This is a genomic window from Sphingomonas sp. 2R-10 (genome assembly GCF_030062225.1).
Taxonomy (GTDB): domain Bacteria; phylum Pseudomonadota; class Alphaproteobacteria; order Sphingomonadales; family Sphingomonadaceae; genus Sphingomonas.
The window spans coordinates 57,672-98,894 of sequence record NZ_JASCXF010000011.1 but is presented as its reverse complement, the minus strand read 5'-3'; the positions used below and the strand labels follow the sequence as shown (position 1 = coordinate 98,894).

The following is a 41,223-nucleotide window of genomic DNA, read 5'->3' as shown; positions in this document are numbered from 1 at the left end:
CGGCAGGGCGATGCGGGTCACGGGCAGCGGCTTCGCCACCGGTTCGCCCGGAGCGGCGACGGTGACGACCGGCGCCGCCGCTTCGCCGGCGATCGGCTGGCGGACCACGGAGGCGTCGGCCGGTGCCTGCGCCGTCACGCCGGGCGCCGGCGGGAGCGATGCGACTGGCTGGGCGGTGGGCTGCGCCGGTGGGGCCGCGTCCCCGGCGACGACGGGTGCCGTCGCGGCGTTCGCGGCGTTCGCGGCGTTCGCGGCCGGAACGCGGTTCGGAGCGGCGGTGCCCGCCATCCTGTCGTTGTCCGCCCCATCGGCGACCGGCTGGCGGAAGCCGCGCACGGGCGTCGCGGGGATCGTGGTGGCGCGCGGAGTGGCCGGCGCGACTGCGACCGGTGTCGTCATCGCGACCGGATCGAACGGACGCAGCGGCGCTGCGGGGCGCGGTCCTTCGACGGCAACCGCCGGCGCTGCACCAGCCACGACGTCCGCCAGCGGCTGGCGAAGGATATCGTCAAGCACCTGCCCGTCGCTCGCCAACGTCGGTATCGCGGCGCTTGCCGGAGCTGGCCGGACGGTCATCTCGACCGGCTGGTTCGCCGACGCGCTGTGCGTCGAGGCCATGCTGGCGCGGGACGAAGGCGCTGCGCCGATGGTCGCGCGCGCAGCGATGGCCGGGTCGGTCGCGAGGGCGGTGACGTCGTCGGTCGACACCTGCTGCCGCACCGGCGGCACGGCATCGCGTAGCGTGCTGACGGACGCGCCGGTCACGGGGATCGACGTCCGCTGCCCGGCGGCAACCGGCATCGGGGTTGCTGTGGCGGGTGTGGCCGGACGAACGATCCCCTCGGCGTCGAACGACATTGCTTGCGGGGAAGCCGGTACCTGCGCCGGCGGAGCGTCCGCGGTCGCGCCATCCCCCTGCGGCGGAACGACGACATGCACCGGGACGATGCGTTCCGCCGGCAGCGGGGTGATTTGTCCGATGGCGGGCTGCACCTGTGCCGCCGCCATCGCTGCGGCGGGACGCGATGCGGGCAGCGTCCGGGTGCGCTGCGCCGCGTTCTCTGCGGCCTGCGACCCGATCGGCATGGCGTGCGTCGGGACGGCAGCCTCCGGCGCGCGCGTGGCGGCACGTTTTTCCGTCCGCATCGGCGTCGCCGGATCGCTGGCGACGACCGAACCGTCCTGAAGGATCGTCTGCGCCGGCGGCAGCGGGGCAGGCTCGGGCGCGACCGGGGGGACCAGGGCCGGAAGCACGGCGTTCCCGGCCATCAGCTCCGCCGGAACGACGGTTTCCGGCATCGGCATGCACGCCGGCGGCGGCATGGCTTCCGCATCGGTCGCCACGGCATCGTCGGCCTCGGCCTCGACCGGCCGTTCGCGCGGCACGTCCGCCTCCGGCTTCCGTCCGCGTGGCACGGGCAGGGCGAAACGCGGCGGTGGCGGCAGGACCGGTATGGCGGGCGTTGCGGTTTCGGGCGGCGGGGCATCCTCGTCGGGCAGCAGCTTGGCCAGCGTCGCCACGGCCGCAGCCGCCACCGGTACGGCGACCTTCGGGCCGGCCGTTTCCGCCGGCAGCATCGACACCGCCTCGGTCGCAGAGACCGGCAGCACCGGCGTCGCATCGTCCGGCACGGCGACCGGCAAGGCGTTGCCGGGCAGGGCAGCGATCTGCCGCACCGCCGGCGCCGCGTTCGCCGCCACCGTCTCGGCAGGTGCCATTCCCGCCAGCAGCGCCGCGAAACCGGCCGTCGGCTGGCCGAGGACCGGCATCGCCTGCATCGCAAGCGGGGAGGTGGTGCTGGTAAGGGCGGAGAGCAGCTGCATGGGTCGATCCGTCAAGCGTTCGACCGGTCGATCAGCAAGGATCGTGCCGATTTGGCCGGCGTACCGGCGGCGCATTCTCCATCGCGCGCAATTCGCGCAAGGCGCGGGCGGCGTGCGCGCGGTCGAGCAGCTTTTCGACCGCGCTCTGGTCGCGCCTTGCCGCCATCGTCGCCGAGCGTGCGCGCACCAGCCCGTCATCGGCCTGCGCCACGCGACGTTCGACGACCTGCGCCGTCGCGTGCAGCTTCTCGCGATAATGCGCGGCGGCGCCCAGCGTCTGCGCGCTGGCGCTCGGCGTCGGTACCGGCGACACGGCGTGCGCCAGGTTGAGGATGCGTTCGCGCAGCGCGATCTCGTCCGCCACGCGCGCGGCGGCGCGGGCTTCCTCGGCCTGGGTCAGGTTCAGCTGCATGGTCCGCACGCGCAGCACGCGGGCGAGGCGTTTGGCCTTGTCAGACACCGAACACCCCCACCAGCTCGGCGACGGCATCGTCGAGCGACACGATCTCGTCCGAATCCTGCTTCACATATTCCATGACGGCGGGATGGGCGGCCAGCGCGCCGTCGATCGCGGCATCGGTGCCGGGGCGGTACGCACCCATCAGCACGAGGTCGCGATTTTCCTCATAGGTCGCCAGATGCCGGCGCAGCACGCGCGCGGCGGCAAGGTGCGGCTTGTCGGCGATGTCGGTCATCACCCGGCTGACCGACGGCCCCAGGTCGATCGCCGGATACACCCCGCGCTCGGCCAGTTGCCGGCTGAGCACGATATGCCCGTCGAGGATCGAGCGTGCGGAATCGACCACCGGATCGCTGTTGTCGTCGCCATCGGCCAGCACGGTATAGATCGCGGTGATCGACCCGCCGGTGCGCACGCACGTCCCCGCGCGCTCGATCAGCCCCGGCAGCATCGCGATGGCGCTGGGCGGATAGCCCCGCGCGGAAGCCGGCTCGCCCAGCGCCAGCCCGATCTCGCGGCCGGCATGGGCGACGCGCGTCAGCGAATCGATGATGAGCAGCACCTTCTTGCCCTGTTCGCGAAACGCCTCGGCGATCGCGGTCGCGCGCAGCGCGCCACGGATGCGCAGCACCGGCGAATGGTTCGCGGGAACGGCGACCACGACCGACCGCGCCCGCGCATCGCCCTTCAGCTTCGTTTCGAGGAAGTCGGACACCTCGCGGCTGCGCTCGCCGATCAGGCCGACGACGATCACGTCGGCCTTGGCGGCGCGGACCATCATGCCCAGCAGCACCGACTTGCCGACGCCCGACCCGGCCATGATGCCGACGCGCTGGCCCTGGCCGATGGTCAGCAGCCCGTTGATCGCGCGCACGCCGACATCCATCGGTTCGAGGACCCGGCCCCGGTCCAGCGGCGACTGGATGCGTCCGGCCAGCGGCCAGCGGCCGGCACCCCGGATCGGCCCCTTGCCGTCGATCGGCTTGCCCGCGCCGTCGACCACCCGGCCCAGCAGCGCGTCGCCGACCTCGGCCTCGCCCGGCTTGTCGCCCGGCCGCACCAATGCGCCGGGGAGGAGGGGGGCAGGCCCGCCCAGATTCATCATCAGCGTCCGCCCGTTGCGGAAACCGATCGCCTCCGCCTCGATATGGCCGCCGTCGCCGGTGCCGACCTGGCACACGGTGCCGACCGGCAGCGACAGCCCGACCGCTTCCATCAGCAGTCCGTCATAGCTGGCGAGCCGCCCGGCCACGCGTGCGCGCGGGCGGAAATCGGTGGGGGCGAGGGCGTCGATGTAATCGCCCGCGAATCGGTTGAGCATCAGTTGGGCACCGGTACGGTTTCGATCGCCGCGCCCAGCTGTTCCAGCCACAGCGACGGCCCGTCCTCGACCACGGTCGAGGCGGATTCGAGGATGAAGCCGCCGCGCTCGACCTGGGCGTCGGCGACCGGGAACACCGCCTTGGGCAGCTTGCCCTCGACCAGCGCGATATCGGCTTCGTGCATCCGCAGGATCGCCGATTCGGCACCGTCGGCCAGCAGGTCGGCGGCGGCGTCGATCCGGTCGATCAGGTGGTTGGCCGACACGCCGACCTCGCCGACGATCTGGCGGACCAGCGTCAGCACCGTCTGGCGCAGCCTGGTCGCCATCGCCTCGCGGTCGACATGCGTCGCGGTGCCCAGCGCCTCGGCAAGGCGCGCCAGCAGCGCGTGGTCGCGCGCGGCGTCCGACTTGCTGGCGGCGGCCGCGGCGGCAAGACCCTCCGCATAGCCGGCGGCACGTGCCTCGGCCACCGGATCCAGCGTCGATGCGACCTCGTCGACCACGGTCGAGAACGGGTCCCACCCCTCGGTCGGGTTGGCATCCGGATCGGCCGGACGGAAATGCTTCGGGCCGCCCGCCGCGGCGCTGCCGCCGAAGTCGCCCGGGCGCACCGGCATCACGCCGGTCGCCGCGAACGGATCGGGCGTGCCGAACGCGCGCGCGAGGATGTCGGCGGCGGCGACGTGCCGGCTGGCGAAGCCCGCGACGAAGCCGCTGGCGGTGGCGGGGGCGCTTTCAAACATAATCGTCGTCGCCGCCGCCCATCATGATCGTCCCGTCCTTGGCCAGCTGGCGCGCCACGGTGATGACGCCCTTCTGCGCATCGAGCACCTCGGCCAGCTTCATCGGCCCGCGCGCCTCCATCTCGTCGCGAATGCCGTCGGCGGCGCGTGCCGACATGCAGCCGAGGAACCGCCCGCGGGCCGCCTCGTCCACGCCCTTGAGCGCGCGCACCAGCATGTCGCTGTCGACGTTGCGGATCAGCACGCCCAGATTCTTGTCGTCCATCTCCAGCAGGTTGTCGAAGACGAACAGCTGGTCCTCGATCTGCCGCGCGATGTCGCGGTCGATCTTGGCCAGTTTCGGCATGACCCGCGTCTCGGTCGCCTTGCGGCCCGACGACAGGATCTTGGCGGCGTCCTTGGCTCCGCCCAGTTGCACGTTGGTGCCGCTGGTCCGCCCGGTCATCCGCCGCGACAGCATCGACTTCAACGTTTCGATCGCCTCGGCGGTGATCGGGCCCAGCTTGGCGATGCGATGCAGGATCTGCGGCTGCGACGCTTCGGGCAGCCCTTCCAGCACCTGCGCGGCGATGCCCGGCTCGAGGTTGGCGAGCAGCACCGCGGCGATCTGCGGATGTTCGTCCTTGATAAGGCTGACGATCTCGGCAGCGTCCATCCAGTCGAGCAGCTCGATAGCGCAGGCGGTTTCCACCGGGGTGATCCGCGCCAGCACGCTCTCGGCCTTGGCGGCACCCAGCGCCTTGTTCATCACCATTTCGATGTGCGGGCGCGGGTCGAAGCCGACGGTCGTACGGTCGCGGGCCTTTTCGACGAAGTCGTCGAGGACCACGGTCACCTCGTCCTCGCTCACGTCGGCGACGGTGAACATCGCCTTGCCCAGCTGCTGGACCTCTTCGGGGTCCAGCTTCTGCAGGATCGCGGCGGCTTCCTCGTCGCCGACCAGCATCATCAGGACCGCGGCGCGCTCGACGCCGCTATGGATGCGGGTGGGGGCGTTCACTGCTTGGCATCCGACTGGATCATGTCGCGCACGGCCAGCGCGGCGCGCGCCGGATTGTCGCGGGTGAAGCCGCGGACCAGCCCGACCCGGTCGTCATAGCTGCGCGCGCTCTCCAGCATTTCCATGCTCACCTGCTCGGGCTGGCTGCCCGATGGTTCGGACGGGGCGGGGGCGGCCAGCGCGGCGGCCTGTGCGGTGGCATCGGCCTCGCGCCGCTTGTTGATCGCCTTCACCATCGGGCGGACGCCCATGAACAGGACCAGCAGCGCGATGATGAGCGCGGTGCCGTTGCGTGCCGCCATCGGCACCCAGTCGGCATCGTACCACGGCCGGGCGACCTCACCGGGCACCGCCTCGGGCGAGAATTTGCGGCTGATGACGGTCACCGTGTCCTGGCGCTGCTGGTTGTAGCCGACCGCCGCCTTCACCAGGTCGTTGATCTGCTGGATCTCGGCCGGGGTGCGCGGCTTGGCGCCTTCGGGTTCGCGCAACAGCACGGCGACCGACAGGCGACGGATCGATCCAGGCGCGGCGCGGGTCACCGACACTTCCTTGCCGAGGTCATAGGCGCGGTTGAAGTTCTCGCTGGTCTTGACCGGCGGGGTGGCGCCGGGCGCGGTGCCGGGCTGGACCGTCGCGCCTGCCGGACCCGGCGTCGCGGTCGCCAGCGTCGATGCGGCGGGCGGCGTGTTGCTCAGCGCGCCGGGGATGCCGCCGGGGGTCGTCTCGCCCGGGGTATTGCCCTGCCACGTGCCCTGCTCGGCACGGACCACGCCCTGCTTGTCATAGCTTTCGCGCGTCGCCTGGCTCTCGTCCAGATCGACATCGGCCTGTATCTCGGCCGAGAAGTTGCCGGCACCCAGCAGCGGGGTGAGCAGCGTGGTGAGCTGCGCGCGATACTTGTCCTCGATCCGGCGCTGATAGTCGATCCGCTCGTCCGACAGGGTCGATCCCTCGCTGCCGTCGGTCGGCTTGCTCAGCAGCGCGCCCATCTGATCGATGATCGTCACCTGATCGGCCTTCATTCCCGGCACCGAGCTGGCGACGAGGTTGACGATCGAACGGACCTGCGCCTGGCTGAGGCTGCGGCCGGGTTCGAGGCGGACGATGACCGAGGCGGAGGGCTGGGCGTTGTCGCGCACGAACACCGACGATTCGGGCATCGCCAGGTGGACGCGCGCGTCGGCGACCGATTCGATCTCGCTGATCGACTTGGCCAGTTCGGTCTCGCGCGCCTGGCGCAACCGCTCGCCTTCGACGGCGCGCGAAACGCCCATCGGCAGCTGGTCGAGGATCGCATAGCCGCCCGGCGCCGCCTTGGGCAGGCCCTGTCCGGCCAGCAGGATGCGCGCGCGGTGGTAATCGTCCTCGGCGACGGTGATGCCGCCCGAATCGTCCACGCTGCTGCCGATCTTCGCCGCGCCCAGCGCGTCGACCACCGCCTGCTTGTCGCTGTCGGGCAGCTGCGGGAACAGCACGCGCTGCGGCGGCGTCGCCAGCGCCATCCACGCCAGTGCCGCCGACAGGACGAGCCCGACGATGAAGATCATCGGCAGGCTGCGCCTGACCGCAGGGTTCTTCATGATACCGCCGATCTGCGTCAGCGGATTGGCGAAGCGGGCGGGGGCCGCAGCGGCGGGAACGCCGCCTGCACCGGTGGTGGCGAGTGCGTTTTCCATATCAGACCGGCATGCTCATGATGTCCTTGTAGGCGGACAAGAGTTTGTTCCTGACCTGCATCGTCGCCTCGAAGCCGACCGATGCCTGCTGGCGCGCCATCATCACCTTGGCGATGTCCACGGTCTCGCCGCGTTCGTACATCGCCGACAATTCGCTCGCCTTGTTCTGCTGCGCATTCACGCCCTTCAGCGCGTCGCCCATCGCGTCGGCGAAGCTGGTCGGCTTCGCCGGTTCGGCCGGCACCGGGGCGGCCGCGACCTGCGCGTTCGCCTTGGACAATGCCTGGTTGCGCTCGAGGATCTGGGCGCGCAGCGCCATCACCCGGTCGATGCCCATCGCACCGCCGACCCCGCCGACGCCGCTCATGCCGACGCCGCCATCGACTGGGCCGCCGGAGCCTGCCCGAGCAGCTCGCCGGCCTCACGCGCCTTGGCGAGGCGGTAGCGCAGCGTGCGCTCCGAAATGCCCAGCCGCCGCGCGGTCTCGATCCGGTTGCCGCCGCATTCCTCCAGCGTGCGGCGGATCGCCGCGAACTCGTGGATCTGGACGATGTTGGTCAGCGTGCCGGCCACCGGCTCGACGCTGCGCAGCGCCGGGGCGGCATTGGCGTTGGCCGCGCTTGCCCGGTCGAACACGATGTCGTGCGCCTCGATCCGGTCGCCCATGCCCAGCAGCAGCGCGCGCTGGATCACGTTCTCCAGCTCGCGGGCATTGCCCGGCCAGTCGTGGCGCACCAGCATCGCCAGCGCCTCGTCCGAAATCCACGGCAGCGTCTGGCGCATGCCCGCATGGCGCACCACCATCGCGGCGGCCAGCGCGGCGACGTCGCCGGTGCGCTCGTTCAGCGCGCGGGTGGTCAGCGGAAACACGCTCAGCCGGTAATACAGGTCGGCGCGGAAACGGCCCGCCGCCACCTCGTCCTGCAGGTCGCGATTGGCGCAGGCGACGACGCGGACGTCGACCGCCTCGGCCTGGGTCGCGCCGATCGGCACCACCTCGCGCTCCTGCAACACGCGCAGCAGCTTGGCCTGCAACGCCAGCGGCAGCTCGGCGATCTCGTCGAGCAGCAGCGTGCCGCCATGCGCCGCGCGGAAAAAGCCTTCGCCCGCAGCGCCTGCGCCGGTGAACGCACCCTTCACATGGCCGAACAGCATCGCTTCCAGCATGGTTTCGGGCAGCGCGGCGCAGTTGATCGCGACGAACGGGCCGTCGGCGCGGGCGCTCTCGGCATGGATGGTGCGCGCCAGCACTTCCTTGCCGGTGCCGGTCGGGCCGTTCACCAGCACGGTGATGTCGGCGGCGGCGACGCGGCGGGCCAGCGCCTGGAGCGCGAGGCTCTCGGGATCGGCCGCGACCGCCTCGTGCCGGCCGCACAGCAGCGCGGCGGCAAAGGCATGGGCCAGCTCGGTATCGGCATGGGAATAGGACAGGCGGGCGGGGCGACCATCGGCGAACGGCGTAGCCGACGCCGGACCGTCGGCCAGCACCAGCGTACGCGCCGCGATCGGCGGCACTTCGCCTTCCATGACCAGGAACACGTCGCCCGGCCCCGGCTTCTGCCCGGCATTGGCGAGGGCGAAGCCCTGCGCACGCAGCGACGAGACCAGCGTGAACTTGGCGCCAAGCACGGCAGCGGATGGATAGATCGAGCGCATGGTTTCGGACATTCCCCCTGAACGGCACCCTTTTGCCGGCAAATGGTTAACGCCCGGTAAAATGACCGCCGATTCGGCTCTGTACTCCGCGTACGTACCCTCGCGCGCGCGAGCCCTCCGAAAATCCGGAATTTTTCTGCTTAATCCGGTCCGGTGCGTGCCGTTTCTCCGGGCAGCAGCTTCGTTCCCGCACGCTTCAAAGGGGGGATCGCGGGGCGCTTGAAGCCAGACCGGAGGATACATCAATGACCGTTATCGGATCCAACATCGGATCGCTGCGCGCAGCCAACGCCTCGACCGCCGCCAATGATTCGCTCAAGGCGTCGATGGAGCGCCTTTCGACCGGCAAGCGCATCAACTCGGCCAAGGACGACGCCGCCGGCCTCGCCATCGCCAGCCGCATGACCAGCCAGATCAAGACGATGGCCGTCGCCGCGCGCAACGCCAATGACGGCATCTCGATGGCGCAGACCGCCGAAGGCGCGCTGGGCGAAGTAACCAACATGCTGCAGCGCATGAAGGAACTCGCCGGCCAGGCCGCCAACGGCACGCTCGGCAATTCCGAGCGCAAGTCGCTCCAGTCGGAAGTCTCGCAGCTGACCGCGCAGATCAACGACATCTCGAACAAGACGAACTTCAACGGCATCAACCTGCTCGACGGTTCGGTGAAGAGCGTCTCGCTCCAGACCGGTGCGCAGGCCGGCCAGACCACCTCGGTCAGCCTCGCCAACACCTCGGCCACCGCGCTCGGCCTGAACGGCTACCGCGTCGAAGGCCAGGCGACCACCGGCCGCATCAGCGCCGCGACGGTCAACGCCGGCGACATCCAGATCAACGGCAAGAACGCGTTCAGCGCCAACCTGACCGCCGGCACCGCCGAAACCACGGCAGCCGCGATCAACACCAACACCGGCCAGACCGGCGTGTCGGCGACCGCGTACAACACCCTGTCGGGCGGCCCGATCGCTTCGGGCGGCGTGACCAGCACGACCGGCTTCTCGATCGCGGTCGGCGGCGGCACCGCCGTCAACGTGACCGGCGCGAACGGCCAGGAACTGGTCGACAAGATCAACCGTGACGTGGGCGGCATCAGCGCGCAGCTCGACAGCGAAGGCAAGATCGTCCTGTCGAACGACACCGGCAAGACCATCGTCATCGCCGGCGCCGATGCGGGCAAGGCGGGCTTCACCGCCGGCACCTATGGCGGTTTCGTGGCACTCAACAGCTCGGATGGCCAGCCGATCGACATCAAGCGCGGCACTTCGGGCGATGCGACCGACCTGACCGCACTGGGCCTGAACGAAACCTCGACGACCGACGCGGTCAAGGGTTCGGCCGTCGGCTCCACCGCGCTGGCCGTCACGGACGACGTGAAGATCAACGGTGTCGCCATCGGTGCGTCGAACGATGCCTCGGCCGCTTCGAAGGCCGCCGCGATCAACGCCACGTCGAAGGACAGCGGCGTGACCGCGACCGCGACGACGACGGCCACCGTCGCCCTCGACTCGTCGAAGATCGTCGCCGCCAACGAACTGACCATTAACGGCGCGACCGTGACGCTCAGCGATGTCGACGGCACGACCGGCATGTCGATGTCGGACGTGGTCAAGAACATCAACGACGCCGGCATCAGCGGCCTGGTCGCGTCGAGCGACAAGGACGGCAACCTGATCCTGACCTCGTCGACCGGCAACGACATCACGCTGAAGGACGGCGCGGCCGGCACCTCGGCTGGCCTCGTGATCGGCATGAAGGGCGATGACGGCGGCGCCTCGACCGGCACGATCGCGGCCGGCCTGACCCTGCGCGGCCGGGTCGAGCTGAAGTCGGACTCGGGTGCGGAAATCCGCGTCGAAGGTTCGAGCGCCTCGCTCGCCAAGGTCGGCCTCGCTGCCCAGGGCGGTGCGGAAAGCATGGTCGGCGGCGCGCTGAATGTCTCGACCCAGGCGAATGCCTCGGTCGCGATGAACGCCATCGACAAGGCGCTGGACAAGGTCTCGTCGATCCGCGGCGACCTCGGTGCGGTGCAGAACCGCCTGCAGGTCACCGTCAACAACCTGACCACGACCTCGTCGAACCTGCAGGAAGCCCGCAGCCGCATCGAAGATACCGACTTCTCGTCGGAATCGACGGCGCTCGCCAAGGCGCAGATCCTCGGCCAGGCCTCGACCGCGATGCTGGCGCAGGCCAACCAGTCGCAGCAGGGTGTGCTCAAGCTGCTCGGCTAACCGTTTCCGGAGGCCGCCGTTCCCCCTTTGAAAGAAGGCGGCGGCCCCGGACCTCCCGGCAACGGGACGAGCCCCCGGCGACCGAGGTCGCCGGGGGCTTTCGGCGTTTCCGGAAAGCGGGCAGGCGGACTCTATACATAGGGCGCTGTGCGGAGCGGGCGTGCGAGATCCGAAATCCTCCCCGCCCCGCGGGGAAGGGGACCATGCGCAGCATGATGGAGGGGCGTGGCCGCAGGTGAAACACCAAGGGCAAGGACGACGGGGAAAACTTCCCGTACCCCCGCGCAGGCGGGGGCCAGGGCCAGATTGAACTGCCGTTGCGATCGGTACTCTGTGCCCCCGCCTGCGCGGGGGCACGAGACGTCCGCCAAACTCCAACCCAAACTTCAACTGCGCGACGAGCAAGGCGTGGTGGAAAATGACCAAACCTCCCCGCAGGCGTACCCCGGCGCAGGCCGGGGCCCAGTCGGGGGGCGTATCCCCTCAATCGACAGCGCATCCCGACTGGACCCCGGCCTCCGCCGGGGTACGCCTGCTGGCGAGGCAACCGATGGCGTCCATCGGACCGCACTGATCCGTCACCATCCGCCACCACATCCCGTCGCCCCAGCGCAGGCCGGGGCCTCCCGCGGGGAGGCGCGCAACTGCGCCACCACCGGAAGCAACCGACCCGCTTTCCTACAACCCACCCGCTACGCTAGCATCCGCATCCCGCTCTTTCCCATCGCCAAATCCCTGTCGTTCGCCGCCCCGCCACACCCGCGCACAACAATGCGCACGAGTGTGACCTTTGTGACCTTTGCCCACGCAAAGACGGGGCCGGACCCTCGTCCGACCCCGCCCAGGCCGCCAACAGACCCGCCGGCCGCCTTACCCGGTAGCCCGCGCCAGCGCCCGTTTCAGCTTCTCGTGCGCCGCCTTCTTGATCTGGCAGATGCGCGCCGCACCGACGCCCAGCACCTGCCCGATCTCCTCGAGGTTGAGTTCCTCGACATAGTAAAGCTGGATGACCTGCGCCTCGCGCTCGGGCAGCGCGGCGATCGCGGCGATCAGCGTGCTCCGCAGCTCGCCTTCCGCCAGCGCCTCGAACGCATCGGGGCCGTCGTCCATGAACCACGGCGCCTCGTCGGTATAGACGTCATCGATCGAATCGAACTGCACCGACTGGACGTCGGCATAATCGACGCGCAGCCGCCCCAGCGGCACGCCCAGCCGGTCGGCGATCTCGGCCGGCACCGGCGCGCGGCCCAGCTCCTGCGTCAGCACCGACACCGTCTTCGCATAGTCGCGCCGCCGCTTCATCGCGCCGCGGCTGATCGTCGCCTGTCGCCGCAGCTCGTCGATCATCGCCCCGCGCAGCCGGGTCGCCAGATATTGCTCGAACGTCACCGTGCCCCGATCCTCGAAGCCCGGTACCGCCTCGACCAGCGCGACGAGGCCGACCTGCACGAGATCCTCGACATCGACCATCGTGCTCATATGGCCGTGGACGTGCCACGCGATGCGGCGGACCAGCGGCAGGTGGCGGCGCACGATCGCGTCGCCGTCGTTGGGCCTCGCGTGACGGGTATAGACCGGCACGCTCGGTTCGGGCTGGGGAAAGAAGGGGGCGTTCATGCGGGAATGGCCTCCGGGGCACCGATGACGGCGACGACTTCGACTGCCTTGTCCTCGGGAACCTCGAAGAAGCTCATCACCGGGGTGTCGGGCAGGCAGGTCTTGACGAGCTTGCGGATCGCGACGCGGATCGACGGCTGCACGACCAGCGCGAACGGCTTGGCCTCGGCCATCAGCGGCTGCGCGGCATGGGTCAGCGCGTCGACGATGCGGCGACCCAGATCGGGTTCGATCGCGTGGCGGCCGCTCGGGTCGCCCCGCATCGCCTGCCCGAGGATCGCCTCCAGCTGCCCCTCCAGCGTCATGACGCGTAGCGGCTCGCGCACCCCGCACAGCTTCTGGATGATGAGGGCACCCAGTTCGGGCCGGATCAGCTCGACGATCTCGTCGGCGTCCTGCGTGCGCTGGGCGACGACGACGATCGCGGCGGCGATGCGGCGGAATTCCTTGAGCGTGATGTTCTCGGCCAGCAGCGCGCGCAGCACCTGCGTCAGCGTGGTGAGCGACAGCGGGTTCGGGCACAGGGCGGCGACCAGATTGGCAGCGCGGTCCTTCAGCCCGTCGAGCAGCGACTGCACCTCGTCCGGACCCAGCAGTTCGGTCGCGTTGGTCGTCAGCACATGGTTCAGATGGGTGGCGATCACCGTCCCGGCATCGACCACCAGATAGCCGGCGCCGGTGGCGGCATCCGAATCGCCCGGATGGATCCATACCGCGTCGAGGCCGAAGGTCGGGTCCTTCGCCGCCTTGCCGTCGAGGAATCCGCCGACCGCCTGGCCGGTATCGAGCGCCAGCATCTCGGTCGCCGACGCCATGTCCTCGCCGACGACGACGCCGCCGATCGAGATGCGATAGGTGTACGGCGCGAGGTTGATGTCGTCGCGCACCTTCACCTGCGGCACGACGAAGCCCAGTTCCTTGGACAGCTGGCGGCGGACCCCGGTGATCCGGCTCATCAGCGGCGCGCCCTTGCGCTCGTCGACCAGCGGCACGAGGCCATAGCCGATGTCGAGCATGATGTGGCAGGTGTCGCTGACCTCGTCCCAGCCGATCTTCGACAGGTCGGTCGGTTCGGCCAGCGCCTCGACCGGCGGGGCGGGGGGCGGTGCGTTCTTCTGCTTGGCGAGCTTCCACGATGCGAAACCGGCGATGCCCGCGGCGGGTGCCAGCACCAGGAACGGCATGCCCGGCAGCATCGCCAGCAGGCCGAGGATACCGGCGACCGGCGCCCAGGTGCGGTGCGATGCGAACTGGCTGCCGATCTGTCCGGCGAGGTCCTGTTGCGAGGTGGAGGTGACGCGGGTGACGATGGCGGCGGCGGCGATCGACAGCAGCAGCGAGGGCACCTGCGCGACCAGCGCGTCGCCGATCGCCAGCAGGACATAGGTCTGCGCCGCTTCGCCGACCGCCATCTGGTGGCTGACGACGCCGAGGATCAGGCCACCGACGATGTTGATCGCGAGGATCAGGAGGCCTGCGACCGCATCGCCCTTCACGAACTTCGACGAACCGTCCATCGCGCCGTAGAAATCGGCTTCGGCGCCGGTCTCGATGCGCTTGTTGCGGGCTTCGTCCGGGGTGATGAGGCCGGCGTTCAGGTCGGCGTCGATCGCCATCTGCTTGCCGGGCAGCGCGTCTAGGGTGAAGCGCGCCGACACTTCGGACACGCGGCCGGCACCCTTGGTCACCACGATCATGTTGATGATGATGAGGATCGAAAAGACGAAAAGACCGACGACATAGTCGCCGCCGATCAGGAAGGTGCCGAACGCCTCGATGACATGGCCCGCCGCCGCTTCGCCCTCATGCCCGTGGACCAGCACGACGCGGGTCGACGCGACGTTCAGGCCGAGGCGGAACAGCGTCGCGAACAGCAGCACCGTCGGAAAGGCGGAGAAGTCGAGCGGCTTCTGCGCGTTGAGCGCCACCATCAGCACCGCGATCGAGATCATGATGTTCATGACGAAGAAGATGTCGAGCATGAACGCCGGGATCGGCACGACCATCAGCAGGACGAGCAGCAGGATCGCGCCGGGCAGCGCCGACTGGCGCATCGCGGGCAACAGGCTCTTGGGATTGCTCAGGATCGCCTGCATCACGCGTTACCCAGATTGGCGAGGATCGAATAGGCGAGCCGCGCGGACTCCGGGGTCGGGCGGTAGAGCGAGGCCATCTGCACCGGGTTGGCGGTCGCATCGCCGCTGCGGCTGCGCACGACGTTCAGGTTGGCGAGCGTCGTGGTCAGCCACGCCTCGTCACCGCCCTGCGCCTCGTTGCCCATGATGACGTCGCCGCCGAAGCCGTTGAGCAGCACGGCGGGCTGCTGCATCCGGTTGACCGGAAAGCCGCCCGGGACCCCGGCGCTGTCGACGCCGCTGCCGCCGCCGGCCTTCGCCCCGCGGTCCAGCTTGGTCGCCATCCTGTCATAGATTTCGGCGAGCGAGCGCGGCTGGCCGCCGGCACCGTAGAAGATCGAGCGGTTGGCGCGCGCCGCGGCGGGGAACATGCCGGCGGCCGAACGGTCGGGATTGTTCTGCATCGTGGTCAGGAACTGGCGCGCACCGCCCAGCCCCAGGAAATGCGCCATGTACAGGTCGGTGCCGGTCGCGCTGCGGCCCAGCGCGCCTTCCAGCGCGGCCTTGTTGTCGGCGGCGTGTTCGGCGGCCATCAGCGACGATGCCTGCGGGTCGTTGCGCAGCTGGAGGATCGCGTGGCGGGTCGCGCCGTCGGCGACGTAGTAGCGGCCGTTGCTCCCCTGGCGGATGCTGTCAGACGCCCATTGCATCCCGTGTTCGGCGCCATGCGCCTTCACCACGCCCAGCCAGCTCTGTTCGACGAACTGGTAGAGGCCGGTGGCGGAGGAGGTCCCGGCGCGGGCATTGGTCTGCAGGCCGCTTTCGACCTGCGCCTGCCCCAGCAGGTAATTGAAATCGACGCCGGTCCGCGCGCTCGCCTTCGCGATCGCGCTGTGGACATAGGATCGGGCTTCTACCGGAACGACACTCATCGGGCTGTGCTTTGCTTCCCCTGTTCAGGAATGCTCACAGCAAGCTGCGTGCCAGTTTGGGATCGGGTGCCGTTCAACCAACCGTTCGTGCTGAGTAGGGGCTGAGCGCAGTCGAAGACCCGTATCGAAGCACCTGCCCCGAACGATCCTTCGATACGCCCCTTCGACAAGCTCAGTGGCTACTCAGGACAAACGGACGGGCCGGGTTCCGGAGGTAGTTGGGCCTTACCGATACGCCGCCGCGGCCATGCGCTGCGGGGAGGCGGCAATGCCTGGCCGGTAGGCCGGCAATCCGTCGCCGCCTGCCAGCTGGTCGATCCGCCGGCGGACATTGGCCGCCATCAGGTTGACGTAGATGCGCGCGGTCTCGTTCAGCCGCTGCGCCTCGCGCGCCAGCGCCTCCAGCTCGGCGTCGAGCGGCAGGTCGTCATTGGCGGCGACCGCCTCGATCCCCTGCAATTTCATCGCCGTCGCGGTTTCCAGCGCGGTAATGTCGTTCGCCTGCAACGCCGCGATCTCGGCATGAAGGCTGTCGATCACCCGGATCAGCGCATCACGCCGGTTCATTGCTGTTCCAATCGAGTTTCAGGGCGATCAGCCGGTCGGCGATGGTGGCGGGGGACAAGGGGAAACGTCCTTCGGAAATCGCCTTGCGGATCGTCGCGACGCGGTCGGTATCGACCGGTGGCGACGCCGACAGCGTCTTGGCGGTGGTGCCGCCCGACAGGAGTTCCACGCCGCTCCTGGGCGCGGCGACATCCTGCGGAGCCGCTGTCTGGCCCGTGCGTGCCTGTCCCTCGGTCCGCGCGACACCGCGCCCCCCGATCGACGAAACTAGCCTTGATCCGACTGCATCCACCATGTCCCCGTCCTTCGCGAACTGCTGACATGGGGAGAAACGGCGGGCGGCCGGACTTCTTTAGCAAAAAGTTACGGGCCATGAATTTTTCCGTAGGTAAGCCGGTACCGCCCAGAACCCGCTCTTTCGCGAGCTTTCAGACAGCGCTCTCAGCGCGTGAAGCCGGGCAGGGCGGCGCGTCCCGATTCCAGCGCGACCGCCTGGATCGGCGGCTTGGCCGGATCGACCTTCACCATCAGCCGCCCGCCGACCGGCGCGTCGCCCATTGCCACCCCGTCGCGGGTGATCGAGAAACCGGCCGCGCCGGCTTCGACCATGATCGGGTCGCCGCGGCGGATGACGGGCTCGGGCTTGGCCGGAGCAGCGGCGACCGGGGTCGGTGCCGCCCGTTCGGGCATGGCGCGGGTCATGCGGCGTACGGGCACATAGACCTTCCATGCCGGTCCCATGCAGCTGATGACGACCGCGTCCTGCCGGTCGGACAGCCAGCCGAACTGCGGCATCGCGCAGCGCGCCAGCTTCAGCCGCGGATCGACCGGCATCTGCGCGCCGCCGTCCATGCCGATGCTGGCACCGGTGAACTGCACCACCGCCTCGTCGAGCTGGGCGGTCGATTGATAGGTCTGTGCGGCGGCGGGGGCGGCGATCAGGACGGTGGCGGCGAACAGGCTGTGGCGGATCATCGGTCGGCTCCGGTGGAAACGGCAACCGGCGCTTGCCGGTCGGCAACGGCTTGCCGGTCACCGGCAAAGCCCAGGTCGATATGGACGCCGCGCCCGCCGGTACCGGGGGTCGCGAACGCGATCTGCGCCGGCGTCACCGCGCCTTCGCGTACCAGCAGCGCGGCGACGGCGCGCGCGCGGTCGGTGGCGAGGATCGCGGCGCTGCCGGTTGCGGGATCAACGTCCCGGTCCGAACCGGGGCTATCGGTTCCCCCGGTGAGCGTGACGGCGATCCGGTGGTCGGCGGCGGCCTCGCGCACGAAGTCGATGGTATTGGCGGTGCCGCCGGGCAGGGCGGCCGAACCGGGCGCGAAGCCGTCGACCATGGCCCGCTCCAGCGTCATCGGGATCGGTTCGGCATCGAACCCGGCACGGATACCGGCGGTCAGCGCCTGGCGATCGACGGCCTGTGCGGCCTGCAGGAACACGAAGAACCCGACCAGCAGCAGCGAGATATCGGCAAGCGTCGTCAGCCAGAGCGGCCGGCCGGGGGCGGTGTCGAAACGGGTCGTTCTCATTCTGCGGCCTCGCGAAGATGCGGGCGCTCGCGGCGGGCGAGCGCGACGAGGGGTGCCTCCAGTCGGGCGCGTTCGAATGCCTCGGCGCGCGCCAGCCGGCGCAGCCGCCCGGCGATCGGCATGCCGACCAGCGCGGCCAGCAGCGCGCCGTACAGCGTGGACAGCAGCGCGATCGCCATCGCCTGTCCGATCGCCGCGGGATCGGTCATCGCCATGAACATTCGCACCAGCCCGACCAGCGTGCCGATCATGCCCAGCAGCGGCGCCAGCTCGGCGACCGCGCCCCACATGTCGGCGGCGGCAAGGTGCCGTTCGGCGCGGGCGTCGTTGCGGTGGCGCAGCCGTGCGCCGACCGCATCGGGGCCGGCGCCATCGACGATGCCGGCGATCGCGTCGGCGATATCGGGATCGGCGATGCGCGAGCGGTCGAGCGTCATCACGCCGTGCCGTCTGGCGATGCGGTCGAGCTTGGCGACCTGGTCCAGACCGTCCTCGGCGGAAAAGGGCCGGCGCCCCAGCGTGCCGAGCGCCCGCACCGCCCGGCCCAGATCGGCGGGCGGCGTACGGATCAGCAGCGCCAGCACGGTGCCGCCGACCACGAAGGCGGCGGCGACCGGATCGGCATAGGGGGCAAGCACGGACGGCATCATGCCCGCTGCTCTGCAAGGGCGATGCCAGTTTTACGGCGGCAAGCGCTTGCCGGTCGCGCGCGGCAATCCCCCCGGTTTGCCGATTTCCGGCGGGGTTCGGCGAAACTGGCACGCCCTTTGCTGTGATCCCGGGTGATGCGCATCCGGCGCGTCGACTTGGGGTTCGTCCGATGGCCGACAACGCTCTGTTCGGGATACATGGTGCCGCGCTGCAGGTACGCGCGCAGCGCATGGGGATGCTGGCGTCGAACATCGCCAACGCGTCCACCCCCGGATTCAAGGCGAAGGACGTCGACTTCCGCGCGGCGCTTGCCGGCGCGGAACAGGGCGGCAACGTCGATCGCTCGATCGACGGCAACACGCTCTATCGCCGGCCGCTGCAACCCTCGCTCGACGGCAACACCGTCGAACTGGTCACCGAACAGACCGCCTTCGCCGAGAATGCGGTCGCGTACCAGACGACCCTCGCGTTCCTCAACGGGCGCATCTCCACCATCACCCGCGCGCTGAAGGGGGAATAGCCCATGCCCGCACCCATGAGCATCTTCGAAGTATCGGGCCGCGCCATGTCGGCGCAGCTGATCCGGATGAACACCACCGCATCGAACCTTGCCAATGCCGGCGCGGTATCGACGACCGAGGCCGGCGCCTATCGCACGATGAAGCCGGTGTTCCGCACCAGCTTCGATGCGGCCAGCGGGCTGGCGACCGTCGATGCGGCGCAGGTCGTGACCGCGGGCGAGGCACCGTCGAAGCGCCACGACCCCGGCAACCCGCTGGCCGATGCCGAAGGGAATGTGTGGGAAGCCGCCGTCGACGAACCGCGCGAGCTGGTCGACATGCTCGATGCCGCCCGCACCTATCAGAACAACGTCGAGGTGATGTCGACCGCCAAGTCGCTGATCTCCGAAACGCTGCGCCTGGGACGCTGATCATGGCCACTACTTCCGTGCAGAACATTCCGACGGTCAAGGGCGCGAGCGACGCCGCGGCCAAGGCGAAGCTCGGCCAGCGCTCGCTGGGGCAGGAGGATTTCCTGCGCCTGATGACCGCGCAGCTGCAATATCAGGACCCGTTCAACCCGACCGACAACACCCAGATGGTGGCGCAGATGGCGCAGATGTCGTCGCTGTCGGGCATCACCGAGATGACGTCGACGCTCAAGACGCTGGCGGCGCGCATGTCCGACAGCGGGACCAGCGACGCCGTGTCGTGGATCGGCAAGGCGGTGCTGACCGAAAGCGCCACCGCGACCGCCGATACCAAGGGCAACGTCACCGGCGCGGTCGAACTGGACGCCGAAGCGGCACAGGTGAAGGTCGAGATCCGCGACGCGGCGGGCAATGTCGCCCGCGCGGTGTCGCTCGGCGGCCAGCCCAAGGGCCTGGTCGACTATCAATGGGACGGAAAGACCAACGACGGCAGCGCCGCCGGTGCCGGCCCCTATACCATCAGCGTCGCCGCCACCGACAAGAACGGTCAGGTGGTGAAGGCCCGCAACCTCACCTGGACCGGGGTTTCCTCGGTCATGCCCAATGGCGGCAAACCGATGCTGACCCTGTCGAGCGGCGAGCAGGTCCTCGCCGACTCCGTTCGCAAGATCGCCTGAATCCAACCCCTTTCATCTATTTCCGCAGGAGCCTGAGCCAATGTCCTTCTACACTTCGCTGTCCGGCCTGAAGGCCTCGCAGGTCGACATGGCGTCGATCTCGCACAACCTCGCCAACGTCGGCACCACCGGGTTCAAGAAGAGCCGCGCCGAATTCGCCGACGTGATCGCGTCGAACCTCGCCGTCGCGCCGACGCAGATGGTCGGTTCGGGTACCGTGGTGAAGGGCAACCGCCAGCAGTTCGGCGAAGGCAACCTCGTCCAGTCGTCGTCGTCGCTCGACATCGCGATCGCCGGCGACGGCTTCCTCGCGCTCAAGCAGGACCCGACCAAGGAAGGCCTGACCTTTACCCGCAACGGTTCGCTGCGCGTCGATGCCAACCAGTTCGTCACCGATGCACAGGGTGCGCGGTTGCAGGTGTATCCGGTCGACGGATCGGGCAACGTCGTCGCGACGACCCGCGCGTCGCTGAGCGACCTCGTGCTCGCCAGCACCTCGGGCAAGGCCGCCGGCACCAACAACGTCACGCTGGGCGTGAACCTCAACGCGCGTTCGGTCGTGCCGGACACCACGACGTTCAGCCGGTTCGATTCGTCGAGCTACAACGAATCGATCGCCACCACCGTCTATGACGGTGCCGGCAACCCGATGACGATGACGACCTATCTGAAGCGGACCACCGCGCCGGTCGTCACCACGCCGCCCGCGGCCGAGGATCTGTCGAGCACGTGGGAAGCGTACAGCTTCGTCGGCGATCAGGAGATGAAGGTCGGCGCGACCCAGGCCGTGCCGGTCACCTTCGACGCGACCGGCAAGCTGACGACGGCGGTCGCCACGACCTTCGATTCGTTCATGCCGGCCAGCGGCGTGGCGCAGCAGCAGATCACGCTGACCATCCCGACCACCTCGGCCGCGACGACCAAGCCGTTCAAGGTCGGGACCCAGACGCAGGACGGCATCGCCGTCGGCCGGCTGCAGGGCGTGACGGTCAACGAAAAGGGCATCGTCACCGCCAGCTATTCGAACGGCGATACCAAGGCGCTGGGCCAGGTTGCGATGGTCACCTTCTCGAACTCGCCCGGCCTGCGCCAGATGGGCAACAGCAACTGGCAGGCGACCGGCCTGTCGGGCGAACCGACCTTCGCCAGCTCGGGCGAGAACGGCGCCGGCTCGCTGATGTCGGGCATGATCGAGGGGTCGAACGTCGACATCACCGAGGAACTGGTCGGCCTGATCGCCGCACAGCGCAACTTCCAGGCGAACTCGAAGGCGCTCGACACCTCGAACCAGATCACGCGGTCGATCCTCGACCTGCGGGCTTAAGCGCTGAAACTGGCATGACCCTTGCTATGTAGCGAGGGTCATTCTTGGGAGGTTTCGATGGACCGGCTGGTCTACACCGCAATGTCGGGGATGCGTGGCCACATGGCCGCGCAGGCGACGATCGCGAACAACATCGCGAACGGCTCGACGATCGGGTTTCGCGCGGACAAGGTGGATTTCGAGCAGCTGCTGCTGAAGGGCAGGAACGGCGAGCTCGAAACCCGCTCTCCCTCCTCCGAGGAGGTGCGCGACATGGACCGCCGGGCCGGCGCCGTACTGGCGACCGGCCGTCCGCTCGACATCGCGCTGGAAGGCGACAGCTGGATGGCGGTGCAGGGTCCCGACGGCACCGAAGCCTATACCCGCCGCGGCGACCTGCAGGTTTCTGCCGCCGGCACGCTGGAAACCGGCGATCGCCTGCCGGTCATGGGCACCGGCGGTCCGATCACCGTGCCGCCGTACCAGGCGATCTCGGTCACCGCCGACGGCCGGGTGATGATCGTGCCGCAGGGCGCGGCGCCGGGCACGCCCGATCAGGAGGTCGGCCAGATCAAGCTCGCGAGCACCGCGGGCAGCAATACCGTCAAGGGCATCGACAACCTGCTGCACGTTCGCGGCGGCGGGGTCCTGCCCGGCGACATGACCGCCACGGTGCGCTCGGGCGCGCTGGAACAGTCGAACGTCAACATGACCCAGGCGCTGGTCGACATGATCGAGAACCAGCGGTCGTACGAAGTACAGGCGGGCATGTTGAAGCAGGCGAAGGAGATGGATGAATCCTCCGCCAACCTGATGCGCGTCCAGAGTTAAGGGAAACAGGACATGGCCAACGCCGCACTGCACATCGCCCGCACCGGGCTGGACGCCCAGGACACGCGGATGCGCGTCATCTCGAACAACCTGGCGAACGTCAACACGACCGGGTTCAAGCGCGACCGCGCCTCGTTCGAGACGCTCAGCTACCAGATCGTCACCGCACAGGGTGCCGCCTCGACCCAGGAATCGCGCTACGCCACCGGGCTGAACCTCGGCACCGGCGTGAAGGTGCAGGGCACCGCCAGCATCCAGACGCAGGGATCGCTCGCCTCGACCGGCAACACGCTCGACGTGGCACTGGAAGGCGACGGCTATTTCCAGGTGCAGCTGCCCGGCGGGCAGCTCGGCTATACCCGCGCCGGCAACTTCACCCGCTCGCCGGAGGGGATGCTGGTCACGACCGAGGGCTATCAGGTGATGCCCGGCATCACCCTGCCCGAAGGCGCGACCTCGATCACCATCGGCGGCGACGGCACGGTCAGCGCGACCATTCCCAACCAGACCGAAGCGACCCCGATCGGCCAGATCCAGGTCACGACCTTCGCCAATTCGGCCGGGTTGCAGCCGGTCGGCGACAACTTCCTGGTCGAGACCGGCGCATCGGGTGCGGCGCAGACCGGCGTCGCCGGTCTGGATGGCCGCGCCCGCATCCGGCAGGGCATGTTGGAAGGGTCGAACGTCAACGTCGTCGAGGAACTCGTCGACATGATCGAAACGCAGCGCGCCTACGAGGTCAATTCCAAGATGATCTCGGCCACCGACGAGATGCTGAAATATGTCAACCAGAACATCTGACCCCGCGCCCGCCCGCGCGCTCGCAGCCACCGCGCGCGCCATCGCGCTCGCCGCGGTCGTGCTGGCGGCAATGCCGGCAACCGCCCGCCCCCTGTTCGGCAGGAAATTGCCGCCCGAGGATTATACCGCGTCGCGGCCGGCGCACCCGGTGGTCGCGGTCGCCGCGACCGGCGCGATCTTTCAGGCGGATCAGGGCTATGCCGCGCTGTACGAAGGCTGGCGTGCCAAGAAGGTCGGCGACCCGCTGACCATCGTGCTGGTCGAACGCACCAGCGCGTCGAAGTCGGCAGGATCCAAGCTCGACAGCACCGGCGGGTTCTCGATCACGCCGCCATCGGTCGGGCCGCTGTCGTTCGATCCGAACATCGCCAAGGCATCGGGCGGCCGCAACTTCAACGGTGGCGGATCGGCCGACCAGACCAACGCGCTGTCGGGCGAACTGTCGGTGACCGTCGCCGAAGTCTATCCCAACGGCACCATGCTGGTGCAGGGGCAGAAGCGGGTGACGCTGAACCGCGGCGACGAATTCGTCGCGATCAAGGGCGTGGTGCGCTCGGCCGATGTCGACATCAACAACCGCGTGCCGTCGACCCGCGTCGCCGATGCCCGCATTTCCTACACCGGCAAGGGCGATGTCGCCCGCGCCAGCCGGCAGGGGTGGCTCAGCCGCTTCTTCCAGGTCGTCAGCCCGTTCTAGGACCGCCCATGCGCTTCCTGCTCGCCATCCTCGCCGCCTTCCTCATGATCCACCCCGCCAGCGCGGAACGGGTCAAGGACCTCGGTCGCTTCCAGGGCATCCGCTCGAACCAGCTGACCGGCTACGGCATCGTCGTCGGGCTGCCCGGCACGGGCGACGACAATCTCGAATATACCGTGCAGTCGGTGAAGGCGATCACGTCGCGCATGGGGCTGCAACTGCCGCAGGGGATGAACCCGGGGCTCAAGAACGCGGCGGTCGTCATGATCACCGCCGAACTGCCCGCCTTCGCCAAGCCCGGCCAGCGCATCGACGTGACCGTGGCGTCGATGGGCAAGGCCAAGTCGTTGCGCGGCGGTGCGCTGGTCATGACCCCGCTGATGGGTGCCGATGGCCAGATCTATGCGATGGCGCAGGGCAACCTCGCGGTCGGTGGCCTGGGTGCCGAGGGTGCCGACGGGTCGAAGATCGTCGTCAACATCCCCTCGGCCGGGCGCATTCCCGACGGGGCGACCGTCGAACGGACCGTCGACACCGGCTTCGCCACCGCGCCGACGCTGACCTTCAACCTGGCGCAGGCCGACTTCACCACCGCGCAGAATGTCGCGGGCGCGATCAACCGCCGCTTCGGCGCGGGCACCGCGACCGCGATCGACGCGGTGTCGGTGGCGATGCGCGCCGCGCCCGGTGCCGATACCCGGTCGATGCTGATGAGCGAGGTCGAGAACCTGCCCGTCGAGTCGGCGGAAACCGCCGCGCGCGTCATCGTCAACGCCCGCACCGGCACGGTCGTCATCAACTCCGCCGTCCGCGTTTCGCCCTCCGCCGTCACCCACGGCAAGCTGACGGTGAAGATCGACGAGGACCAGCGCATCAGCCAGCCCGCTCCCTTGAGCCAGGGCCAGACCGCGGTCGAACAGAAGAGCGGCGTGACGATCGAGCAGGAGGTCAAGCCGATGTTCCTGCTGGCGCCCGGCCCCAAGCTCGCCGACGTCGTGAAGGCGATCAACGCCATCGGCGCCTCGCCCGCCGATCTGGTTGCGATCCTCGAGGCGCTCAAGGAATCGGGCGCGCTCAAGGCGGAACTGGTGGTCCTGTGAGCGTGATCGGCGCGACGACCGGCATCGGGGTCGACACCAGCCGCATCGGTTCCGACAGGAACCTGAAGGCCGCGGGCGAACGCTTCGAATCGGTCTTCACCGGCATGATGCTGAAATCGATGCGCCAGGCGAAGCTCGCCGACGGGTTGTTCGAGAACAAGGCATCGGGCCAGTTCCGCGACATGTGGGATCAAAAGGTTGCCGAAGGCATGGCAGTCACCACCCCCCTCGGCATCGGCAAGGCGATGACCGAGTTCCTCGCCCGGTCGCAGACGGTTAACGCGCCGGAAACCGCCAATTCGACGCAAGCTGAGGCGCAGCCTGCCGTTAATCCCTCCGAAGGGAAGAGCGGATGAGCGACCTGCTGTCGATCGGCGCGAGCGGGGTCAGGGCCTATCAGTCGGCGCTGACCACGACGTCGGATAACATCGCGAACGCCGGGACGACCGGTTACGTCCGTCGCACGACCTCGCTGGCCGAGATCGGTGTCGGATCGTCGCGGCAGACCACCGGCAGCGGCGTGATCGTTGCCGGTATCGCGCGTGCGGCCGACATGTTCCGATCGGCAGAGGTACGGCAATCGTCGTCCGATGTCGCGCGCAGCGACGGCGGCATCGTCTGGCTCGAACGGATCGAGGATGCGCTGAGCAGCCGCGCGCTGACCACCCGCATGACCGCGTTCTTCAACACCGCGACGACGCTGTCGGCCGACCCGTCGGCCGATGCCCCGCGTCGCGCGATGCTGGAATCGGCGGAAAGCGTCGCGCAATCCTATTCGGGTACGGTCGGCGCGCTCGACGCCGCGTCGAACAATCTCGATCTGACGGCGAACAACGCCGTCGCGAAGCTGTCGAACGGTGCTGCGGTGCTCGCCCGCATCAACGATGGACTGGCCCGCGTTTCTCGCGGGTCGACCGGCGAGGCGCAGCTGCTCGACCAGCGCGACCGCATGCTCGACGAGATGAGCGAACTGACCGACCTCGACGTCAGGTTCGATACGGTCGGTCGCGTCACGGTGCGCGCCGGCGGCGCCGACGGCCCGCTGATGGTGCACGGGATCGAGGCGTCGGTCGTGCGCTATGGGCGCGACGATGCCAACATGCCCGTCTTCACGACGATGCGCGGCGGGCTGGAAAGTGTGCTGACCCCCCGCGGTGGCGGGCTGGCCGGGATGGTCGACGGAGCGCAACGGATCAACGCGATGCGTGGCGAAGTGGTGGCGCTCGCCACCGCCTTCGTCAACGGCGTCAACGGCGCGTTCGAAGCGGGCGAGGATGCCAATGGCGATCCCGGCACCGCGATGTTCGCGATCGACGCCGATGGTCGCGTCACCCGCGCGATGGACGATCCGAAAAAGATCGCGGCGGCCGCGCTCGGCAAGGGCGCGCGCGACAGCGGCAACCTGTCGGTGCTCGCCGATGCCCGCCGTGTCGGCGCGTTCGAGGCGAAGGCGGTGGCGCTCCAGTCGACCAACGGCTCGGCGCTGGCCTCCCGCAAGACGATCGCCGAGGCGCAGGGCGCGATCCGCGATTCGGCGGTCGATGCGCGCGACGCGTCGGCCGGCGTCAATCTCGATCAGGAAGCGGTCAACCTGATGAAGTTCCAGCAGGCATATCAGGCGTCCAGCCGCGTGATCCAGGTCGCGCGCGAGACGTTCGATGCGCTGATGGCGATCCGATAGGACGAATGATGCAGATCTCCACCGCCAGCTTCTACAACCGGTCGGCGTCACAGATGTCGAAGCTGACCAGCGACCTCGACCGGATCAACACCGAATTGTCGACCCAGAAGCGGCTGAATGTCGCGTCGAAGGACTCGACCGCGTGGATGATGCTGGGCGGCATCAAGAAGGAGGAAGCGGATTCGACCGCGTTCCGCGCCAACATCACCCTGTCGCGCGGGTTGCTGGCGCAGTCCGATACCGCGCTCGACAATGTCGGCGACCGGCTGGTGCGCGTGCGCGAACTGGCGACGCGCGCGGGCAGCGAGACGCTGAATTTCAAGGACCGCACCGCGATCGCGACCGAGCTGGGCCAGATTCGCGAAGGGTTGCTCGTGATGGCGAATGCGCGCGACGTGCGCGGCCATCCAGTGTTCGGCGGCACCGGCGACAGTGCCTTTACCAAGGACCCGACGACGCAGGCGATCAGCTATACCGGCAATGAATCGGTGGCGACGGTGCGTATCGGTGAGGCCAGCGAGATGCAGGTCGGCATCGACGGCCGGCGCGTGTTCGGCGGCGATGCGACGATGACCGGCGTGGTCGACGTGTTCAAGCTGATCGACGACCTGACGGCGGCGATGCAAATGCCGCTGACCGCCAACGATCCCCCGGCGCCCGTCGATCCGGCGGTAGATCCGACGACGATTCCGCCGTTCGACGAGGCAGCGGCACGGACCAAATATACGAAAAGCATCAGCGACGCGCTGACCCGGCTCGATTCGGCGGAGGGGCAGGTCTCGTCCGCGCGGGCGGCGAACGGCGCCCGCGCGGCGCGGCTGGAGATCGAATCGACCCAGCTCGACGCCATCGGCCTCGACCGCGAGGAGGCGCGCAGCGCGCTCGAGGATACCGACTGGCCGACGACGATGGTCGAATTCCAGAAGACGATGACCATCCTGAACGCGACGCAGGCGAGCGTGGCCAAGCTCGCGGGGTTGTCGCTGTTCAACTATCTGAAGTGAATGCTGACCGGCCGATTTACCCAAATCGCGGCCGGTAACGATTTCTCGACCTCTATCGTGGAAAAGGGGGATCGTATGACGCACCGCAACCGGCGGCGCTTCATCTCGTAATCCCAGGGGGCAAGCGCCACATGTTTCCGGCCATCGGCTTCGTCGTCCTCATCGCCATGGTTTTCGGCGGCTTCGCCTTTACCGGTGGTGCGCTGGGTCCCGTCATGCACGCGCTCCCGCACGAAATGCTCATCATCGGCGGTGCCGCGGTCGGCGCGCTCATCATCGGCAATTCGGGCCGTGAGCTGAAGGCCATGGGCTCGGGCTTCATGAAGGTCATGAAGGGGCCGAAGTACAAGAAGCAGGATTATCTCGACGCGATCTTCCTGGTGTCGAAGCTGATGAAGATGCTCCGCGCCGAAGGGCCGATCGCGCTGGAACCGCATGTCGAGGACCCGAAATCGTCGTCGGTGTTCGGCGAATATCCGCGCCTGATGAAGGACCATACGTTGGTCAACCTGATCGCCGACACGCTACGCCTCGTCGTCGTGTCGTCGGGCACGCTCGACGTGCACGCGGTCGAGGAGGTCATGGACAACGCCATCAAGACCCACCACCACGAGGAACAGGGCCCGCAGACGACCTTGCAGGGGCTGGCCGACGCCTTGCCCGCGCTCGGCATCGTCGCCGCCGTGCTGGGGGTGGTGAAGACCATGGGCTCGATCGACAAGCCGCCCTCGATCCTCGGCGGCATGATCGGCTCGGCGCTAGTCGGTACGTTCCTCGGCGTGTTGCTCGCCTATGGTATCGTCGGCCCGCTCGCGACGCGGTTGCAGCAGGTGATCGACGCCGACGCCGCCATCTATCACGTCGTCAAGCAGATCATCATCGCCTCGCTCCACGGCCATCCGCAGCCGCTGGTGATCGAGGCGGCGCGCTCGGGCATCGCGCATCACAACCAGCCCGGCTTCGCCGAAGTCTTCGACGGCCTGCGCGGACGCTGATCCATGGCGCGCGCTCCCCACGGCAACAACCAGCCGCCGCCCGTCATCATCGTCAAGAAGATCATCGAAGCCGGCCATGGCGGCCATCACGGCGGCGCGTGGAAGGTCGCCTATGCCGATTTCGTGACGGCGATGATGGCGTTCTTCCTGCTGATGTGGCTGCTGGGCGCCACGACCGAAAAGCAGCGCAAGGGGCTGGCCGATTTCTTCGCGCCGACTTTGGTCGAGGTGAAGGCGGGATCGGCGGGGTCGAACGGGCTGTTCGGCGGCGAATCGATCGTCGACCAGGACAGCTATCCCCACCGCGCGGCGCAGACCGGCACCCGCTCGCTGACCATCCCGGTCGACGCCAATGGCGGTGCCAAGGAGGGCGCGGGTGAGAAGGGCCGGTTGAAGAACAAGTCCGAAATGGCCGAAGCCGACAAGAAGGCCTTCGAACGCGTCAAGCGCACGCTGGCGCAGCGGATGGCGGCCAATGCCGAGTTGCGCAAGCTGGCGCGCAACGTCCGGTTCGTGCCGACGCGCGACGGCGTGCGCATCGACCTGGTCGACAATGCCGATTATTCGATGTTCGCGCTGGGCACCACTGCGCTCGCGCCCGAGGCGGCACAGTTGATGACGATGATCGCGCAGACGGTGCGCGACCTGCCCAACACGATCATGATCCGCGGCCATACCGACGCCGTCGCCTATGGCCGGCCGCAGGACATGAACAACTGGATGCTGTCGTCGGGCCGGGCGGAGGCGACGCGCCGCCGCCTCGCGCTGGGCGGGGTGGGCGAGCGCCGCTTCGAACGGATCGAGGGCGTGGCCGACCGCGAACCGATGATCGCGAAAGACCCCTATGACCCGCGCAATCGCCGCGTTGCGATCACGCTGCTCTATCAGGACACACGCGGTTTCGGCGGGCAGCAGCGCATGGCCAGCGTCGACAGCGAACCCGCCGCCCGCGCCGAAGTACCGCGGCCGGGCAGGGAGCATGGCGCCGCGCACTGAGCGGGCACCCGAACGGCGATTTGGCGCCCGCCAGTTCGTCATTCCCGCGCGAGCGGAGATTGCTGCACGCAGCGATGGCGGCTCATGACCGAACGCCAGCGTGTATCGATTCCCGCCTGCGCAGGATTTACGAAGAGCGTAACGCACGAAGTGCGTAACGGCAGCCCGTCCACCCCCTCAGAAGAACAGCTTGCGGAAAGTGACTCGCACCACCCGGCCGAGCGGGTCGATGAAACCCGGCTGGAAACGGAACGGCACTTCGCCATCGGCACCGGTCACGCGCTGGCGGGCGTTGAACAGATTGTCGACGCTGAGGCTGATCCGGCTCCCGCGCAGCCAGCGGTTGCCGCGCACCCATGATGGCTGCTCGCCTGGATTGATGAACAGTCGCATGTTGACCCGCGCGAGGCTGCTGAAATCCAGCGACTGTGTGCCTGCCGTACCACCGTTCACCTGCGTACCTTCACGCCAGTCGATGCCGAAATTGGCGCCGTAGCCGTCGCGGGTATAGCCGCCGCGAAGCTGGACCTGATGGCGTGAGGTGCCGCCGCTGTCGCCGGTCGCGGACCCGTTGAGCAGGTCCAGTTCGGGAAGGCCGGGGCGGATCAGGATCCGGTCGGTAAAGACGACCGTATGGTAGAGGCTGACCCGGAATCCGCCGCCACCGCCGCCGCCCGGCCCACCGAACCCCGGTCCGCCGAATCCGCGACGCCCGCCGCCTCCCGGTCCATCCGGCCCGCCGAAGCCGCGACCCTCGCGCGGGCCGTCACCCGGTGGCGGGGGCGGGGTATCGCTGGTCGGGCGACCGGCCTCCGCAGCGTCGCGTGCCGCACGCCGTGCCTCCATGCGTGCCTGTCGCTGGGCATCGGCGGCGCGCGACCGCGCGGTGGTGATCCGCTGGAAGAAGTTCAGCCCGTAGCGAAGCTGGTTGTTCTCCGCCCGCGCGAAATTGACCGAGCGGGTATCGAGCCGGATCAGCGTTCCGTCGGCATCGCGTACGAACCGGTCGGGAAAGGCGTTCTGGATTTCGGAGGTGATCGCCGGAAAGCCCTGGATCGGATTGTCCGTGCGCTCCGACAGATAATCCGCCTGGAACGTCAGGTTGCGGGCACTCCACGGTTTGACGTTCAGCCCCAGCTTGAAGCTCTTGTTGGTTTCGGCGACCAGCGCGGCATTGCCGCCGGTGACCGTGGTCACGTCGACGCTTTGCCCCGACACGTAATCGAACACCCGCACGAACGGGGTGACGACGGTCGGATTGCCGAGCTGCTGCTGGCTAGGCGCGTTCTCTTCGGTAGTGAAGTTGGCGATGATCCGGACGGGCGTGACCGGCTGCCAATTGACGCCATAGCCATAGGTGGTGAGCGTGCCGAAGTCCGACAATTGCTCCAGTTCGACATTGCCGTTCAGCGACAGTCGGCCGAGGAAGCTCAGCACCCCGCGTTGCGCATTGGCGATCGGCAGGTCGATATTTGCACGCACCGATCCCGAATCGCGACCGATTTCGGCGCTGCTGTCGATCCCCGAACGCTGTGACCGACTGCTGAAATCGGTGGTACGCCCCGCCAGCCGGACGCTGGCATTCGCTTCCCCGGCGGGCAGGGAGAAGGGCGATCCCGACGCCAGCCCCTCGATCGCACCCGCGCTCGACACCGATCGTGCGCGATCGGCGGTGCGCAGGAAGCTGCCCAGATCGCCGAACGGGCTGGCGGTCCCGGCCAGCACACCCGCCTGCAATGCGGCGGCGTCGACGCCGCGCTCGGTCCGCGTTTCGCTCTCGATGCGGTCGTAGCTGCCGTTTGCCGTCCAGCGCCACCGCCCGATGTCGCCGTTCAACACCACGCCCAGATTGGCGGTCGTCGTCTCCGAATCGCGGCGCAGCGGATCGGCGTCGGCATAGCGTAGCACGCGCACGTCGTTGTCGAACGGCGAGAAGGGCGATGCACCGGGTAACGTCAGCGTCAGTGCGGGCAGCCCCAGCAACGACTGGCTACGGTTGTGCTCGATCCGGCCGTTGACCGTCGCCGCGACGGTGCCGAACACGTTGCGGCTATAGACCGCGTTGGCCGAGAACCGGTCGCTCTGCGCCTGCAGCGTGCGGAATGGGGTGGTATCGGTGACGTTGGGATTGCCCCCTCCGGCGGCGAACCCGGCCAGCGTCGGCGTACCCGCAGGGACGCCCGCGATCGTGGCGTTGCCGAGCGCCGGATCGATCGCCGCGCCGCTGATCGTCGAAGTGACGTTCCCGGTGAGGTCGAACGGCGTGCCCGTGGGATTGAGCGCGATCCCGCGCTCGCTTTCCAGCAGGTTCGAGGTCGTCTCCGCCTGAAGATTGAGGTTGAAGCGCTTGTCGCGGTCGATGCGGACGAGCCCGCCCTCCGCTTCGAAGTTGCTCGATCCCCCGTCGGTCGGTGCGCTGCCTTCCGGTTCGCCGGTATAGCTGCGGAAACGCGGACGCAGGACGAAGTTGATGACCTTCTGGTCGGCGCGATAGCCGAATTTAAGCGCCACTTCTTCGGGCAGGATATCGACGCGTAGCAGCGCTTCGGGCGGGAAGTCGGCGATCTCGCGAAAGCCCGCCGATCGGCGTCCGTTGATGAGGATCACCGGTTCGCCGCCGCGCACCGACTGTGTCTGCGGGGCGAGTTCGCTCAACAGGTCGGTGATCGAATTGCTGCCGTAGCTGCGGATGTCCGCCGGGGTTAGTTGCAGTTCGGGCTTGATGTCGCCGGGCACGGCCCCCGGTAGCGGGCGACCGGTGACAACGATTTCCTCAACCTCGCCTTCGGCATCGGTGCCGGCCGCACCGGTTCCGACCGGGTCGGGCGTCTGCGCCGGGGCTTGGGGCGTCTGCGCGGTTTGGGAGGGGGCGACCGGCGTCGTCTGCGCCGCGAGCGCGCCCGGGGCCGTTCCCAAAGCCAGTATCACCAACGTCCACCGCGCCATGCGCATTCCTTCCAAACCCTGACCGCGTCGAGGCGGCAACAGGGGCGTTACGGTTCAAATGTCGCACAACTATCGCGAGGGATGAAAATATCCGGGCGAAGGCATTGTGATCGACGCCGGCTGCTTCGTCATCACCGCCTCCGCGGGGGATGACGTCGATGGGCCGCATGGATTACGGGCGGGGGCTATCGCTTGAGCAGATAGTTCAGATGCGCGGCGGCGATCGGGCGGTCGCGGTCGTCCTGCCATGCGGTCGCGGTCACATTGGCGATCCGCGCGCCCAGCCGGGTGACGGTTCCCGCGGCAAAGGTGGTACGCTCGCGCCCGCCGCGCATGTAGTCGATGGTGACGTTGATCGGCTTGATCGTCGCATCCTCCGCGCCCAGCGCCGCGCGCAGCGCGACCCATGCCGCCATCTCCAGCATCCCGCCCATCGCGCCGCCGTGCAGGAAGCCGGGCCGGCCGAGCAGGTCGGTGGCGAAGGGCATCGTCACGACCGGATGGCCGCGGTCGTCGGTGTCGAACGTCAGGCCCAGCAGTTCGGCATAGGGGGAGACGGTCATGCCGCACCGTCCAGCAGCATGAAGGTGCCGGCGACATGCGCCACCGGATCGTCGGGATCGCCATCATGGGCGATGCCGCGGACGAACGCGACCTGTCGCGCGACGCGGTAGCATTCGCCACGCCCGACCACCGTCCGCCCCGCCGTCGCCGGTCGCAGATAGTCGAGCCGCAGGTCGAGCGTCGCATGCGGCAGGAACGCCCCCCGCTTCAACCACACGCCGACGCTGGTCGCCATGTCCATCAGCGTGACGATCGGCCCCGACGCCAGCACGCCGCGCGCCGGATCGCCGATCAGGTCGTCGCGAAACGGCAGCAGCAATTCGCACCAGTCGGCGCCATGCGCCTGATAGCCGATGCCCAGCCGCGCGCCATGGCCGCCGACGCGGGCGGCGAAGAAGCGGGCGGGATCGAACCCGGGCGGAAGGCTGAAGGCGGTCATCGCCGCATCCTTAGATCGGATCGCCGCCGGGTAGAAGCGACGAACCATAACAGTCTTGTAACTTGGGTGGGGCGTGGGCCGGCCATAGGGTTGGCGGGCGGTGTGTCGCCACCGCACAGGGGGATAGTATGCCGATCGTCACCATCGCCATGGCCGATATCGTCGAACTGGGCACGCAGGTCGCGACGACCGGGGCGATCCGGGCCGCAGAGGCATCGGGCGATCAGGTCTTCGAATACATCATCGCCGTCGCGATGCTGGTGTACGAGATGTATCCCAACTGAGATGCCTGCGCCGATCGACGCCGGCCTGCGCGATGCGATCGCGGCTGCACGGCTGCGCTCGCTGGCGGCGGGGCGCGACTGGACCGACGACGCCGCCCTTCGGGCGGTAACCGCACGTTTCGCCGATATTGCTACGCTGGCCGAGGGAGAGGCCGCGGCGCGGGCATTGGTGGAGGATGCGGGCTGGGTCGCCGCGCTGCTGGGGCCATGGATCGCCCGGCTGCGCGGCGATCCGCTGCTCGAACCGCCGTTCAGGAGCCAGCGCGATGCGCTGCGCACCGGCATGGTGCTGGCCGAAACGCCGGTGGCGAGCGTGACGATGGCGGCGATCGATCCGCTCGCGCCGGCCGCACGCGTCCTGCCCGATACGGTGGTGGTCGGCGGGCGGGTGTCGTGGACGCGCTATCTGCGTGGCGGAGGCGCACGGCTGTGGCGCTGGCGGTCGGATCATGTCGACGCGGACTGGCATGGCGGGGTGGCGGCATCCGCGCGGCCGCTGGCGGTGCGGCCGCTGGCGGACGGGGCGGTGGTGCGGATCGACGGGCGGCAGGAGGCGATGCTGCTGGTCGATCCGTCGGCGCCGGTCGTGTCGGTCACGGTGACGTTGCGGGTGGGCGCCGCACCGTTCCTGCGCGAATATGACCGGATCGGCGGCGCACTGGTGCGCGTGGCGACGCTCGACGACGGCGCGGCGCGCAGCATGATGCTGATGCAGTTGTTGCGCGAACTGGGGCGGGGCGATGCGGAGGTGTTCGACGCCCTGTCGCGCGACCCGGCCTTCTTCGTCCGCTGGGACGCGATGCGCGAATGGCTGGCCAGCGACGCCCGCGGGGCGCTGCCCCGCCTCCGAACGATGGCCGACGACCCGCATCCGGAGGTACGCACGGCGGCGCAGGCGATGCTGCCGATGGTCGAGGCGCGCGTGGCGGCGGCATGGCCCGGCTGATCGATCCCGGCAGCGGCGATGCGATCGGCCTCGACGATCTGGTCGAACTGCTGGCCGCCGCGCCGGTCGACGTGCGTGACGAAGACGCGTTCGCCTCGCTGGGGCCGGCGCTCGCCCGGCTGGGGCGCAACCGGGATTTCCTCGCCGACCTTGCACTCGCCGAACTCAAGCAGCGTTGCCGGAAACAGATCGATGGCAATGCCTATGGTGCGCAGGTGCTGCTGCTGCGGCCGCCCGATGGCCGGTTCGTGCTGCGCGCCAATTTCTGGCCGGCGGCGCGGGACCGGGCGCTGCGCGCCGGGGGCCGGGCGGCGTTCTTCTACGACCTGCCGCATGACCATAATTTCCCGTTCCTGACGGTCGGCTATCACGGCCCCGGCTATTGGAGCGACGATTACCGCTACGACGTGACCGCGATCGACGGTGGTGCAGGCGAACCGGCGGGGCTGCGCCACATCGGGTGCTCGCGGCTCGATCGGGGCAAGGTGCTGCTCTATCGCATGCGCGACGACGTGCATGTCCAGTTGCCGCCCGATGCCTTTTCGGTGTCGCTCAACATCCTCGGCTATGATGCGGCACAGCCGTGGCTCGACCAGTATCGCTTCGACATTCGCGGCAACACCATCGCGCAGGTGCTGACGTCCACCCCGGCCGAAGCGCTGGTGACGCTGGCGGTCGGCACAGGCCTGCCGGGCGGACTCGATCTGGCCGAGCAGTTCGCGGTGGGCCACCCGTGCGACCGGATGCGGATCACCGCGATCGATGCGCTGGTGCGCAGCGGCCCCGATCCGCTCGCGACGCTCCACCGGGCGGCCGGCGACTGCTCGCGACAGGTCGCCGACCATGCCCGCCGCCTGCTCGACCAGTTCGATCCGGATCGGATGCAGTTGGCGTCGGCCGCTGGCTAGGGGCGGTTAAGGGACACGGCGATGCAGATCGTCGCCGTCCTCGATCCCGTTCCGGCGCTGGTCGTCCCGGCGCAGCGACGCGGCATCGGGCTACGCCCGCTGGCCCACGCGCCGGAAGCGCGGGTAAGGCTGGCCCGCTGGCGTCATGCCGAGGAATGCGCGCCGGAACGGCTGCGCCGCGTCCGCGCCGGCGAGGACGCGGTCCGCGCGATGCTGCTGGTCGAGGATGTGGAGGCACTCGCCGCCGGGCTCGACGCCGGGGCCGACGATGTCGCGCTGGAAGACGCGCATCCGGTCGAGATCGTCGCACGCCTGCTCGCCCTGTTGCGTGCCGCGCGGCGGGAGCGGCCGGTGACGGTCGGCGATCTTGCGATCGACCGTGCGACCCGGACGGTTCGCCGCGCCGGGGTGCGCCTGCATCTCCTGCCCCGCGAATATGCCGTCCTGTTGTATCTCGCCGACCATGCCGGCAGCGCGGTGCCCCGCGACGAATTGCTGCGCGCGGTGTGGGCGCGCGATTTCGACCCCGGTACCAACGTCGTGCAGGTGCAGATGTCGCGACTGCGGGCAAAGCTCGACGCGGTCGGGCCGCCGATGCTGCATACCGATCGCGGGCGGGGCTATCGGCTGGGCGACGGATAGCGCCTATTCTTTCAACCCGCGCGCCGATAGCGTCGCGGCAAAGCGATGGACAGGATGTGCCAACGACGCCGATGCCGCGAGCATCCTCGCCGCCGAAAGCGCCGGGCAACAGGCGTTGCTCGGCCGCCCCAATCAGGTCGAGGCGGTCCGTGCCGGGATGGAGGGCCGGCCGGCGCGCTTCACCGACTGACCGGGGTCAGATATCCTGTACCAGCCGCCCGTACAGTTCGGGCCGGCGATCGCGGAAGAAGCCGAAGGCGGCGCGGTGGCGCTTCACCCGATCAAGGTCGAGCGTCGCGGTGATGACGCCTTCTTCCTCGCGGTCGAGTTCGGCGAGGATGTCGCCGCGCTCGTCGGTGATGAACGACGTGCCGTAGAAGGCCTGGCCGTGCTCGACGCCGACCCGGTTGGCAGCGACCACCGGCACGACGTTCGACACCGCATGGCCGACCATTGCCCGACGCCACAGCCGCGCGGTGTCGAGGCTGGTGTCGTGCGGTTCGCTGCCGATCGCGGTCGGGTAGAACAGCACCTGCGCTCCCATCAGCATCAGCGCGCGCGCGGTTTCGGGATACCATTGATCCCAGCAGATGCCGACGCCCAGCTTGGCCGGGCCGTCCCACACCTTGAACCCGGTATTGCCGGGACGAAAATAGAATTTTTCCTCATACCCCGGTCCATCGGGAATATGGCTCTTGCGATACACGCCCTGGATGCGACCGTCGGGATCGATCATCGCCAGGCTATTGTAATGATGCTGGCCGTCCAGTTCGAAGAAGCTGGTCGGGATCGCGATCCTCAGTTCACGCGCGAGTTCCTGCATCGCCAGCACCGCCTTGTGCTCGGCGGTGGGTCTGGCGTTGGCGAACAGGCCCTCGTCCTCGACCCGGCAGAAATATTCGCCCTCGAACAGTTCGGGGGGCAGCACGACCTGCGCGCCGCGGGCCGCCGCCTCGCGCACGAGGCGCGCGACGTTGGCGATGTTGCGGTCGATATCGGCGGTGAAACCGAGCTGCAGCGCGGCGACGGTGATCTCGGTCATGGAAAGCCTCGTTACGCCGGAATCTGCTGGCTGATGCAGTGGAAGCTGCCGCCTCCGGTCAGGATGTGGTCGGCGCGCAACCCGACGACGTCGCGGTCGGGGAACAGCGCGGCAAAGGCGGCCACCGCCGCGTCGTCGGTGCCCGTGCCATAGAGCGGCACGACGACCGTCGCATTGCCGATATAGAAGTTCATGTGGCTGCCCGGAATGATCTCTTCGTCGGGCGACAGCACGCGGCCGGGGGAGGGGACCAGCACCACCTCCACGCCGAACGCCTGCGCCCGTGCCGCCGCATCCTGGTAGATGCGCCAGTTCGGATCGTTCTCCGCCGCTTCGGGAATCGCCAGCCGGTTCGGCCCGACGAAGCGCGCCAGATTGTCGACATGGCCATCGGTATGGTCGTTGAGCAGCCCGTCGCCCAGCCACAGCACCCGATCGTAGCCGAGGTCCTGCCGCAGCCGCGTCTCTGCCGCGTCGCGATGGAAGTCGATATTGCGATTGGGGTTGAGCAGGCATTGCTCGGTGGTCACGACCAGCCCGGTACCGTCGCCGTCCAGCGCGCCGCCCTCGACCACCCAGTCGTGGTCGGCGACCGGCAGCCCGCGCTCGCGCGCCAGCCGCAGCCCGATATCGTCGTCGCCCGGCAGGTCATATTTGCCGCCCCAGCCGTTGAAGCGGAAGCGGTGCGCGGTGCCGTCGCCGCCGAGGATCGGCCCGGTATCGCGCAGCCAGATATCGCCGAACGGTTCGATCACCACTTGCGCGAACGGCGCGCGGGCGCGGGCGTCGTCGGCGGCCTCGATATCGGCGGCGACGAGAATCACCGCCTCGCCGCGCCCATCGGCATGGACCGCGCGGGCAAAGGCGACGACCTCGTCCCGCGCAGGATCGAGGTCGTCCTGCCACAGTTCGGCGTGGCTGGGATAGCCGATCCATACGGCGGCGTGGCGGGCCCATTCGGGTTTCGGCGCGGTCATGCGCGCGCAGATAATGGATCGGGAGCAGTTCGGAAAGGGTCGCTGCGCCCTGCCACCCCTGCCGGTCCTGCCGTCATCCCCCTTCCCGCCGGCTCTTCCCGCCGACGCGCCTGCGAGGGCCAACCCATGTCGACGAAGCCCATCGACCTTGCCCCGGCGGCGATGATCGGCGATGGGGCCGCCATCGCTTCCATCCGCCCGGAGCCCGAGTCCCATGAAATTCTTCGTCGATACCGCCGATACCAACGACATCCGCGAACTGGCCGAGACCGGCCTGCTCGACGGCGTCACCACCAACCCGTCGCTGATCCACAAGTCGGGCCGCGACTTCCTGGAGGTCGTGCGCGAAATCTGTTCGATCACGCCCGGCCCGGTGTCGGCAGAGGTCGTGGCACTCGACCATGACGGCATGATGCGCGAGGCCGAGATCCTGCGCAAACTGGCCGACAATGTCGCGGTGAAGGTGCCGCTGACCATCGATGGCCTCAAGACCTGCAAGGCGCTGACCGACGACGGCACGATGGTCAACGTCACGCTGTGCTTCTCGGCCAATCAGGCGCTGCTGGCGGCAAAGGCCGGCGCGACCTTCGTCTCGCCCTTCGTCGGGCGGCATGACGATATCGGCTTCGACGGCATGGGGCTCATCAGCGACATCCGCCTGATTTACGACAATTACGATTTCGGCACCGAAATCCTCGTCGCCAGCGTCCGCCACCCGATCCACGTCCTCGAATCGGCCAAGATGGGTGCCGATGTGATGACCGCCCCGCCGTCGGTCATCCGCGCGCTGGTCAAGCATCCGCTGACCGACAAGGGCATCGAGGGCTTCATGGCCGACTGGGCCAAGTCGGGCCAGAAGATCGGCTGATCGCGCGTTCGACAGCGGCTGCGTCCCCGCGCTATCTGCGGGACATGACGCAGCCGCTGCCGCTGGCCTTCGCCACCCATCTCGCCCGCGACCGGCGGCGTTCGGCGCATACCGTGCGGGCCTATGCCGCGACCGCCGAGCGGCTGATCGCGTTCCTGCAAGGGCATTGGGGCGGGGCGGTCGATGCCGCCGCGCTCCACCGCATTGCCGCCGCCGACCTGCGCGCGTTCCTCGCGCATCGCCGGGGGGAAGGCCTTGGCAATGCCGCCGCCGCGCGCGAATTGTCGGCGGTGCGCGGTTTCCTCGCCTATCTGGGCGGCGAGGCACCGCCATTGCGCGGGCCGCGCGTCGCGAAGACCGTGCCGCGCCCGGTATCGCCCGACGAAGCGATCGCGCTGGCGCAGGAAGTCGCCGATGCCGCCGCCGAGCCGTGGATCGGTGCCCGCGACTGGGCGATCCTGCTGCTGCTCTACGGCGCGGGGCTGCGCATCGGCGAGGCGTTGTTGCTGACCGGCCGCGCGCTGCCGCTGGGCGAGACGCTGAGCGTTACCGGCAAGCGTGACAAGACCCGCATCGTCCCGCTGCTGCCGCCGGTGCGCGCGGCGGTCGAGGCCTATGTCGCGCAGCAACCCTGGGGCACCGCGCGCGACGCGCCGCTGTTCCGCGGGGCGAAGGGCGGCGTGCTGGACGCGGGCGTGGTGCGCAAGGCGGTGCGGGCGGCGCGTGGCGCGCTGGGGCTGGGCGAGCGCACCACGCCGCATGCGCTGCGCCACAGCTTCGCGACGCACCTGCTGGGGCGCGGCGCGGACCTGCGATCGTTGCAGGCGTTGCTGGGCCATGCCAGCCTGTCGTCGACGCAGATATACACCGCGGTCGATGCCGCGCATCTGCTGGATGTGTACCGCAACGCGCACCCGCACGGGTAAGGTGGTGGCTGCTTCGCTCGCCGAGTGGCGAGCAGGCTCGTGCCATGGCTCGTTCGAACCACACGTCATCCCAGCGAAGGCTGGGATCTTCTGCTGGTAGCATGGGACAGGAGCCGCGTGAGGCCCCGGCCTTCGCTGGGGCGACGTTCGTGGAGTGGGGGAACCTACCCCGCGGCGTCACCCCAGCGCAGGCTGGAGTCTCCCGGTAACCGCCACTTCGGGAAAGACGAACGCCGCGCCGGACCATCGTCCGACGCGGCGTTCGTGTATCGACAATGTCCGAAAAGCCTTACCCGGCCTGTTCGGCGAGGATCGTCAGCCCTTTGGCGGTCACCTCGGCAAAGCCGCCGCGGATGGCGATGCGTTCGGCCTCGCCCTTTTCGGCGCGCTGGACCAGCACGTCGCCGTCGCGGATCGTGGACATGAACGGGGCATGGCCCTCCAGCACGCCGAAGTCGCCTTCGGTGCCCGGCACGGTGACCATATAGACCGATTCCGACCGCACCAGCTTTTCGGGGGTCACGAGTTCGAAGTGCAGCATTTCAAGACCTCACTCCCTCTCCCCTTCAGGGGAGAGGGCAGGGGAGAGGGGATTTCGGTCGAGAGGTTCCGACTGCCCCTCTCCCCGACCCTCTCCCCGCAAGCGGGGAGAGGGAGATGGATTTACGCGTCCTGCGCCATCTTCTGCGCCTTGGCGACGACCTCGTCGATGCCGCCGACCATGTAGAAGGCCGATTCGGGCAGGTGGTCGTATTCGCCCTCGACGACCGCCTTGAACGACTTCACCGTGTCTTCCAGCGCGACGAACTTGCCGCTGATGCCGGTGAAGACCTCGGCGACGTGGAACGGCTGGCTGAGGAACTTCTGGATCTTGCGGGCGCGGGCGACGGTGACCTTATCCTCTTCGCTCAGCTCGTCCATGCCGAGGATGGCGATGATGTCCTGCAGCGACTTGTAGCGCTGGAGCAGCGACTGCACCGCGCGCGCCGTGTCGTAATGCTCCTGGCCCACGGTGCGCGGTTCGAGAACGCGGCTGGTCGAATCGAGCGGATCGACCGCCGGATAGATGCCGAGTTCGGAAATCGCGCGGTTGAGCACGGTCGTCGCGTCCAAGTGGGCGAACGAGGTCGCCGGCGCCGGATCGGTCAAATCGTCGGCGGGCACGTAGATCGCCTGCACCGAGGTGATCGAGCCCTTGTTGGTCGAGGTGATGCGTTCCTGCAGCGCACCCATGTCGGTCGACAGCGTCGGCTGATAGCCCACCGCCGACGGGATACGGCCGAGCAGCGCCGACACTTCCGAACCCGCCTGGGTGAAGCGGAAGATGTTGTCGACGAAGAACAGCACGTCCTGCCCCTCGACGTCGCGGAAATATTC

General features: G+C 68.8%; 41 protein-coding genes and 3 pseudogenes (1 of these 44 cut by a window edge). 21 read left to right on the top strand and 23 right to left on the bottom strand.

Going from position 1 to position 41,223, the window contains the following annotated elements; translation table 11 throughout:
* The 8 genes and pseudogenes from QLH51_RS07190 to QLH51_RS07155 form a co-directional block, all read right to left on the bottom strand.
* Nucleotides 1-1,824 (bottom strand): annotated as a pseudogene (locus QLH51_RS07190) (hypothetical protein); the annotation flags it as partial.
* 31 nt (nt 1,825-1,855) lie between these two features.
* Nucleotides 1,856-2,284 carry a hypothetical protein gene (locus tag QLH51_RS07185; protein ID WP_206428742.1) on the bottom strand — a complete coding sequence of 143 codons (429 nt, stop codon included), beginning with the start codon at nt 2,282-2,284 and terminating at the stop codon, nt 1,856-1,858.
* Entirely contained in the window at nt 2,277-3,605 is a 1,329-nt protein-coding gene (locus QLH51_RS07180; protein ID WP_125654112.1) for a FliI/YscN family ATPase, read from the bottom strand. Before QLH51_RS07180 ends, QLH51_RS07185 begins: the two co-directional genes overlap by 8 nt.
* Entirely contained in the window at nt 3,605-4,351 is a 747-nt protein-coding gene (locus QLH51_RS07175; protein WP_125654114.1) for a FliH/SctL family protein, read from the bottom strand. Before QLH51_RS07175 ends, QLH51_RS07180 begins: the two co-directional genes overlap by 1 nt.
* Nucleotides 4,344-5,351, bottom strand: a complete 1,008-nt coding sequence (gene fliG, locus QLH51_RS07170) for a flagellar motor switch protein FliG (protein ID WP_125654116.1) — start codon at nt 5,349-5,351, stop codon at nt 4,344-4,346. The genes QLH51_RS07175 and fliG overlap by 8 nt, the downstream gene beginning before the upstream one ends.
* Nucleotides 5,348-7,030 (bottom strand): flagellar basal-body MS-ring/collar protein FliF, encoded by a 1,683-nt coding sequence (gene fliF, locus QLH51_RS07165; protein WP_125654118.1) that lies wholly within the window; start codon nt 7,028-7,030, stop codon nt 5,348-5,350. The genes fliG and fliF overlap by 4 nt, the downstream gene beginning before the upstream one ends.
* A 1-nt stretch (nt 7,031) precedes the next feature.
* Nucleotides 7,032-7,397 (bottom strand): flagellar hook-basal body complex protein FliE, encoded by a 366-nt coding sequence (fliE, locus tag QLH51_RS07160; protein WP_125654120.1) that lies wholly within the window; start codon nt 7,395-7,397, stop codon nt 7,032-7,034.
* Nucleotides 7,394-8,686 (bottom strand): sigma 54-interacting transcriptional regulator, encoded by a 1,293-nt coding sequence (locus QLH51_RS07155; protein ID WP_125654272.1) that lies wholly within the window; start codon nt 8,684-8,686, stop codon nt 7,394-7,396. Before QLH51_RS07155 ends, fliE begins: the two co-directional genes overlap by 4 nt.
* 245 nt (nt 8,687-8,931) lie before the next feature.
* On the opposite strand from QLH51_RS07155, the pseudogene QLH51_RS19940 reads away from it, so the two are divergent.
* Both QLH51_RS19940 and QLH51_RS19935 read left to right on the top strand, forming a co-directional pair.
* Nucleotides 8,932-9,339 (top strand): annotated as a pseudogene (locus tag QLH51_RS19940) (flagellin N-terminal helical domain-containing protein); the annotation flags it as partial.
* A gap of 1,323 nt (nt 9,340-10,662) precedes the next feature.
* A pseudogene (locus tag QLH51_RS19935) lies at nt 10,663-10,914 on the top strand (flagellin); the annotation flags it as partial.
* A gap of 870 nt (nt 10,915-11,784) precedes the next feature.
* Here QLH51_RS19935 and QLH51_RS07145 read toward each other — a convergent pair.
* The 8 genes from QLH51_RS07145 to QLH51_RS07110 all read right to left on the bottom strand — a co-directional run bounded on the left by QLH51_RS07145 (nt 11,785) and on the right by QLH51_RS07110 (nt 18,287).
* Nucleotides 11,785-12,531, bottom strand: a complete 747-nt coding sequence (locus tag QLH51_RS07145) for a sigma-70 family RNA polymerase sigma factor (RefSeq protein WP_125654124.1) — start codon at nt 12,529-12,531, stop codon at nt 11,785-11,787.
* Entirely contained in the window at nt 12,528-14,627 is a 2,100-nt protein-coding gene (flhA, locus tag QLH51_RS07140) for a flagellar biosynthesis protein FlhA (protein WP_206428744.1), read from the bottom strand. The genes QLH51_RS07145 and flhA overlap by 4 nt, the downstream gene beginning before the upstream one ends.
* Nucleotides 14,627-15,538: a lytic transglycosylase domain-containing protein gene (locus QLH51_RS07135; protein ID WP_125654126.1), complete on the bottom strand. Its 912-nt coding sequence runs from the start codon at nt 15,536-15,538 to the stop codon at nt 14,627-14,629. Before QLH51_RS07135 ends, flhA begins: the two co-directional genes overlap by 1 nt.
* Before the next feature lie 225 nt (nt 15,539-15,763).
* On the bottom strand, nt 15,764-16,105 hold the full coding sequence (locus QLH51_RS07130) for a hypothetical protein (RefSeq protein ID WP_206428745.1): 342 nt from the start codon (nt 16,103-16,105) through the stop codon (nt 15,764-15,766).
* Nucleotides 16,092-16,400 carry a flagellar biosynthesis anti-sigma factor FlgM gene (flgM, locus tag QLH51_RS07125; protein ID WP_125654128.1) on the bottom strand — a complete coding sequence of 103 codons (309 nt, stop codon included), beginning with the start codon at nt 16,398-16,400 and terminating at the stop codon, nt 16,092-16,094. Before flgM ends, QLH51_RS07130 begins: the two co-directional genes overlap by 14 nt.
* A 146-nt stretch (nt 16,401-16,546) precedes the next feature.
* Nucleotides 16,547-17,080: a flagella basal body P-ring formation protein FlgA gene (locus tag QLH51_RS07120; RefSeq protein WP_125654130.1), complete on the bottom strand. Its 534-nt coding sequence runs from the start codon at nt 17,078-17,080 to the stop codon at nt 16,547-16,549.
* Nucleotides 17,077-17,637 (bottom strand): OmpA family protein, encoded by a 561-nt coding sequence (locus QLH51_RS07115; RefSeq protein WP_125654132.1) that lies wholly within the window; start codon nt 17,635-17,637, stop codon nt 17,077-17,079. The genes QLH51_RS07120 and QLH51_RS07115 overlap by 4 nt, the downstream gene beginning before the upstream one ends.
* Nucleotides 17,634-18,287 (bottom strand): motility protein A, encoded by a 654-nt coding sequence (locus QLH51_RS07110; RefSeq protein ID WP_206428746.1) that lies wholly within the window; start codon nt 18,285-18,287, stop codon nt 17,634-17,636. Before QLH51_RS07110 ends, QLH51_RS07115 begins: the two co-directional genes overlap by 4 nt.
* A 170-nt stretch (nt 18,288-18,457) precedes the next feature.
* On the opposite strand from QLH51_RS07110, the gene flgB reads away from it, so the two are divergent.
* The 13 genes from flgB to QLH51_RS07045 all read left to right on the top strand — a co-directional run bounded on the left by flgB (nt 18,458) and on the right by QLH51_RS07045 (nt 29,304).
* Nucleotides 18,458-18,808, top strand: coding sequence for a flagellar basal body rod protein FlgB (gene flgB / locus QLH51_RS07105; RefSeq protein WP_125654134.1), 351 nt, complete (start codon nt 18,458-18,460; stop codon nt 18,806-18,808).
* A 3-nt stretch (nt 18,809-18,811) separates the two neighbouring features.
* Nucleotides 18,812-19,219, top strand: a complete 408-nt coding sequence (gene flgC / locus QLH51_RS07100; protein WP_125654136.1) for a flagellar basal body rod protein FlgC — start codon at nt 18,812-18,814, stop codon at nt 19,217-19,219.
* 2 nt (nt 19,220-19,221) lie between these two features.
* The gene (locus QLH51_RS07095) at nt 19,222-19,896 is read left to right on the top strand and encodes a flagellar hook assembly protein FlgD (protein ID WP_125654138.1); all 675 of its coding nucleotides are present in this window, start codon (nt 19,222-19,224) and stop codon (nt 19,894-19,896) included.
* Nucleotides 19,897-19,936: 40 nt separating this feature from the next.
* Nucleotides 19,937-21,220, top strand: coding sequence for a flagellar hook protein FlgE (locus tag QLH51_RS07090; RefSeq protein ID WP_125654140.1), 1,284 nt, complete (start codon nt 19,937-19,939; stop codon nt 21,218-21,220).
* Between the two features lie 57 nt (nt 21,221-21,277).
* Nucleotides 21,278-22,030: a flagellar basal body rod protein FlgF gene (locus QLH51_RS07085; protein WP_125654142.1), complete on the top strand. Its 753-nt coding sequence runs from the start codon at nt 21,278-21,280 to the stop codon at nt 22,028-22,030.
* Between the two features lie 12 nt (nt 22,031-22,042).
* Complete coding sequence (gene flgG / locus QLH51_RS07080) at nt 22,043-22,831, top strand: flagellar basal-body rod protein FlgG (RefSeq protein ID WP_125654144.1); 789 nt, start codon at nt 22,043-22,045, stop codon at nt 22,829-22,831.
* A complete protein-coding gene (locus QLH51_RS07075; RefSeq protein WP_125654146.1) occupies nt 22,812-23,528 on the top strand; it encodes a flagellar basal body L-ring protein FlgH in 717 nt (238 codons plus the stop codon). Before flgG ends, QLH51_RS07075 begins: the two co-directional genes overlap by 20 nt.
* 8 nt (nt 23,529-23,536) lie before the next feature.
* A complete protein-coding gene (locus QLH51_RS07070) occupies nt 23,537-24,628 on the top strand; it encodes a flagellar basal body P-ring protein FlgI (RefSeq protein WP_125654148.1) in 1,092 nt (363 codons plus the stop codon).
* Nucleotides 24,625-24,984: a rod-binding protein gene (locus QLH51_RS07065; RefSeq protein ID WP_206428748.1), complete on the top strand. Its 360-nt coding sequence runs from the start codon at nt 24,625-24,627 to the stop codon at nt 24,982-24,984. The genes QLH51_RS07070 and QLH51_RS07065 overlap by 4 nt, the downstream gene beginning before the upstream one ends.
* Complete coding sequence (gene flgK / locus QLH51_RS07060) at nt 24,981-26,309, top strand: flagellar hook-associated protein FlgK (protein WP_125654150.1); 1,329 nt, start codon at nt 24,981-24,983, stop codon at nt 26,307-26,309. Before QLH51_RS07065 ends, flgK begins: the two co-directional genes overlap by 4 nt.
* 8 nt (nt 26,310-26,317) lie before the next feature.
* On the top strand, nt 26,318-27,313 hold the full coding sequence (gene flgL, locus QLH51_RS07055) for a flagellar hook-associated protein FlgL (protein ID WP_164516040.1): 996 nt from the start codon (nt 26,318-26,320) through the stop codon (nt 27,311-27,313).
* Between the two features lie 131 nt (nt 27,314-27,444).
* Nucleotides 27,445-28,308 carry a flagellar motor stator protein MotA gene (gene motA, locus QLH51_RS07050; protein ID WP_125654154.1) on the top strand — a complete coding sequence of 288 codons (864 nt, stop codon included), beginning with the start codon at nt 27,445-27,447 and terminating at the stop codon, nt 28,306-28,308.
* Between the two features lie 3 nt (nt 28,309-28,311).
* Nucleotides 28,312-29,304, top strand: coding sequence for a flagellar motor protein MotB (locus QLH51_RS07045; RefSeq protein WP_125654156.1), 993 nt, complete (start codon nt 28,312-28,314; stop codon nt 29,302-29,304).
* A gap of 177 nt (nt 29,305-29,481) precedes the next feature.
* On the opposite strand, the gene QLH51_RS07040 is transcribed toward QLH51_RS07045, so the two are convergent.
* The 3 genes from QLH51_RS07040 to QLH51_RS07030 all read right to left on the bottom strand — a co-directional run bounded on the left by QLH51_RS07040 (nt 29,482) and on the right by QLH51_RS07030 (nt 33,253).
* Nucleotides 29,482-32,250, bottom strand: coding sequence for a TonB-dependent receptor (locus tag QLH51_RS07040; protein ID WP_125654158.1), 2,769 nt, complete (start codon nt 32,248-32,250; stop codon nt 29,482-29,484).
* 185 nt (nt 32,251-32,435) lie between these two features.
* The gene (locus QLH51_RS07035; protein ID WP_125654160.1) at nt 32,436-32,813 is read right to left on the bottom strand and encodes a PaaI family thioesterase; all 378 of its coding nucleotides are present in this window, start codon (nt 32,811-32,813) and stop codon (nt 32,436-32,438) included.
* Nucleotides 32,810-33,253, bottom strand: coding sequence for a PaaI family thioesterase (locus QLH51_RS07030; protein WP_125654162.1), 444 nt, complete (start codon nt 33,251-33,253; stop codon nt 32,810-32,812). The genes QLH51_RS07035 and QLH51_RS07030 overlap by 4 nt, the downstream gene beginning before the upstream one ends.
* A 128-nt stretch (nt 33,254-33,381) precedes the next feature.
* On the opposite strand from QLH51_RS07030, the gene QLH51_RS07025 reads away from it, so the two are divergent.
* The 4 genes from QLH51_RS07025 to QLH51_RS07010 are packed head-to-tail and all read left to right on the top strand — an operon-like array spanning nt 33,382 to nt 36,033.
* On the top strand, nt 33,382-33,537 hold the full coding sequence (locus QLH51_RS07025; protein ID WP_164516041.1) for a hypothetical protein: 156 nt from the start codon (nt 33,382-33,384) through the stop codon (nt 33,535-33,537).
* Between the two features lies 1 nt (nt 33,538).
* Complete coding sequence (locus QLH51_RS07020) at nt 33,539-34,483, top strand: hypothetical protein (protein ID WP_125654164.1); 945 nt, start codon at nt 33,539-33,541, stop codon at nt 34,481-34,483.
* Nucleotides 34,471-35,391 carry a transposase gene (locus tag QLH51_RS07015; protein WP_125654166.1) on the top strand — a complete coding sequence of 307 codons (921 nt, stop codon included), beginning with the start codon at nt 34,471-34,473 and terminating at the stop codon, nt 35,389-35,391. Before QLH51_RS07020 ends, QLH51_RS07015 begins: the two co-directional genes overlap by 13 nt.
* Nucleotides 35,392-35,412: 21 nt before the next feature.
* Nucleotides 35,413-36,033 carry a winged helix-turn-helix domain-containing protein gene (locus QLH51_RS07010; protein WP_206428749.1) on the top strand — a complete coding sequence of 207 codons (621 nt, stop codon included), beginning with the start codon at nt 35,413-35,415 and terminating at the stop codon, nt 36,031-36,033.
* Nucleotides 36,034-36,229: 196 nt separating this feature from the next.
* On the opposite strand, the gene aguB is transcribed toward QLH51_RS07010, so the two are convergent.
* The gene (gene aguB, locus QLH51_RS07005; protein ID WP_125654168.1) at nt 36,230-37,075 is read right to left on the bottom strand and encodes an N-carbamoylputrescine amidase; all 846 of its coding nucleotides are present in this window, start codon (nt 37,073-37,075) and stop codon (nt 36,230-36,232) included.
* 11 nt (nt 37,076-37,086) lie between these two features.
* Nucleotides 37,087-38,052 carry an agmatine deiminase family protein gene (locus QLH51_RS07000; protein ID WP_125654170.1) on the bottom strand — a complete coding sequence of 322 codons (966 nt, stop codon included), beginning with the start codon at nt 38,050-38,052 and terminating at the stop codon, nt 37,087-37,089.
* A gap of 214 nt (nt 38,053-38,266) precedes the next feature.
* Here QLH51_RS07000 and fsa point away from each other — a divergent pair, with 214 nt between their 5' ends.
* Together fsa and QLH51_RS06990 are read left to right on the top strand one after the other, a co-directional pair.
* Nucleotides 38,267-38,920: a fructose-6-phosphate aldolase gene (fsa, locus tag QLH51_RS06995; RefSeq protein ID WP_125654172.1), complete on the top strand. Its 654-nt coding sequence runs from the start codon at nt 38,267-38,269 to the stop codon at nt 38,918-38,920.
* A 44-nt stretch (nt 38,921-38,964) separates the two neighbouring features.
* A complete protein-coding gene (locus QLH51_RS06990; RefSeq protein ID WP_206428750.1) occupies nt 38,965-39,846 on the top strand; it encodes a tyrosine recombinase XerC in 882 nt (293 codons plus the stop codon).
* A gap of 289 nt (nt 39,847-40,135) precedes the next feature.
* On the opposite strand, the gene QLH51_RS06985 is transcribed toward QLH51_RS06990, so the two are convergent.
* Nucleotides 40,136-40,387: an ATP synthase F1 subunit epsilon gene (locus QLH51_RS06985; protein ID WP_125654175.1), complete on the bottom strand. Its 252-nt coding sequence runs from the start codon at nt 40,385-40,387 to the stop codon at nt 40,136-40,138.
* Nucleotides 40,388-40,509: 122 nt separating this feature from the next.
* On the bottom strand, nt 40,510-41,223 hold the 3' end of the coding sequence (atpD, locus tag QLH51_RS06980) for a F0F1 ATP synthase subunit beta (RefSeq protein WP_125654177.1). It continues 759 nt past the right edge of the window; 714 of the gene's 1,473 nt are visible here — the last part of the coding sequence; its start codon lies off the right edge, out of view — the gene reads right to left on this strand; its stop codon occupies nt 40,510-40,512.

Excerpts from the sequence above, each read along its gene's own strand:
- fsa (WP_125654172.1), top strand. The coding sequence starts at position 38,267 with ATGAAATTCTTCGTCGATACCGCCGATACCAACGACATCCGCGAACTG.
- QLH51_RS07070 (WP_125654148.1), top strand. The coding sequence starts at position 23,537 with ATGCGCTTCCTGCTCGCCATCCTCGCCGCCTTCCTCATGATCCACCCC.
- QLH51_RS07155 (WP_125654272.1), bottom strand. The coding sequence starts at position 8,686 with ATGCGCTCGATCTATCCATCCGCTGCCGTGCTTGGCGCCAAGTTCACG.
- QLH51_RS07175 (WP_125654114.1), bottom strand. The coding sequence starts at position 4,351 with ATGTTTGAAAGCGCCCCCGCCACCGCCAGCGGCTTCGTCGCGGGCTTC.
- QLH51_RS07020 (WP_125654164.1), top strand. The coding sequence starts at position 33,539 with ATGCCTGCGCCGATCGACGCCGGCCTGCGCGATGCGATCGCGGCTGCA.
- QLH51_RS07025 (WP_164516041.1), top strand. The coding sequence starts at position 33,382 with ATGCCGATCGTCACCATCGCCATGGCCGATATCGTCGAACTGGGCACG.
- QLH51_RS07045 (WP_125654156.1), top strand. The coding sequence starts at position 28,312 with ATGGCGCGCGCTCCCCACGGCAACAACCAGCCGCCGCCCGTCATCATC.
- QLH51_RS07040 (WP_125654158.1), bottom strand. The coding sequence starts at position 32,250 with ATGGCGCGGTGGACGTTGGTGATACTGGCTTTGGGAACGGCCCCGGGC.
- QLH51_RS07115 (WP_125654132.1), bottom strand. The coding sequence starts at position 17,637 with ATGAGAACGACCCGTTTCGACACCGCCCCCGGCCGGCCGCTCTGGCTG.
- motA (WP_125654154.1), top strand. The coding sequence starts at position 27,445 with ATGTTTCCGGCCATCGGCTTCGTCGTCCTCATCGCCATGGTTTTCGGC.
- fliE (WP_125654120.1), bottom strand. The coding sequence starts at position 7,397 with ATGAGCGGCGTCGGCGGGGTCGGCGGTGCGATGGGCATCGACCGGGTG.
- QLH51_RS07015 (WP_125654166.1), top strand. The coding sequence starts at position 34,471 with ATGGCCCGGCTGATCGATCCCGGCAGCGGCGATGCGATCGGCCTCGAC.
- QLH51_RS07135 (WP_125654126.1), bottom strand. The coding sequence starts at position 15,538 with ATGAGTGTCGTTCCGGTAGAAGCCCGATCCTATGTCCACAGCGCGATC.
- QLH51_RS07130 (WP_206428745.1), bottom strand. The coding sequence starts at position 16,105 with ATGAACCGGCGTGATGCGCTGATCCGGGTGATCGACAGCCTTCATGCC.
- aguB (WP_125654168.1), bottom strand. The coding sequence starts at position 37,075 with ATGACCGAGATCACCGTCGCCGCGCTGCAGCTCGGTTTCACCGCCGAT.
- QLH51_RS07030 (WP_125654162.1), bottom strand. The coding sequence starts at position 33,253 with ATGACCGCCTTCAGCCTTCCGCCCGGGTTCGATCCCGCCCGCTTCTTC.
- QLH51_RS06985 (WP_125654175.1), bottom strand. The coding sequence starts at position 40,387 with ATGCTGCACTTCGAACTCGTGACCCCCGAAAAGCTGGTGCGGTCGGAA.
- flgK (WP_125654150.1), top strand. The coding sequence starts at position 24,981 with ATGAGCGACCTGCTGTCGATCGGCGCGAGCGGGGTCAGGGCCTATCAG.
- fliF (WP_125654118.1), bottom strand. The coding sequence starts at position 7,030 with ATGGAAAACGCACTCGCCACCACCGGTGCAGGCGGCGTTCCCGCCGCT.
- QLH51_RS07110 (WP_206428746.1), bottom strand. The coding sequence starts at position 18,287 with ATGATGCCGTCCGTGCTTGCCCCCTATGCCGATCCGGTCGCCGCCGCC.
- flgB (WP_125654134.1), top strand. The coding sequence starts at position 18,458 with ATGGCCGACAACGCTCTGTTCGGGATACATGGTGCCGCGCTGCAGGTA.
- QLH51_RS07010 (WP_206428749.1), top strand. The coding sequence starts at position 35,413 with ATGCAGATCGTCGCCGTCCTCGATCCCGTTCCGGCGCTGGTCGTCCCG.
- flgL (WP_164516040.1), top strand. The coding sequence starts at position 26,318 with ATGCAGATCTCCACCGCCAGCTTCTACAACCGGTCGGCGTCACAGATG.
- QLH51_RS07075 (WP_125654146.1), top strand. The coding sequence starts at position 22,812 with ATGTCAACCAGAACATCTGACCCCGCGCCCGCCCGCGCGCTCGCAGCC.
- QLH51_RS07035 (WP_125654160.1), bottom strand. The coding sequence starts at position 32,813 with ATGACCGTCTCCCCCTATGCCGAACTGCTGGGCCTGACGTTCGACACC.
- flgG (WP_125654144.1), top strand. The coding sequence starts at position 22,043 with ATGGCCAACGCCGCACTGCACATCGCCCGCACCGGGCTGGACGCCCAG.
- QLH51_RS06990 (WP_206428750.1), top strand. The coding sequence starts at position 38,965 with ATGACGCAGCCGCTGCCGCTGGCCTTCGCCACCCATCTCGCCCGCGAC.
- QLH51_RS07085 (WP_125654142.1), top strand. The coding sequence starts at position 21,278 with ATGGACCGGCTGGTCTACACCGCAATGTCGGGGATGCGTGGCCACATG.
- QLH51_RS07090 (WP_125654140.1), top strand. The coding sequence starts at position 19,937 with ATGTCCTTCTACACTTCGCTGTCCGGCCTGAAGGCCTCGCAGGTCGAC.
- flhA (WP_206428744.1), bottom strand. The coding sequence starts at position 14,627 with ATGCAGGCGATCCTGAGCAATCCCAAGAGCCTGTTGCCCGCGATGCGC.
- flgM (WP_125654128.1), bottom strand. The coding sequence starts at position 16,400 with ATGGTGGATGCAGTCGGATCAAGGCTAGTTTCGTCGATCGGGGGGCGC.
- QLH51_RS07000 (WP_125654170.1), bottom strand. The coding sequence starts at position 38,052 with ATGACCGCGCCGAAACCCGAATGGGCCCGCCACGCCGCCGTATGGATC.
- QLH51_RS07180 (WP_125654112.1), bottom strand. The coding sequence starts at position 3,605 with ATGCTCAACCGATTCGCGGGCGATTACATCGACGCCCTCGCCCCCACC.
- QLH51_RS07095 (WP_125654138.1), top strand. The coding sequence starts at position 19,222 with ATGGCCACTACTTCCGTGCAGAACATTCCGACGGTCAAGGGCGCGAGC.
- flgC (WP_125654136.1), top strand. The coding sequence starts at position 18,812 with ATGCCCGCACCCATGAGCATCTTCGAAGTATCGGGCCGCGCCATGTCG.
- QLH51_RS07145 (WP_125654124.1), bottom strand. The coding sequence starts at position 12,531 with ATGAACGCCCCCTTCTTTCCCCAGCCCGAACCGAGCGTGCCGGTCTAT.
- QLH51_RS07120 (WP_125654130.1), bottom strand. The coding sequence starts at position 17,080 with ATGATCCGCCACAGCCTGTTCGCCGCCACCGTCCTGATCGCCGCCCCC.